This is a genomic window from Campylobacter concisus (assembly GCF_002092845.1).
In the GTDB taxonomy this organism is placed as follows: domain Bacteria; phylum Campylobacterota; class Campylobacteria; order Campylobacterales; family Campylobacteraceae; genus Campylobacter_A; species Campylobacter_A concisus_AQ.
Genome location: NZ_LVXF01000005.1, coordinates 1 through 45,503, shown reverse-complemented (window position 1 = coordinate 45,503; position 45,503 = coordinate 1). Strand labels below are relative to the sequence as shown.

The following is a 45,503-nucleotide window of genomic DNA, read 5'->3' as shown; positions in this document are numbered from 1 at the left end:
CTATTAGGCTCACTTACTAAAACGCACTCATGTCCAAGAAATTTAAAAGCATTTATCACGCTTTTGATATTGCCCGCACCATAATCAATAATAGCGATCATCTGTTCTCTTGTCTTTTTACGCTGAAAAGATAAAAGCTAAGTGCCGCCATCAGCATCGCCACACCGCCTATTAGATAGATAGCATTTATGATATTTTCAGGTGCAGTGATAGCAAATTTAAAGACTAGCATGAGCGCCTCGATTGCAAGTGCGATGATAATTGAGCCGATAAATCTCACCATCGTCTTATAAATAACGCTATTTTCCTCGTGATTTTTACCTAACACCTCTTCTTCAAATATCGTCTTAACAAGGTCAAAAATGGCGAGGGCTAGCGTTAAAATGATAGTTGATTCAAAAATTTCTTCGACATTTATATGCTCGATGCTCTTTGAGATAAAGCTCTTTACACCGTGCCAAAACAAAAATGCGCAGATCATAAAAAGTGAGGCACAAAATAGTGTGTAAACAGTCTTTAAAAATCTACCAAAATGCTCCTCAACAAAGCCGCTATCGACCATATTTAGGATATTTTCTAGGCTTATGTCGATGCAGGCGATAAATTTAAGCTCATTTTTTTCATTATAGATAGGCACGCTTGCTGTGACGCATAAACCTCCATTTAGGCTTGATGGATATGGATCGCTTAAAACGCATCTTTTCTCACGCACTGCAGTGTAGTAGTAGGCTTTATTTGCGCGGTTTTCGCCCTTTGGAATTTTATACTTCTCATTTAGGCTGATCGAGTCTTCAATCTGCACGCCATTTTCGTCTAAGATATACAATGCGTCAAAATTTTCTATCTCGTGGCTGATCTTATCAAAGCCAGCTTTTATGTTCTCTAAACAAACTCCGGGCAGTCTATTTGGCAAATTTCTACTAAATAAATAACAAATATACGCCCTTGCCTTATATCTCGTGTCACTAAATCTCTTAATATCTTTAATAACCAAATTTAACCTTTTAAATTTAATGCGTGATTGAACTCAGGAACGATCTTTTTAAGTGCAGGTGCTACCTCATCATCTTCAAGCTGCAAAAGCTCACTTATCTGCGAGTTTAAAAGCGCTAAATCGTAAGGCTCTGAATGCGTTACAAAGATCGATTCATACTTGGTTTGCACATCATCTTTGTTGATAAGTAGCTCTTCATAAAGCTTCTCGCCAGGTCTAAGCCCTACAAATTCGATACCCAGATGCTCTTTGTTTGAAAGCAGAAGCATCTTTTTAGCAAGATCGACGATCTTAACAGGCTCGCCCATATCAAGTACGAAAAGCTCTCCACCTTTTGCGATAGAGGCTGCTTGAAGGACTAGCTGACATGCTTCAGATGTAAGCATAAAGTATCTTGTGATCTCTGGGTGAGTGACGCTTAGTGGCTTATTTGCAGCGATCTGCGCTTTAAATTTAGGTATGACGGAGCCGCTTGAGCCAAGGACATTACCAAAGCGAACGCAAACTATCTCGCAAACACCTGCCTCGTTTGAATTTAGTGCATAAAGCTCGCAAACGCGCTTAGTTGTACCCATTATGTTTGTTGGGCGCACAGCCTTGTCTGATGAGATCATGACAAATTTCTTAACGCCATATTTTTTAGAAAGATCGACTGCATTTTTTGTGCCAAGGATGTTGTTTTCAACTGCTGAGCGAGGATTTAGCTCACAAAGTGGCACATGTTTATATGCTGCCGCATGGATGACGATCTCAGGTTTAAATTCTTCAAAAACTTCTTCAAAGTCCTTTAAATTTGTGATATTTACAAGCTTGCTAATAGTTCTTTTATCTTTTGTATCTTCGCCTATTTTATAAAGGTTAAACTCGCTATGCTCGACCATTATAAGCTCACTTACACCAAATTTTAAGCATTGCTTACAAATTTCACTTCCTATACTGCCACCAGCTCCAGTGACAAGTACTCTTTTATCTTTTAAGAAATTTGAAATAGCCTCTGGGTTTAAATCTTTTGGCTTTCTAGCGAGCAAGTCTTCGATCGAGATATCCTTGATCGGCTCATTTTCGATAAGAGAGAAGAGTTTCATATCTCTTATGCCATATCCACTTAGCTCATCAACTAGAGCTTGAAGCTCATCTTGATCTAATGCAAGCGCGATGATAGCGGTCTTTGCGTCATAATCTTTTATAAGGCTTGGTATCTCTTTTTTATCTTGCACTAAAAATCCATCACAATAAGTGCCAACAAGATCACTCCTGCCATCTACCACACCAACTGCGTAATAATCAAGATACCCTTGTTTTAAGCCACGCAAGACGTGAAGCGCTTTTGAGGTAGCGCCTATAACGATACAAGGCTCACCTTTGTGAGGTTTGTTTGAAAAGTCAAGCACCATGCGTTTTGAAATTCTTAAAAGCCCAACAAGTAAGCATGAAATAAGAAGATCAATGAAAATAACGCTTCTTGGATATGGATTTAAAAAATCTTGAATGATAAAAAAAATGATCGTAAATAAAACAGCTGAGCAAACGTGAGCTAAGAAAATTTTTCTTGCTTCGTTTAATCCAAAAAACCTCCACGGCACCTTGTAAATTTTAAACATCCACATAAAAAAGAGTTTAAATACTATCAAAAATCCAGCCGTTACAAAAAGCCCCTGCACATAGATATCTGGGATGTCAGCGTTAAATCTTAAAAGATAAGCCGCATATATCGAAAAGATAAATATAAAAACATCGCCAAGAAGGAAAAATATGAGCCTTTTTAACTTTGTTGCATGAAACATTTACGCATTTTCCTTGACTATTTTTATCACTCTTGCTTGCGTCTCCTCGCTCATATCGCTGCCACTTGGCAAGCAAATTCCTCTTGAAAACAGATCTTCGCTATATCCATCGATAAAGCTTAACGCACCTTTAAATACAGGCTGCAAGTGCATAGGCTTCCAAAGTGGGCGACTCTCAATATTTTCATCAGCTAGTGCTTTGATAACTTTTAAATGTGCATCTTTTTTAGCAAAAACGCCAGTTGTCAGCCATCTGTTACCACGAGAATTTGGCAGTTCTGGCATAAATTCTAAAATATCGACAAGCTCTTTTTCATAAATTTCAAAGACTTTTCTCTTTTGCTCGACTCTTTTTTCCAAAATTTCCATCTGAGCCACGCCAATAGCACCTAATACGTTGCTTAAGCGATAGTTGTAGCCATAGTCTTTGTGCTCGTAGTGAAGCAGTGGCTCTCTAGCTTGAGTGCTATAAAATCTTGCTTTTTCTACAAATTCCTTGTCACCAACTAGCATACCGCCACCTGAAGTGGTGATTATCTTGTTGCCATTAAAACTATATGCACCCATCACGCCAAATGTGCCAAGTGCCTTACCGCCGTAAAATCCACCAAGTGCTTCAGCTGCATCTTCAACCAAAGCGATGCCCTCGTTTTGGCAAATTTCACAAATTTCTTTCATCTTTGAAGCTTGTCCGTAAAGATGAGTAACGACTAATACCTTTGGCTTTTTAGGTAAATTTGATATTGCTTTTTTAAGTAGTTCTGGACTTAAATTCCAGCTCTCATCGCAGTCTATGAATACTGGAGTTGCTTTTTCATAAAGTATAGGCGAGACTGAAGCCATGAAAGTAAAGCTAGAAGCCAGCACAAAGTCGCCCTCTTTCACGCCAAGGACGCGAAGTGCTAGGTGAAGCGCAGCCGTTCCAGCGCTTAGTGCAAGAGCATCTTTTGCTCCAGTGTAGTTTTTTATACTTTCTTCAAATTTATTTACATATTCACCAAGTGGCGCTATATAGTTGCTTTCAAAAACTTTTTTTATATATTCCTGCTCTTTTCCGCTCATATTTGGTGGAGATAAAAAAACCCTATCCATTTCATCCCTTTCGTGATTTTTTGGCGATTTTAGCACTTATTTTTAAATTTATATCTTAGCACGCTCGCATGCAGGTACGCCGTAAGCCTTTATGCCGTCCTTTATATCTCTAACGACCACACTTCCAGCACCTATGATGCAGTTTTTGCCAATACTTATACCTTGAATGATGCTTGAGCCGATACCTATGTGCGTAAATTCGCCCACGCTAACATTTCCAGCAAGGGCTGCATTTGGGCTGATGTGAGCAAATTTACCTATGTCGCACTCATGCTCTATCACCGCACCAGAGTTTATGATAGCGCCCTCTTTTATACGAGCTTTTGCGTTTATAACGGCATTTGGCATGACAACTACGCCTTTTTCTATCACAGCGCTTTCGCTCACAACCGCACTTTTATGGATCAAATTTACTATATCAAAGCCAGCAGCTTCTACTTTTTGGCTGATTTTTTGCCTTGTTTTATTATCACCTATGGCTATTATAATGTCAGCTTTTTCAAGCTCTGGGCTAAATTTACGCTCGCTAGCGTCATCTAAAAAAACTATCTCATCATAGCCATTATTTCTAGCGATGTCAGCTACGACTAGCCCGTGACCGCTTGCTCCGTAGATGTAAATTTTCTTAGTTTTTGCCATTAAATTTCTCCGTCGTAGCCTGCCCCTCTTTGCTGACGCCACTTCGTTTTAGCACCTTTTCGATGGTCTGTAATGCGATCTTTACATCAAGCATAAAGCTTAAATTTTTAGCGTAATAGACGTCGTACTCAAATTTTTTCTCCCAGCTTATGGCGTTTCTGCCATTTACCTGCGCTAGACCCGTGATACCTGGGCGCACGTCGTGGCGGTGCTTTTGCGTTTCGTTATAGATGGGTAGATACTCGACCAAAAGCGGCCTTGGTCCGATAAAACTCATGTCGCCTTTTAGCACGTTAAATAGCTGTGGCAGCTCATCAAGACTAAGCGAGCGGATCAGTTTGCCAAATTTACCAAGACGCTGTTCATCTGGCAAGAGCTCGCCATTTGCGTCACGCTCGTCACTCATCGTCTTAAATTTATAAATTTTAAAAATTTTCTCATTAAGCCCTGGTCTTGCCTGCGTAAAAATGACGTCGCGGCTAACCTTAAAATAGATAAAAATCGCCGTTGCTATGATGATGGGCGATGTTAAAATGAGCAAAAATAGTGCTCCCAAAATATCAATCACCCTCTTTAAAAAATTTCTATACATCTATAAATTTCCTATAAATTTCTATATATCTTTTTGCGATTTGCTTCTCGTCAAACTCACTAACTGCCCAGTCCCTGCCATTTTGTCCAAGCTTAGTGCAAAGCGCTTCGTCATCAAGTAAAATTTTTATCTTATTAGCAAGGTCATTTGCGTCTTTTACCTTGCATAAAAGCCCGTTGTAGCCATCTTTTACAGCTTCATTACAGCCTGTCACGTCACTTGCAACGACTGCTTTAGCCATGCTCATCGCCTCTAAAACCGTTCTTGGAAAGCCCTCTTTGTAGCTAGGAAGTGCCAGCAGATAAGAAGCTTTTAAAAGCTCTGGTATGTCGTTTCTAGCGCCAAGATATCGCACTTTGCCACCTTTTAAAAAGCTCTCGTCTGCGGTTGATTTATTACCAGCAAATCCCTCGCCCACAAAGACAAATTCGCAGTTTTTATAGCCATTTAAAATTTCTGCTGCCTCGTAAAATTCACGAACGCCCTTGTGCCACATGGCTCTGGCGATCATTAAAATAACCTTTTTTTCACCCAAGTCCGCTGCCTGCGTGATAGCTGGGTCAAATTTGGCAGTATCGACGCCGACACTTTTTATGCGGTACACCTTGCTTTTATCTATCAAATTTTTAGAGATCAGATAGTCTGGATCCGCGTCATTTACGAAGATGCAAGCATCAGCCTTTGCAAAAGAGAGCTTATAAAGGCTCTCCATGACAAAACGCACGGCCTTTGTCTTAATATCATCATCTATATAAAAGCTACCAAGGCCTTCAACCAAATTTATCACGTGCTTTATGCCAGCGTTTTTAGCAGCAAATGTGCCAAAGACATTTGACTTGTGAGCGCCAGTTTGAAGCAGGTCTAAATTTAGCTCACCTAAAATTTTAGATAGTTTTTTTGAGTTATTTATCACAGTTAGTGGATTTAGGCTCGCCTTGTCAAGCTCGTAGGTGACAGCATGAAAGCTTTTAGCAAGCTCATTAGTAAAATTTCCTTTTGGAGCGATAGCAAAAACCTCATGTCCCATATCTTTTAAAGCCTGCATAATAGGGCGTCTAAAAAAGTGTATGCTCATATCAGCATGGCTTAAAAATCCTATCCTTGCCATTTTTACCTCTTTAGCCTATAAACTTTTGCCGCCCCGTCAAGTATGACTGGCTCAAAGACCTTAGGATCGTATCTTTCAAGCACGAAAAGCTGGATGTAGGCGCTATTTAAAATGCTCTCATCAAGGATGATAAATCTGCCATAATCCCTCATAAAAATGACAGAAATGTTTGAGCTTTCATTATTTTTATACTCTTTTACATTTAGCTTGCCAGCCTCGTTGTAGTCAGTCTCTATAAAAGATTTAAGAGGCAAGATGTTGCCATCATAGATTAAATTTGTGACATCACTTGTGAGCGTAAATCCACCATTTAGTCTAATGCCATTTTCATTTTGAGAGATCGCTCTTGTAACGATAAAAAGGCCGTTGTTTAAATTTTTACCGCTTTTTAGATCGATCTTGCTAAATTGCAAAATGGTCGGAAAAATACCAAGCATCCTATCTGGCAAGTAGTAGTAAATATCCCTAGTCTTTGCTGGCAGGCTAAAATTTGCCTCTTTTATATCGTTAAAGAATTGATCAATGCTTGCATTTCTCTCTTTTAAAATTTGAGCCAAGTTGCCATTAAATCTCTCTTTAAAATTTCTCTCTGTGTACTCAACATCAAGCCTTGCCATATTTGCCGAGCTCATCTCATCGCTTCCAAGCGCAAAGCTCACGGCAAAATTTTCACGTCCAAGGTGCTTTCCACCATCAATGAGCGTCTTAACATCGCTGTAATATCTGATCGGATATCCATAGTCCCACCACGCAACCACGTAGTCCTCGCGTCCTGCGATGCCTTTTAGCTTATTTAAAATTTCAACCTCTTTGTGCACAAAAACTGGCTCAGCTTTGTAACCATAGATATGAATGAGCGCTGGAGTAAGAGCAAGCACGGTTATAAAAGCTCTCGCAAGATTTAGCACCGCTCCTTTTAGCTTTAAATTTGAAAGTATAAATTCCACTAAATAGCCAAAACCAAGCGCCATGATAGGCACAGCGTAAATGGTAAATCTAAGGCCACTTTTAAATGCCAAAAAGCCAAGTGCTAGCATGCCAAGCGAGACGGCAAATGAGCGGTATTTAAAGCAAAAAAGAGCAACGCCAGCAAGCGAGATCAAAAATGTGATGACATTTGCGCTGATCCTCTCGCAAAATAGCACAAAGTCAACCACGCTTGACTCTTGGATAGTTTGATTGACATTAAAAAAGTGAAAGCTCATACCACTTAGTTCTGGACTTCCTCTAAAGACGTAAAATTTAAGCTGAAAAATAATCGGATTTAGCCCGCCACGAATTACAAAAACAATAAAAACAACTACCAAAATACCAAGAGCAATTTTTAAATTTATCACCTCTTTTTTAAAAAGACAAAACGTATAAATAGCGATGATAGCGATAAATTTAAGCGTTATATCAAGATTTGAAATGGCAAGTAAAAGTAGCGAAATTTCAAGGTAAAAAAGTGGATTTTTCCTATCAAAAATGAGCGTGTAAAGTAAAAATAGCCCAGTTAAAATGCTAATAAGCGAAAACGCACTCGCATACCACCACATATAGATAAGCACGCTTAAAGGTGCTATTATCAGGCTCTTTGCGTCCTTTTTCTCAAGCACTCTAACAAGCCCCCAAACAACAAAGACGCTAAGTGGGATGATGAGCATGTCAGTATCGTAGTATCCTGCCATGGTGCGGTTGTAGTAGCTATTTGCAACCACTGCAAGAAGTGCGCCTATAAAGCCAGCAAATTTTAGCTTGTACTCATTTGCGATCAAGATGACTGGCACAGCCACAAGCGATGAGAAAAACACGCTCATATAAATCATCGCCGTCTCAAGCTTGACGCCTAGAAATTTCACGATCCAGTAAGTAAACGTCGAGAGCGGATAGCCGTAGTAGCTAAGGTCATTTTCTTGGTGAAAGCCAGCCAGCATATCCCTTGCGCCCTCAGCAAATGCGTAGCCGTCGTTTGTACTGATCATTAGCTCGTTGTTCCAGAAAAATACCGGATACTCGCTCGCCCAAAAGACCCAGTAAAGCCTACAAACCACGCTAAAAAGGACTGCAACAAATATCATCAAGTATAAAGAGTAATTTTTAAAAAATAAATTTCTATTCATTAGGATTTTCCAAAAAATTTATAAGCTCGCTCGCTATGTTTTCACTATCAAAAAATTTAGCCCGATTATACGCAACCTTTTCAAAATTTTGCCTTATTTCAGGCGCATTAAGCACCTTTACCATCGCCTCTTTCATCGCATTTTCGTCATCAACTGGTACCAAAATACCAAACTCACTCTCGCCCAAAAGCTCCTTTGCACCACTCTTGTGCTCAGTTGAGATGATAGTTTTTTCGCACGCTAGCGTCTCTAAAAGGACATTTGAAAAGCCCTCAAAACGCGAAGCACAAAGCAAGCAAGAGGCATTTTTTATGTGTCTAAATGGGTTTTTATCAGTGCCAAGAAGCTTTACTCGATCACCCACGCCAAATTTGTCTATCAAATTTTGTAGCTCATCTTTTAAAGGCCCTTTACCAAGGATGCCAAGCGTGGCACGAGGGTCGTTAATGGAGGCGATTATTTTTATTAACATGGCTTGATTTTTACCGCTATCAAGGCGGCCGATGTTTATGAAAAATGGCTTAAAACCATTCTCAAGTGGCTCATTTTTTAGTAAATTTATAGTTTTTAGATCAAGGGCGTTATAAAGCACCTTTGTTTTGGCTTCACTCATGCCAAAATTTCTTACTAGATCCTCTTTATTGCCAGCTGCATTTGCTAGGATTAGATCAGCTTTTTTATAAAGATGAGTGAGTAAAAATTTATTAACCCTACCGCTTAGATCGTCTTTGTATAGGATCGATGGACAGCTTCTCTCGCTAATAACTAGCCTCTTTTTAAGGCCCAAAATTCTAGCTATTGCAGCGATATAACAGGGGCGGTTCATCAGCACAAACTGCGTATCGATGTTTAAATTTTGACAAAGTTTTTTATACTTAAAGGCAAGCATTGGCATTGCTAAAAAGAGCCTTGCAAGCTTCTTTAGCCCGCTCTCGTAAGGATCGCTATTTTCTATAAAGTGGATTTTTACTTCACTTGGGATCTCGTAAGCGATGACCTTGCTCATTAAGACGAGATGAACTTCATAACGTTTTACCAAAAATGGCAGTAAATTTGCCACATTTCGCTCAGCCCCACCAGGCCCCATCGAGTATAAAAAAACGGCTAATTTTTTCACTTGCTAACAACCTTTTTTATAAATTCTCGCCACTGCTTGATGATATTTTCTTTGCTAAATAAATTTGCACTTTCGCTGGCGTTTTTTGCTAGTTTTTGCCTTAAATTTTCATCTTTTAAAAGCATCTCAAGCTTATCTTTTAGATCATTTGCGTCGCCATTTTTAAAGATAAGCCCGTTCGTGCCGTCATCTATAAGCTCTCTTGCGCCCACGGTGTCGCTACTTATCCTAGCGCAACCAAAGGCGCCTGATTCTATTAGCACATTTGAAAGCCCCTCGCTTCGTGAGCTAAGAGTAAAAATTTTTGCCTCGCTATAAAGCTTTGTGACGTCGCTTATGTGACCTAGAAATTTTATGTTAAGCCCCAAATTTGAAGCCATTTGCTTTAGCTCGGCTTCCTGTCTGCCACTACCTGCGATCTTTATCTCCCAGCCATCAAGCAAGCTCTTACTCACCTTGCTAAGTGCCTCAAAATAGATATCATAGCCCTTTACCGCCTCCAGCCTTGCCACGCTTAAGATGATGTTTTGCTTCTCGCAAATTTCAGGCACGTCGATAAAAAGTGGGTTGTGGATGACCTCGCGGTTTTTGGCAAATTTATAGTAGTCGTAGTCGCTTTTGCTTAGCACGCTTAGGCCATCTACAAATTTATACGAAAAGTCGCGCATAGCGCTTGCGATTTTGCTTTTTAGATAGCTATGCTCGTGATGCTCGGTTGCTATTAGTTTGCTCTTTAGCCCAGCATTTGCCAGCACGCAAGCGACGTTTGTCCAGTCGATAAAGCTAATTATCAGATCAGCCCTTTGCTCTTTAATTGCGTTTTTGACAAATTCGCCCATTTTTGCCTCATCTTGCAGCAAATTTGCAAGCTTTTCGCTCATCTGATCAGCGTCATTTATCTCGCAAAGCAAGCCATCAAAGCCATCTTTTATAAGCTCTTTTGCCCCGCTAGTTCTTGTTGCAACCCGCACACAGTCATAGTTTATCGCCTCTATCAAGGTGTTTCCAAGACCCTCGAAATTTGAGCAAGAGAGCAGCACTTTTGCTCTTTTATAAAGCGAGGCGATGTCGCTTACATTGCCTAAAAACTGGACATCAGCGCTCAAATTTTTGGCTAAATTTTCTAAATTTGCTCTCTCGCCGCCATCTCCAGCGACAGCAAATTTATAGCCGCTTTGCTTTAAGTTTGCAGCCACTCTTACAAACATTTCGCAGTTTTTTATCTTATTTAGTCTGCCAACAAAGATGACTAAATTTTCTTTATCAAAGCTCTCACTGCGCACCTCTTCAAAGAGTGGGTTGTAAATTTTCATCACATTTTTGCAAAATTTTGAGTAATGTCCTAGATCCTCGTCGCTTAAGACGCTAAGCGCGTTTGCAAATGGATAGCTTATGCGTCTTAGCACCTTAAAAATGGCTCTTTTTGGTGCAAGATAGTTTGTGTGCTCGCTTATGATTATAGGCGTTTTTAGCCCAGCCGAGCTAAATAGCACCAAGGTATTTACGGCGTCTAAAAAGGATATCACAGCGTCAAATTTGCCCTCTCTTATGAGCGCTCTTAGGGCAAGCACCTTTGAAACTCTCTTTTTTAAATTTCCAACCAAGCCAAGCTCATCAGCCCCAACGCCTAAATTTATGAGTTTCACGCCACTTGCTAGCTCGTAAAATGGCTCATCTTTGTCAAATTTAACAAGGCTTACATCATGATCCAAGCTAAATCTTGACGCGATCACCGCGCAAACTCGCTCTGCACCGCCACTTCTAAGCGTTGATGTGACAAATAATATCCTCATACGCCAAACCTTTGTTTTATCTTCACTCTAAGCCTTGAGAGTGCTGGTAAAATGCCACTTGGAAGCGGACTAAGCAGCAAAAATATAAACGCTTCTTTGCTAAATTTAATACTAAGGCTTTTAAAGATACACCTTAGCATAAGGCCATATTCGCCCGCTATTTTGGCGTAGTAAGCGGCGTTTTTATACTGCATAGCTAGAAATTTTGGCTCATTTTTAATAGCGATGTCGTAGTGCAAGTTTGCTGTTTTGATGTAAGCGTTTGCCACATTTAGCGCGTGTTTGCCGGCATTTAGCGTAGCACTATCGCTTCTTGCGATGCGGTAGATGTAAAGTGGCTTTTTAAGATAGAAGACACTTTTTTCAAAAAAACGGATGTAAAGCTCATTTTCGCCACCAAAACTGCTCTCATCAAGCCTAAAATCATCTATAAATTCACGTGAAAAAAGCTTAAAATACTCGCCATTTATCCGCCCGCAGTGATAATCCACCTTGCTCATCACCCCGCTCTTATTATAAGGGCTTCTACCAGCCATAACCTCAGTCATCACACCATCTTTTTCGCAGATCGCGTCTGCAAAAACGCACGAGTACTCACCACTTTTTAAAATTTTATAACACTCAGCGATCGCCTCGCTAATTAGCTCATCGTCATCGTCAAGCAAGCAGATAAACTCGCCTGTTGCGTTATCAAAGCCGTTATTCTTGTTGCCATTTGGGCTCTTTTTGTGAGCGGTGTTTTTTACAAACTTAATCCTTGCGTCGTTAAAACTCTTGCAAATTTCACTCGCACTCTCGTCATCGCCGTCGTCAGTTACAATTATTTCTAAATTTTTATAGCTTTGAGCTAGAGCGCTTTTTATGGCCTTTTTTAAAAGCTCTGGACGCTTGTAAGTCGCGGTTACGATGCTGATTAATGGCTCGCTCATTTAGCCCCTTTTAAAAATTCTCTCATAGCCTTGAAGCTTTTCAAGCCGTGAGAAAAGTATAAATTTAATTGTCTTGATATAGGCCTTTAAATTTGCCCTGTATCCCCTCTCAAGGCGCTCGCCCTCGATGTTTGAGCCACTTAGATCAGTTGGGTGCGAAAAGAGATCGCAAAAGTACATCTGCATATCATTAACACCAAGCAAATAGTCCCAAACATCGGTCGTGCAAAGCGCACACTTATGAATTTCAAGCAAATTTTTAGCACTTTTTTTAGTTAACACATAAGCCCCTGCTCTATAAATGCTTGAAAATGAGTGCTTTGAGACCTGCCAAAGTGGCCTACTTAGGCTAGTATCCACCTTTTTGCCAAAGGCGCTAAACCTGCCTTCTAGCCCATCTTGCATGCCACATATGAGCACGCTATTTTCAGACATCTTGCTAGCTGCTAAAAAGGCCTCTTTTATAGCTAAGTCATCTCCAATCACGTCGTCTTCAAAGATGAGAGCAAATTTTGCCTCACTTGCTAAAAATGTCTCGTAAGCTTTTACGTGCGAGAGCGAACAGCCAACCTCTGCTGGGCTTAAAACCTTGCCGTAAGCTTTAAATGATGGCGAAATGATCTTGTAATACTCCCTCGCGTTTAGCTCCCTGCCATCAACTGCGTCTATTAGCTTAAAGCTATCATAAGAGGCAAATTTTTGCTGCAAAAGCTCGCGCCTTTTAGTGTCTTTAGCCAAAGAGATCAGGTAAATTTCATCCATTTAAGACCTTTTAAATTTTTTTAAAATTTTACGCCAGACTATGCCTCGCTCAAAAGCATTAAAAAACAAAAAATATCCCAAAACATAAGCTGCGCCGGCGTAGATCGCAGCAAAGATAGCAAATTTTAACCAGTTATCTAAGCTCACAAAGTCCTTGCAGGCAAACATCGCAAGCACGCAAAGCGCAAAAACGGCTAAATTTTTAAAATAAACTCCGTAAAATGTGGTGAGCTTCACCTCTAAATTTAAAGCAGCATTTATGAGGTCAAAGCCAAGAATTCTTATGCTATAAAAAATGGCTGCGACGACGACGATGCCATAAACGCCGTAGTCACTACATTTGAGTAGTGCGATCTGCGCTATGATCGTGCTAACGCCAAGGATAGTGTTGGCAATGGCTGGTCGGCGAAGCTTGTTTGTAGCGCTATCAAGGTTAAAAAGCGAAAAAACAAAGCTTATAAAGACGATAGGCACTAGCGTGATCATCGAGACACTATAGATAAATTTGACCTCGTCTTGGCTTTTAAAAGGTAGCCAAAGCGTGTAAAAATCAAGCCCAAAAACGACAAAAAATGCGGCCGGAGCGCTCATCACAAAGGCGATCACTTTCATTGAAAATTTAGCCTCTTTTATGAGGTCTGTGATCAAATTTTTAGAGTAAAGCTCGACAAATTTTGGTGCAAAGATACCACTAAGCTGTGCTACAAAGCTCTCAAGTATGATAGGGGCGGCCTTGGCGACTGAAAGAAGGCCAGTAGCATTTGCATTTACGAAAATGTTGCAGATAAACAGGTCCATACCCGTTAAAAGTATGCGGTTTAGCGCGTTAAAGCTGTTCCAAATCCCAGAACTTAAAAGCTCTTTGATCTTGGAAAAGTCAAATTTACTAAGGCTAAATTTTAGCTCCGGCGTGATGCGAGCTGACATAAAAATGGTGCTAAAAAAGACAAAAAGGCTTGCAACTAGCGCTGAAATGGCGATGTATGAAATGAACGGCTTAAAAAAGAAAAAGAGCGCCACGATAAGGATCGCTAGGATCGCGCTTGAGATGGCGTTTCTGATGGAGAGTAGATAGAGCTTGTTTGTCACAAAGGCGCAAACCGTCAAAACGCCGTTAAATAGCCCAACGCAGAAATTTATAAAGTAAAAAACAAGAGTCATTCTCACGTCAAAGAGTAGATTTTCAGGGACATTTAAAAGGCTTTGCAAATTTAGTATAAAAATGGAGCTAAGCACCACAACAACGGCGCAAAAGAAGATATTTACGACAAGCACTGATGAGTAGTAGGTGTTTGCAAGGCTTAGATCTTTTTTGTGCCACGCATGAGCGACAAAGCGCCCGCTGACCGAGTTTATGGCTACACTTACGACTACTGCGTAGCTAACTATGGCGTTGCTAAGTCCCACAAAGCCAAATGCCTCGTTGCCAAGACTTTTTAAGATAAATGGCGTAAGAAAGAAATTTATGCCCATTGATACGACAAAAACGACGATCGAGCTTATTAGATTGATTAACATTAGATTTTTAACCTGTAAATTTTTACGCCATTTGAAATGATAAATGGCTCAAAGTATCGCTCATCAGCTCGCTCAAATATAAAAAGCTGCACAAAAGATGAGTTAAAAGCATTTTCATCAAGCAACAATATCCGCGCATAGTCTTCCAAAAAAACCACATAAATTTTGGCGTTTTCATCTATGATTTTTTCATCTATTCGCAAATCTCTTCCAGCACCTTTTACCTTATAAAATGATTTTACGGCTATTTTTTCACCGTTATGCATGATAAATTTTTGCTCATTTGTAGGCAAATTATAGCCATCTCCAAGGTCGATACCAGCTTCGCTAACGCCATTTAATGCACTAACATGATAAAAATCCTCTTTTTGCCTTTTACCAGTTGTGACGTCGATATAGCTATATCTAAAGATATTTGGTGCGATGTCAATCATATTAGGTACAAGATAGTAATAAACCGCCTTCTTTGCCACCGGCTGAGAAAAATTTTCACTCTCAAGCTGGCTCAAAAAAGTATTTATATCGCTTGTGTTGTAGTCTTTTAAAATTTTATCTATTGGTCTTACATTTTGCTCAAGTGAGATGTCATTATACGTAACTGCCACTCTTGCAAGTCTAGCCGAAAATGCCTCATCTTTTCTCAAAGCAAGGCTAACAAAATAATTATTTTCGCCACCTTGTCTACCAGGATCGTTTAAAGTCATAACATCAGCGAAATACCTTATAGCATACCCGTAATCCCACCATGAAAATACATAATCATCGCGCTTAGTGAGCTTTTTGAGCCCATCAAGCGCTACTGCTTCATCATGGCTAATTACAGTGTTTGGCCTATATGAATAAGCAAAATCTAAATTTATAGCAATGGCAACTACAGCAAAAACTAAAAATGATAAATTTTTAATGGAATTTCTAAGATCAAATAAATTTAAAAAAAAATGCAAGAAATACCCAAAACCAAGCGCAACAAGTGGTGTTACATACATAACAAATCTAACTCCGCTAAAGAAAGAGAGGAGTCCAAGTCCAAGCATTGGCAAAGTAAGTAAGAATGGACGAAATTTAAAGCAAAGTAGCAAGTATCCAATAATAGCTGCCAGTAATATAAGAATATTTCCTGACATGAAATATATAAAATACAAAGGACTGGCACTTTTTACTTCGCTGATGAAGTTATGCTCATTTATAAAGTAAAATTTATCGCTAAGAATTTCATTGCTTTTAAAAACATAAATACCAATTTTTGAAGTAATGAAATCAAAACCACCAAAATAGATAAAAATAGCTATCATTAAAGTAAGAAAAATGGATAAATTTCTAGCTGAGAGTAAATTTTTATATTTACAAAAAATGACGTGAAATGAAGATATAGTGGCTGTATTAAAAATTAAAATTTTATTTGATATTAGTGGATCTTTGGTAAAAATATTTAAGCTTACAATACTTATAAACATAAAAAATATCGCTTGATAATTTTCCAATCTATTTCGCATAAAAATAAGCGTATAAAATAAAAAAATAAATACAATACTTAAAATAAGTGGATATGAACTTTGATACCACCAAAGATAGATCGCTACAAAAAGAGCTGGAAGAATGATAAATTTACGCCCTCTTGTGTCTATTAGCTTAATTAAACAATAGATGATAAAAAGCGCAAATGTGACATTTAACATGTCACTATCAAAATATCCAGGCGATGTCCTTGAAAGATAGCTTGGCAAGATAACACTCATAAATGTAGCCACAGCTCCTACCCTAAGAGCCTTAAACTCATTTGATATCAAAACAACTGGAAGGGCGATAAGAGGAGCTAAAAGCGCACTCATATAAAACATCACGCTTTCGATCTTAAAAGGAAAAATTTTGCAAATATAAAAAACTATAGTTGAGATTGGGTGATTAAAGGGGCTAAAGTCATTTTGCTGATGAAAGCCAGCCAGCATGTCTCTAGCACCCTCTGCGTAATAGTATGCGTCATTTGTCGTAAGCATAAATTCGCCATTAAAGTAAAACTCTGGCATATCCTTTGCCCACAATACCCAAAGCATTCTAGCCGCAAATCCAAACAAATAAGCAGCCAGAAATATAAGTAAAATTTTACAATTTACGCTTACTTTGTGCACTAAATTCCTTACAGCCTAGCGTCAGCCTCTGGGTAGATATTTTTTATATCGTAAACTAAATGGCCTTTTAAATTTAGCTTTTTAAACTCATTGTGAGCTACGGCGATCACGATGCAGTCGTAGTCATCTAGGTTATACTCTTTCGCTAGATCAAAGCCGTACTCATGTTTTACCTCAGCACTATCAGCCCAAGGATCGGTCACATCGACCTTGCAGCCAAAATCTTTTAGCTCATCAACCACGTCTATAACGCGAGAATTTCTTATATCTGGGCAGTTTTCTTTAAATGTCATACCAAGGACAAGCACGCGAGCTTTGTTGATAAGCACGCCTTTTCTTATCATTAGTTTTATAACCTGATCAGCTGCGTATCTGCCCATGTCATCGTTGATACGGCGACCCGCTAGGATCATCTCTGGATGATAGCCTACCTCTTGAGCTTTGTGAGTGAGGTAGTATGGATCTACTCCGATGCAGTGTCCGCCAACTAGACCTGGACGGAAATTTAAGAAATTCCATTTCGTGCCAGCAGCTTCAAGCACGTCAATGGTGTTGATATGAAGCTTTTCAAACAGCATCGCAAGCTCGTTTATAAAGGCGATGTTTATGTCACGCTGTGTATTTTCGATGACCTTTGCAGCCTCGGCTACTTTGATGCTTGAAGCTTTGTGAGTGCCAGCTGTGATGATAGAGCGGTAAATTTCATCGACCTTGTCGGCTATCTCAGGAGTTGAGCCACTTGTGATCTTTTTGATCTTTGTCACTGTGTGCTCTTTATCGCCTGGGTTTATGCGCTCTGGAGAGTAGCCGCAGAAGAAGTCTTTATTAAATTTTAAACCACTCTTTTCAAGAAGTGGCACGCAAATCTCCTCTGTAACGCCTGGATAAACGGTGCTTTCATAGACCACGATATCGCCTTTTTTAAGCACCTTTGCTACGCTCTCAGTCGCTTTTACCACTGGGGTTAGATCAGGGCGTTTGTTTTTATCTATCGGAGTTGGGACGGTTACGATGAAGAAGTTGCAACTTCTGATGTCATCTAAATTTAGGCTAAATTTCATGCCATTATCGATCGCTTTTTTCATCTGCTCATTGCTAAGCTCAAGCGTTCTATCATAGCCACTTTTAAGCTCTTCTATACGTTTTGCATTTACGTCAAAGCCGACTACTTCGTACTTTTCACTAAAAGCTGCTGCTAGTGGAAGTCCCACATATCCAAGTCCTACTACTGCTATTTTCATTTACTTTTTCCTTTCTTTTTTGCTTCTATCTTTTTTACGCGTTCATACATTCTTATTTCCGCACTTACACCTTTTGGAGTTATGATTCTAATAGGGCTAATGCCTGGTAAAATTTTAGTAAATTCGTAATAAACCTGCCTCTTTTTCTTTCCGTCCTTGCAGAGCATCATCGTTTGCGCTAGCTCGTCACCGCCGCTAAATTCGTAATAAATCCCGCGCGCGTCCTCTTTTTCCTCGAGCTTTCCACCAAGCAAAAAGGCGAAGTTGCAGTCGATTTCTATCTCTTTAAAAAATGCGACTTCGTATTTAAAATAATCAGGCGGCATCTTTGAGATAGGTAACTCAAAAATATTTTCCTCGGTTTTTGGCACGTTTTCGCCTGCTAAAAGTGCAAAGGGAAGCGCGAAAGCCGCGATAAAAAGTAAAAATTTTCTCATGCCTTTACTCCGATTTGGAAATACTTAAATCCATGCTCAGCCAAAATTTTAGCGTTGTATTGATTTCGCCCGTCAAATATGACAGCATTTTTTAGCCTCTCTTTGATCTCCATAAAATCAGGCGATCTAAACTCGCTCCACTCGGTTACAAGCACCATTGCATCGGCGCCATTAAGAGCGTCGTATTTATTTTTAGCGTATTTTACATCTAAATTTGGCATATATTTTTTAGCTTCTTCGCTTGCTTTTGGATCGTACGCCACCACTTTTGCGCCAGCCTCATCCAAAAGTTTTATCAAAGTTAGCGAGCTAGCCTCGCGCATATCGTCCGTGTTTGGTTTAAACGCAAGCCCCCAAAGCGCAATCGTCTTGCCCTTTAGATCGCCACCAAAGAAGTTATAAATTTTATCAAACAGCACTCTTTTTTGAGCCTTATTTCTTGACTCGACCGCGTTTAAAAGCTCTGGCTCAAAGCCATTTTGCCTAGCTGTATAGATGAGCGCCTCGACATCTTTTGGAAAGCAACTACCGCCGTATCCGCAGCCTGGATAGATGAAGCTATATCCGATCCTCGAGTCGCTGCCGATACCTTTTCTTACTAAATTTACATCAGCACCCACGCGTTCACAGATATTTGCTATCTCGTTTATGAAGCTTATCTTTGTTGCCAGCATCGAATTTGCAGCGTATTTTGTCATCTCGGCTGACTTTACGTCCATGCAAATGAGCCTGTCGTGATTTTTCATAAATGGCTCATAAAGCTCTCTCATCACGCTAAAGCCCCACTCACTACTAGCTCCGATAACCACGCGATCTGGCTTTAAAAAATCCTCAACCGCAGCGCCCTCTTTTAAAAACTCTGGGTTTGAAACGACTTCAAATTTAACCTCTACATTTCTCTTTTTAAGCTCAGCCTCGATCACCTCATGCACCTTAGCTCCAGTGCCCACTGGAACGGTTGATTTATCGACTACGATTAGCGGTTTGCTTAAATTTTCTCCGATAGATTTTGCCACCGAGAGGACATATTTTAAATCCGCCTGTCCATCAGCGCCCATAGGAGTACCAACTGCGATAAATAGCACATCTGCATGCTCTAGCGCCTCAGTTATCTGCGTACTAAATTTAAGCGAACCATTTTTGTAGCACTCGCTCACGATATCAGCAAGCCCTGGCTCATATATCGGTACGACGCCGTTTTTTAGTGCCTCGATCTTTTTTTCATCGACATCGACGCAGATCACGCTGTTACCCATTTTGGCAAAGCATGCACCACTTACTAGCCCAACATATCCAGTTCCGATTACTGCTACTTTCATGCTTATCCTTAAATTTTCTTTTCCCATTCAAGGGCGGTTTTTATGATGAGTGTTAGATCGTCTCTTTTTGGCTTCCAGCTTGTTAGCGAGCGCAGCTTGCTCGCATTTGAGATAAGGATAGCTGGGTCGCCGTCCCTTCTTGGCGCATTTAGCACCTTAAAATTTACCCCACTCACCTCTTTTGCGGTCTCGATGACCTCTTTTACGCTAAATCCTCTACCGTATCCCACGTTAAAAGTTTCACTGCCATTTTGGCCGATATACTCCAGCGCACTTATATGGGCGTCTGCTAGGTCACTAACGTGAATGTAGTCTCTTACGCATGTACCATCTTTTGTCGCATAGTCATCGCCAAAGATGCCCATACTCTCGCGCTTACCAAGTATAGTTTGCACAGCTACCTTGATAAGGTGCGTGGCATTTGGATAATTTTGACCGATCAGCCCCTCTTCGTCTGCACCTGCCACGTTGAAGTAGCGAAGTATTGCAAATTTAAAATTTTCATTTGAAGCGGCGTAGTCTTTAATGATCTGCTCACTCATAAGTTTACTTCTGCCGTATGGATTTATCGGATTTGTAGGCGTTGTTTCGCTCACTTCCGCCACGTCTGGCTCGCCATAAACTGCGGCAGTTGAGCTAAATATAAATTTATTTACATTGTAAGTTTTTGCGTATCTTAGCACCCTCGCAACGTTTGCGGTGTTGTTTAGATAGTATTTTAGTGGCTCGCTCATACTCTCAAAAACCTCGATAAACGCCGCAAAATGGATGATTGCATCAAATTTACCATTTTCAAAAATTTCACTTAGATCATCCTCTAAATTTGCGTTTATAAATTTAAAATTTCCTATTTTTTGGAGTGCTTCAAGTGCTTTTTGTGAGCCTTTGCAGAGATTATCGATGATGGTTATCTCATCATTGCCTTGCTTTAAAAGTGCTTTTACTACGTGGCTGCCGATGTATCCAGCACCACCTGTTACTAAAATTTTCAAGTTTAAGCCTTTCGTAAAAAGTGGTTAATTTTATCAAAAATAGGGTAAAGCAAAAGTAAAGCAAGGCTTTTGAATAAATTTTAATCTTCTCTAACCCTTAAAAATATTGGAAATCTTGGCTTGCCTTTGGCTGTTAAATTTTGAAATTTATATGTGATGATAGAGCCTATTTTTGGGGGATTTTGGCGCTTTTCATCGCTTAGTCCCGATCCTATTTTAAAGATAGTGCCAGATTTTGGCTCACCAGCTTTTTCTTCATCCTGCTTGCCACCAAGCGCTTTGCATGTAAGCGAGCCAGTAAATTTTGCGTATTTGCCGCTACCTTTATTTATAGCGATTACTTCACACTCGGCATCTTTAAATTTTTTAAATTTCAGTGCATTTTTGCTTCTTTTTCGCTCGTACGGCGTATTTGGCTCACGCACGACTGCTCCCTCGCCGCCTTTTACGATGATACTTTCAGTAAATTTCAAAAACTGGGCGTTATCTAGCATTTTTATCTATTTTATGATGATTAAATTGTGATTTGGCTCATTTTTTAGAAATTTAGCCAAATCTTCAAGTCTGGCAAGCAAGCCACCACTTGCCTCAGGCACATCAAAAATATGAAATTTTAGCCTGCTCCACGCCTTTTCGTCTGGCAGCTTATCCATCACGGTAGCTTGAATTTCTTCAAATTTAAGCTCTTTTGCGTAAAGCTCGCCATCAAGTGCAAATTTTGGAAAATTTTTAGTAAAACTTAGCGGTGCATTTAGCTTTTTGCCCTGCCTTGAGAGTAAATTCTCTCCGTCCCAGTAGGCACGCACGCCATCAAGCTTTTCGCTAGCTAGCCAGCCACTGACATTTTGATCTTTATACTCGCTAAGTCGCAGCAGTTCAAGAGAAAATGCAAAATTTAAAAGGAGTAAAACCGCAAAAATTATTCTAATCAGGCTTTTGCCTTACAAAAACAATAGTCCATATGATCGTCCACCACGCCCACACTTTGCAAAAAGGCATAGGTGCTAACAGAGCCTAGAAATTTAAACCCTCGCTTTTTTAGCTCCTTTGCCACAAAGTCAGACATCGGCGTAGTGGCTGGCACTTGCTTGATGTCTTGATAGTGATTTATGATCTGTTTGCCGTCAAATTTCGGGTCAAATTTTTTAAGTAAATGCCCCCACAGATACTCGTAAAAGCTGCCAAATTCTTTGGTTACGGACAAAAACGCAAGGGCGTTTACAGAAAGCGATTTTAGTTTTAATCTGTTGCGGATCAACCTCTCATTTTGCATAAATTTCGCTATTTCGTCCTCACCGTAAAGCTTGATCTTCTCTGGATCAAAGCCATCAAACGCCTCTCTCATCGCCTCTCTTTTTTGAAGGACTCCATGCCACGAAAGTCCCGCCTGAAAGCCTTCCAGAACTATCATTTCGAAAAATTTTCTATCATCTTTTACGACTTTGCCCCACTCGTTATCGTGGTAAGCTATGTCAAGCTCGCCTTTTGCCCATTCACATCGCCTCATCTGCTTTCCTTAAATCTTAACTCCGTAAAACTCACAGTACCACTCAACAAATTTAGCCACGCCGTCATTTACTTTTGTATTTGGCTTGTAGTCAAAGTCGGCCACCAAGTCGCTCACATCAGCAAATGTCGCTGGTACGTCGCCTGCTTGAAGTGGGAGGAAATTTTTCTTGATCTCACGGCCGATCTTTATCTCAACCGCCTTAATGTAGTCCATGAGCTCGACTGGGCTGTTGTTACCGATATTATAGACCTTAAACGGCGCTTTTGAGGTGGCAGGGTCTGGGTGCTTTGCATCCCAATTTGGATTAGGTTTTGCAGGATTATCGATGCACTTAATGATGCCCTTTACAATATCGTCCACGTAGGTAAAGTCACGCTTCATCTTGCCGTAGTTGAAGACGTCAATGGTTTTATCTTTAAGCGCTGCATCAACAAACAAAAATAGCGCCATATCAGGGCGTCCCCATGGTCCATACACCGTAAAAAAGCGAAGTCCAGTCGTTGGTACGTTGAATAGATGGCTATAAGTGTGTGCCATCATCTCGTTGCTCTTTTTGGTCGCTGCGTAGAGGCTTATAGGGTGATTTACCGCCTCATGCGTAGAAAACGGCATGTTCTCATTTAGTCCATAAACCGAGCTAGAGCTTGCATAGACTAAATTTTTAATCTCATTGTGACGGCAGCATTCTAGGATGTTCATAAAACCCATGATATTGCTGTCTATGTAAGCTTTTGGGTTTATAAGCGAGTAGCGAACGCCTGCTTGTGCGGCTAAATTTACCACTACGTCAAATTTTTCTTTAGCAAAAAGCTCTTTCATAGTCTTTTCATCAGCGAGGTCTGCTTTTATAAATTTTAAATTTGGATGCGTTTTTGAGACGATAAGCTTGCCATAGTCTATCTCGCTCACGTCAAAGCCTGCCGTTTTTAGGCGTGCAAGTTTTAAATTTACGTCGTAATAGTCATTTATCACGTCATACCCAACAACCTCATCTCCGCGCGCCACAAGGGCATTTGCAAGGTGAAATCCTATAAATCCAGCTGTTCCAGTTACTAAAATTTTCATATTTTTCCTTTCATTTTTGGCTTATTTTAGTGCAAAAATATAAATTTACGTATTTAGATCAGGGTAGTCCCAAGCGTTAAATTCAGCTCTTAAGTCGTCATTTTCTTGCCCTTTGCAGCATAGCCACTCAAGCCCTGCACGTCTTTCCATAACGACCTCTTCGTCAAGTCCAGCAACCTTTTTACCATTTATCCTTGCGTCCACACACGCCCAGTGATAGCGATAAACTAGGTCAAGCTTGCTTAAAATTTTATCCAAACTGCGTGGTTTTGAGCGCTTTTTTAGTCCGCCCTCTCTAAAGACATCCATCACAAAATCACAGTCACAAATTTTATCCATCTTACCGATATCTTCAGCTATGCCAAGTGCCCAAAGCAAGATCCAAAGCGACTCATACTTCCAGCCCATATTTACGGCCAAATTTATATCAGCCCTGCCCTCTACGACCTCTTTTTCTTTTACACTTAGATCGCCATAAAAATCGCCCAAAAAGTCTTTAGCCCAGGCTATCTCATCTTCGCTTAAGTGGCCATTGTCGCGGATAGTGCAAGCACACATGATCGCTGTAAATGAGCAAACCGCACGAGCAATGATCTCATCAACGCTTCTTGGCGTAACTTCACTATTGTCATACCTTAGTGGCAGGCTCTCAAGCACAGCCACGCCCTCTTTTTTTAAAATTTTTATACTCTCATCTTTTCTTTGTTGCGCTGTTTTTAGCATATCCGCACCTTTTTTAAAAATATCAAACACTCCTATTTTTATCCAAAAAACTCGGCATTAAATTTCTCTTCGTTAAAATTTTTACCTAAAAATTTACAGGCTTCGATCATATCAGTTCTTGCTATTTCAAAGCAACTCGTAGCCCCAGGACTTGGAGTCATATTAAAGCTTATTCCCTCGCCTGTGCTTATCTTGCCCTCGCCAAGCTCAAGGCACTTTTTATTACGGTCGATAACTTGTGGTCTTACGCCACCAAAATTTACAGCATAGCTCAGATCGTTTTCACTTAGGCTTGGCACGATCTTTCTAGCGTCTTTTACAAATTCTTTTTTATTGATAAATGGCACTTCAAATAAGAAATTTCTTAAAATATAAGATCTGATGTCGCTATCTTTTAAGAGATTTGTAAAGACTTCAAAGACATTTTTATCAAATTTTAGGCATTTACAAAAGTCAAAAAAGCTTGAACAGCCGTGGTATCTCTCTAGTTTTGGTATGACTAGAGCTGTTGGTCCAAAGCGAGTGTTTCCGTTAGCTAGGATATCTGGATCGCCGTGAAGAGCGGCAAATGGCAGCTTATCGTTTTGTACCATATAGACTTTGCCATTTAGCAGGCGTTTTTTTGCGAAATAAAAGCTTCCAGCAACGGGCAATGTGCTAAGATGAAGCCCATAACCCATTTTGTGAGCCAAAAATAGCGAATGTCCTCCAGCATCTACTACAACGTAGTTTGCAGTGATCACCTCGCCATCATTTATCTTTATGTGAAATGTATCACCCGCCTTTTTTATATCAGTTACTTCTGAGTTTAGGCTGATCTCGTAGCCATCTGCGCCTAAATTTAGCGCATTTTGCACAAGTGAGTTTGCTAAGCCACCAAAGTCCATCGTCGTAAACTGCCCATTTTGCGTGCCTATGGCGATGATATTTTCTGGCCTCTCATTGCCATTTGCATCAAAAACGACGTTTGGCTCGATCTGTTTTAACTTCTCTTTGTCATAAATTTCAAGATAAGGAAAAAGCTCTCTAAAACTCTCATATCTCTCTTTCATGCGCTCTACTTCGGCATCTCCGATAGCTAGTGCCATCTTTTGATGAGCGAACATATACTTGCCATCAAGATTGTATTTTAGAGCATATTTTACTGGCATATTTGCCACACGAGAGACTTTTTTTGCCTTTTCTAGTGTGTAGTTTGTCTCGATATCGCCACAATGAATGGTTTGTGAGTTGCCTTTGCCGTTTGAATTTAGAGTAGCTACACCGTCATATTTTTCTAAAAGTGCGACCTTTTTTATGTCGCTAAATGCAGCCAACTCATAAAAGAGCGCCGTCCCACTAATGCCTGCTCCGACAATTACCACCTCAAAGTGCTTCTGCCTCATTTTTTCTCCCAAAAAAGTTTAGTCGCCAAAATGATACTATATTAATTTTAAAACAAACAGCATGATGAAAAAAGCTAGAATTTTTATATAAAAGAAAAATTTGGCAAGGTTCTCACCTTGCCTTGAAGTTAAAATTTATAAGATACGTTTACTTTGAAATTTCTACCTGGCTCCCAGTCTACATATTTTGGATCGCCTGTATAATCAGCCGTTCTTTGAGACTGCGAAGCATAAGTTTTATTAAAGAGGTTGTAAATTCCAGCATTTATCTCTAGCCCTTTAAATTTACCACTGCTTGGCGCATAGCTAGCGTAGATGTCGCTAACTGCGTAGCTTGGTATCTTGACATTTGTATCGTCGCCAGCTGAGACGGTATTTTTTGAAGCGAAGTAGATTAAGTTATAGCCTATTAGCGTATCGATGCTAGAAAATGCATACTCGGCGTTAAACGTATATTTATCGCCCTGATCGCGGTAGCCGATGATGTTTGAGGTGTAGTAGGTGCCATTTGGTTTAGCGACCCTATCTTTATATTTTACCTTTTGGTGAGTATAGCTAGCAGCTAGGCTTAGTGCGTCTAAATTTAGCCTTGCAAGTAGCTCGACGCCGCTTATATCAGCCCCACCAGCGTTTATCCTGACTAGAGTTTGATTTACACCACCACCTGCTGCATTGTTATCGACTATTAAATTTTTATATTTTGTCATGAAGTATTTTGCAGATAAGCTATATGAGCTGGCTTCGCTTATGTCGCCATGGTATTTAAGACCAGTCTCATAGCTGTTGCCAGTTGTCGCTTTTAGGTCTTTATTTGCCGCCCAGTTTAAAGCTCCGCTTCTGCCTCTTCCACTCGCCATCATCGACTCCATTACATCAGGTCCTCTAAAGACCCTCGCATAGCTTGCAAATGCGTTAAGTCCTTTAAGGATCTCATAGTCGAGCGCAAGCGCCGGGGTAAATTCGTTAAATTTATAGGTATAACTCTTTACGTTTCCGGCTCTACCATCATAGCTTTTTAGCTCATGACGAGTGTATCTAATGCCTGGAGTAACAGTTAGCGAGTTAAAATTTAGCGCATCTTCTGCATAGATTGAGTAGTTATTTACCTTTTCAGGGTAGTGGTTGTCTGGTTTGTTAAAATTTTTACTTTGGTAAAACTCAGCGCCATATCTAAGCGTCTGCGTCAAAGCGCCGGTCTCAACTACGCTTTTAGCCTTTGCATTTATACCATTTGTCTCTACACCCCATTTTGAATCATCAATCCTTTGGTGTCTTGTGTTGTAAGCTGTCACGTCTAAATTTAGAAGATCACTTGGCATATACTCGTATTTTAGCGTTGTTGTATCTCTCTCGTATTTGCGATAGTCATTACTTGTATGCCAGCTACCAAATTCTGCTCTTAAAGGGTAAATGCCCTTAAACTCATTATGCTCTCTTGAGATAGAAATTCTATGTGCATCGAGGAAGCTATAACCAAGCTTTAAAAGATAGCTAAGGTCATTTCCGTCGCCACCTATCCTTCTGTTATTACCACTTTTGCCGTAGTCGTAGCCCTTGTGATTAATAGCTGCTATAAAATCAAGCCCCTCAACTGGAGCAGTAAAGAGCATAAGGCCTTGCGAAAATTCATCGTTGTTTGAAGCGTAGCCCGTTTTGATTTTTGCGCCGATGATTTCGCCACTTTCTAGCAAGTCTTTTGCATCCACCGTTTTAAAGGCGACCGAGCCGCCAAGCGCGCCTGAGCCGTTTACCACTGATCTTGAGCCAACCTCGACATCGACTGCTTTTATAAGATCCGGATCTATAAGCAAGTCGGCGTTATGGTGAAAAGTATTTCCATTTTGTTTCGCACCATCTATCGTGATATTTAGACCGCGATCACTTACGCCTCTCATGTAAATTTTTTGATTCATGCCGTTTGTGCCACCCACATAAACACCAGGAATATCTCTCATCACGTCTTTTACTAGGCCAGCATTTCTGGTTGAAATTTTGATGTCATCAACGCCGTATCCGCCACTGCTACTTGTTACCTCAACTCCGCTTAATACGCTCTCGTCTGCCCCATTTGCATAAACTGCTATGCTTGCTACAAGAGAGAGTTTAAATAAGCTTTTAAATCTCATATTTTCTCCTAATTTGGTTATTAAAATTACTATTTTAATTTTATAGCATAATTTTGAGATTGAATATTATAATTTTAAGTATAAATTTTGGATAAATTTTTGAGTTTTTTTGGTAAAAATATAAACTATTTTTAAATTTTAATTATCTAATAAATTAATTAAATATCGAAATAAAGGACGAAATTATATAATTTTATCAAGGTAGTAAATAAGGTTAATTTTTAATAGAAAATTATTACAAGTATAAAAATTCTTAAATTTTGTAGATAATTTTTATCAAGAAAAGCTTAAGAAATCTAAAATAAATTTTACTTTTTTAGCGCTCAGAATTTTTTTTATAAACACTCTTAAGTAGATTATGAAAAAATTTTATAAATTTTAAATAAGATAGAGCAAAACTCTTGGATCTGCTGGAAGTATCATATAAATTTACTAGACGCCATTGAAGGCAAAAATGAAAAATTCATTCATGCAAATATCATCCTTTTTCATATTTTTTAGTCTTAGACTTACGTTGGTGTCTTGCCAAAGTATCGGTAGCAATGCAAACATCACCTTATCAAGGCTAAAATTTCTTACATCCTCAGGCCAGCCATCCTAGTGACAAAGCTTGTAAAATTTAGATATATCGTCGCAAAGCACCCAGTAAAAACTACGAGTAGCTAAGCTGTGTATCTTCCAACTTACTGCTATCTGACGCGCAGTAAAAGACATTGCCGGCTTTGCCACGAAAAGCGCCGCCGTTTATCGCGAAAAATTTACACAAAACATCGTTTGCCATGAGAGCAAATAGCTAGACGTTTGTCTACCTCGCTAAAGTTTTTGCCAAGGTTAAAGCTGTAAATTTTGCACTTCATCTGCTCGCATCCTGAGCCAAGCATACACAGCCAATCTTCATCCATCACGATGCCACCGCACCCATAAACAAGCGCTCCCATCGGTGAGCAAGTAGCTACCTGAAGCCCTAAAAGCTCGCTTTGCGCCCTGCTCTCATCACGCAGTAAAATTTCACCCATTTTTAGCTTATTTAGCCGTTCTTCGACCAAGCTCCCAAGCCTGGCTCATTTGCATCTATAAGCTCATCTAAAGCTCTCATTGCGAATTCTTGCGATAAATTTGATTAAATTTAAAAGAAGATTTTGGCGAGTCACCCCGCCAAATTTGTATTAGAGGATTATTTTGCATCCCAAGCTAGGATCGTGTTGCCTTCGGCGTCGGTAGCCACGTCGCCCATACCCATGATGTTGTAGCCGCAGTCTACGTAGTGAACCTCGCCTGTTACGCCGCTAGCTAGGTCGCTAAGCAGATACATCGCGCTGTTGCCGACGTCTTCGGTAGTAACGTTGCGTTTTAGCGGGCTATTTACTTCGTTGTAGCGTAAAATCATCCTAAAGTCGCCTATTCCGCTTGCGGCAAGTGTTTTGATAGGACCTGCACTGATCGCATTTACGCGGATGTTTTTAGCGCCAAGGTCATGTGCTAGGTAGCGAACTGAGCTCTCAAGTGCTGCTTTGGCAACGCCCATTACGTTGTAGTGTGGCACAAATTTTGGTCCGCCAAGGTATGTAAGAGTTAGCACCGAACCACCCTCTTTTAGCACTGGCAAAACCGCGCGAGTAAGGCTTAGTAGCGAATAAACACTAGTGCCCATCGCTATATCAAATGCCTCTTTTGTCGTATTTACAAACTCGCCCTCAAGCGCTTCTTTTGGTGCGTAAGCCACTGCATGCACAACAAAATCGATCTCGCCAAGGTCTTTTTTGATTTGACCTGCAAGTCCATCTAAATGTGCTTGATTATTCACATCAAGTTCGTAGACAAATTTGCTACCAAACTCCTCTGCGATCGGCTCTACGCGCTTTTTAAGAGCATCGTTTAGGTAGGTAAATGCCATCTGCGCACCTTGATCGCAGCAAGCTTTTGCAATGCCATAAGCGATAGATTTGGCGTTCGCAACGCCTACTATTAGACCTTTTTTACCTTTTAGTATCATTTGTTCTCCTTTTTATTAAAGCTACTTAACTTTTTCTACTTCACAAGCTTACAGCTGCAAGCAGAGTTATCTTTCGTTAAAATTTTAAAAGCAATACTCAAAAAATATATGCCTACTCTGCTTATTTTTAAATTTTGCCTTGACTAATCGACTTAAAATTTTGCAATCCAAATTTAACAAAACGTCAAATTCTAAACGCGAATCGACAAGTGGAAATATCGCTAGGCGGATTTAAATGTTTTCTACTTCACTACGCTTGTAGCTATAAATAGAAGAAGTAATTTTCGTCCAAAGACTAGGCATGTAGTCTGTCGCAGGGCGAAATTTACAAAATCATTTAAAGACGTCAGCGAGATGACGCGCTAATAAGTTCCAAGAAACCAGAAGCATCCCAGCTTGCCGTACCTACTAAAACCCCGTCGCAGTTTTTAATACCCGCTATCCCGCCGATATTTGCGACATTTACGCTACCGCCGTAAAGTAGCGGCGCTCTCGTCTGCTCGCGGATAAAATTTAAAATCTCCTCTATCTGCTCCGTACTCGCACTCTTGCCCGTGCCTATCGCCCACACGGGCTCGTAGGCGATCAGTAGCCGCTCGTAGCCAAGGTCGATATTTTTTAGCTGTTCAGCCAAAAACTCCTTCGTGCCGCCAGCTTCGTTCACGCTCAAATTTTCGCCGATACAGTAGACGATCTGCCAGCCCACCTTTACAGCAAAGTCGAATTTAGCGCGCAAAAGCTCCTCGCCCTCGCCTAGCTTGCGCCGTTCGGAATGCCCGATCAGCACGCTTTTTACGCCAAACTCGTCCAGCATCGCCTTGCCGATCTCGCCGGTGTGAGCGCCGCTTTCGCACGGGTAGAAATTTTGCGCACCGAGTTTAAATTTATGAGCCGCAAGATCAAGCGCGCTAAACGGAGGAAATACCGTAACATCGTCGTTTGCGCTTAAATTTGCATCTAAAATTTGAGCGTATTTAGCAAAGCTCGCTCTCGTGTGATTGCACTTTAAATTTGCTAAAAACCTCACTCTATAGCCTTTCTAAGCGGTTTTATGCCGGGTAGCTCTTTGCCCTCTATTAGCTCCAAACTAGCACCGCCGCCCGTAGAGATAAAGGTCATCTCGTCGGCGTCTCCCGCGCGCTCTACTACGTCGGCCGTATCGCCGCCGCCAACAACCGTAGTCGCGTGAGTGTCGATGATAGCGTGGCTCATTTTGATGCTACCTTTGCTAAATTTATCCATCTCAAAAACGCCCATCGGCCCATTCCACCAGATGGTTTGCGCGTCGGCGATGACCTCTTTAAATAGCCTAATGGACGCCGGCCCGATATCTAGCCCCATCCAGCCGCTCGGTATCTCTTGAGCGGGGACGAATTTTACGGCGCTTTCTGCCGAAAAGGTCTGGGCTGCGACGACGTCTACCGGCAGGTAAATTTTAACGCCAAGCTCCCTGCCCTTGCGTAAAATTTCGCGCGCGTCCTCGATGAGGTCTTCTTCAAGCAGCGAGTTTCCGATATTTTCGCCGAGCGATTTTAAAAACGTAAACGCCATGCCGCCGCCGATGATCAGCTTATCTACGCGCGGAAGCAGGTTATGCAGGGCTTGCAGTTTACCGCTTACCTTGCTACCGCCGACGACCGCAACGAACGGACGCGCAGGGTGTTTGATTAGATTTTGGGCGAAATTTATCTCTTTTTGTAGCAAAAATCCCGCCGCCTTGTGCTTCTCGTCGTAAAATTTAGTGATCGCCTCGACCGAGCTGTGCGCCCTGTGGCAGACGCCAAACGCGTCGTTTATGTAAAATTCACCAAATTCTGAAAGCTCTTTTGCCAAAGCTTCATCGTTTTTGGTTTCGCCCTTTTCAAAGCGTAAATTTTCAAGAAGTAAAATTTCGCCCGGTTTTAGCGTGGCGACTTTAGCCTTGGCGTCCGCACCGACGACGTCCTCGGCAAATATCACGTCTCTATCAAGTAGCCTTGAAAGCCTCTTTGCCACGCCTCGCAGCGAAAATTTCTCCTCAAAGCCGTTTTTCGGACGTCCTAGATGGCTGGCCAAAACCACGCTGCAGCCGTTATCTAGACAGTAGCGGATTGTTGGTATCGCCGAGCGGATACGGCGGTCGTCGGTGATGTTTAAAAACTCGTCCATCGGCACGTTAAAATCGCACCTTATAAAGACTTTTGCACCATTAAGCTCAAGGTCGTTGATCGATAAAATATCACTCATTTTTAGCCCTTTAAATTTACTTCGTAGCCACGATCTTAGCTAGATCCACAAGCCTTGTTGAGTAGCCCCACTCGTTGTCGTACCACGCAAAGACCTTCACCATATCATCGGCGATCACCTGCGTAGTGTCGCTAGCCACGATGCTGCTGTATGCGCTCGTGCAAAAGTCGCTACTAACCCTATAATCGTCATCGACGAATAAAATTCCCTTCAAATTCGACTCAGCAGCCGCTCTAAACGCCTCGTTTATCTCCTCTTTACTAGCAGGTCTTTTTAACACCGCCGTTAGATCGACCATAGAAACGTTAGCTACCGGTACGCGCACGCTTTGGCCGTGCATCTTGCCGTTTAACTCTGGAAGTACTTTTGCGATCGCCTTTGCGGCTCCGGTGGTCGTAGGTCCGATATTTAGCGCTGCTGCACGTGAGCGGCGAAAATCTTTAGCTTTTACATCAACTAAGCTCTGACCATTTGTATATGCGTGGATCGTAGTCATTAGCCCCTTTACGATGCCAAATTTATCATTTAGCACCTTTGCCACTGGAGCTAGGCCGTTTGTGGTGCAGCTTGCGTTTGAGACGATCGCTTCGCCTGCGTATTTATCGTCGTTTACGCCGACTACAAATGTCGCCGTATCGTCTTTTGCCGGAGCGCTCATGACGACTTTTTTGATGCCACGAGCTAGATAGGGCTCGCACTTTTCAGTGGTCAAAAACTTACCCGTACACTCCAAAACCACGTCCGCACCGTAGTCTGCGTAGCTAAGCTCGTTTAGATCCCTTGTTGAAAAAACTCTTATCTTTTTGCCGTTTACTTCTATAAAATCGTCGCTTATCACCTTAACGTCTTGCTTAAATTCGCCGTGCACGCTGTCGTATTTGAGCAGATAGCGCGTCATGTCGCGCGTCGCCGTGTCGTTGATAGCGACAAGCTCAACGTCGTCTCGCTCTAAAATAATACGAGCAGCGCACCTGCCGATACGCCCGAAGCCGTTTATTGCTACTTTAACTGACATCTTAGCTCCTTTTGATATAATTACGCCTAATTCTACAAAAAAGAATTTTAAAACAAATATAAACAAGGCACTTTAATAGATGAAGTTAGCACTTTTTGGCGGGAGCTTTGATCCGGTTCATTTAGGACACGATAGCATTGTGAAAATGGCACTAAGCGGCCTTGACATCGACAAGCTCATCATCATGCCAACTTTTATAAGTCCCTTTAAGAGCGAATTTTCAGCTCCGCCAGAGCTTCGCCTAAAGTGGATAAGAGAAATTTGGGGCGGCCTAGAGAAGGTCGAGATCTCAGACTATGAGATAAATTTAGCTCGCCCTGTGCCTACCATAGAGACGGTTAAGTATTTGTATGAGAAATTTAAGATAGAGAAATTTTATCTCATAATAGGCGCAGACCACCTAGCCACGCTTGATAAGTGGCATGGATATGAGGAGCTAAAAAGCTTAGTGCAGTTTGTGATCGCCAAGCGCAATCACATAGAAATTCCGCAAAATTTACAAAAAATGGACGTGCACGTGGATGTTAGCTCGTCGCAGATCAGGCACCAAAAGGGGCTTGATGAGCTGCCTAGCGAGATAAAAGATGAGATTATAAATTTTTACCAAGGATTAAAGATGCAAGAGAGATCGATGCAAGAGCGCACCGAAAGTATAGTTAAGGTTTTAGATGCAAAAAAGGCTGAAGAGATACAAGTGTTTGATATGAGTGGAGATGATTATTTTGTAAAAGCCGTAGTTATCGCTACAACGCTTGGCGAGAGGCACGCTTACTCACTGAGTGAGGATCTAAAAGAGGAGCTTAAGCCTCTTGGAGAGAAATTTATAGGCACGGAGAGTTCACCTGATTGGATCGTGATGGACCTTGGCGACATTTTGATACATCTTTTAAGCCCAGCCTACAGGGCAAAATACAACATCGAAGAGTTTTTGCAAAAGCTAAAAACTAGCAAAGAGTCTTAACAAATATAAGCGAAGAGCAAATAAGCCATAAAAATATAAAAAATGCTAACAAAAATGGCTTTTTGCCCGTCGCTTTAAATATACTCCTATCTATCCCAAACCCCAAAGCACACATCGCAACGCAAAGGCAGATGCTAGCTGCTAGCTTTAAAATTTGCACCAAATTTTCAGGGAAAAATGGCAAAGATCTAACGCAGATCGCCACTAAGAAAAATAGCGCAAACCAAGGTATGCTCTTTAGCTTCGAGCCACCGCTATTTTGGCTTAAATTTAAGAAATTTAGCAAGAACAAAAATGGCACGAGCATGATCACGCGAAGCATTTTTATGATGACGGCAGTGCTACTTGCTGTGCTGTCAAATACTGCTGAAGCTGCAACTACATGGGCTACTTCGTGAAGTGAGCCACCTATAAAAAAGCCGGTTTGGTGCGGTGTGAGAGCTAAAAATTTAGCGATAAATGGATAGATAAACATCCCGATCGTCCCAAAGAGCACTACCGTGCAAATGGCGATAGCAAGCTTGTTTGCGTCTGCTTTTATCTCATTTTGCGTAGCCACAACAGCAGCTGCGCCGCAAATGCTAGCCCCTGAGCCAATGAGCACAGCACTATCTTTGCTAAGCCCCAAGGCTTTAGCAGTAAAAAGCGCAAAGCAAAAGGTCGCAAATACCATAAAAGCTGCATATATCACGCCAAGAGTGCCGACACTTGCGATCTCGCTAAGGCTTATATTAAAGCCAAAAAGTATGATACCAAGCCTTAAAATTTGCTTCCCAGCGATCGCTACGACGCCACTACTTTTTAAAATTTGAGTTTGTTTGATAAAAAGATTTGCAAAAATGGCACCTAAAACGATAGAGATGATGAGCGGGCTGGTGTGAAATTTAGCTAAAATCGTGTTTGAGAGCGCAAAAGAAATGGCAGAGATCAGCGCTAAAACAAGCACAGCGAAAAATTTATGAGACATATTTTAACCTTAATCTATTTTTTAAAAATGCAATTAGCACGTTTGGGTATAATTAGACGAATTTTATAATGCAAATTTAAAATAAAGATAAAGGGATAGGACTATGATCATCCTTGGCGAAAAATATGCTTTTACCAGCCTAGAACTAGAAAGGCTTAGAAAGAAATTTGGTCAAGTAAATTTTTTATCCCATGAAAATAGCGACGCAAAGGCCTTACGAAGCGCACTAGAAAATCTCATAAAATCAGGTGATCAAAGGCTGATCGTACTAAATACCGCAAAGCCAGTTGATAGTAAATTGGTTAGATTTCTCACGCTTTTGCAGTTTAAAACGAAGTATAAAAAGATAAAATTTTTAAATGTAGAGAATTTTTTAGAAATTTATCTGCACAAATGTTATATCCCAGAAAATGGGGAAAATCTTAATTTTTTAGATGAGATAAGGCCTTATGGTGCCTTTGATTACGCACTGAAGCGAATGATCGATTATGCAAGCTGCTTAATACTTTTTATCTTGCTTTTTGGCCTAAAATTTTATGTAAAAAGAAAGATAGACGAGCAATCGCCTGGAAGTCTTTACTTTTTACAAAGTAGAGTTGGGCTAGATAACAAGGAATTTGAGTGTATAAAATTTCGCTCGATGATGGAAAATGCCGAGAAAGATGGGGCAAAATTTGCTAGTGAAAATGATGAGAGAGTGTTTGAATTTGGCGAATTTATGCGAAAAACTCGTATAGACGAGGTGCCGCAGTGTATAAATGTCTTTCGAGGACAAATGCATCTGATAGGTCCAAGGCCTGAGCGAAGACACTGGATAAATTTCTTTGAAAAAGAGATCCCTTACTACAATGAACGCCACATCGTTCGCCCAGGGATTACTGGCTGGGCGCAGGTAAACTACCCTTATGGCTCAAATACACACGACGCCAAACAAAAACTAATGTATGATCTTTACTACATCAAACACTGGTCGCTTTGGCTGGAGATAAAGATCATAGTAAAAACTATTGCAATTGTATTTGAGAAAAAAGGTGTTTAAATTCTCAAGAGCATCATGAGTTTGAGATATTTTTAAATAAACATTTTTTCAAATTTAATTTTGTTGCTTTTAGCCAAAATAAATGTAAATTCTACATCCTATCTTTAGCTGTAATTCCCATTATATTAAATGCTGTTTTTATCGAGATAGCGACAACTGCAAAAACTTTTAGCAAGCTATCTTCGTTTTCGTTTCCAACCACACGGTTTTCATTATAAAATTTATGAAAGCTAGCAGCCAGCGACTTCAGATAGTCTGGGATCTTTTGAAGCTGCCTTGAGATAAAAGCATCCTCTAAAATTTCAGGTAAGATTAGCGCCTCAAAAAGTAAATTTTTAGCATTTTCATCTAGGCATTCAAAGTTTGCATTGATTACATCTTGAACATTTTTCCCAGCCTTTGCAAAGACTTGATTTATCCTAGCATGAGCATAGTTTATATAAAAGATAGGATTTGAGCTATCTTCTTTTTTAAGCTCATCCACGTCAAATTCCAAATTACTTGTGTTTGCCTTGCTTATAAAGATAAATCTAAGCGCCTCAGCACCGATCTCACTTACGATATCGCTCATCAGTACAGCATTACCAGCGCGCTTGCTCATCTTGTATGGCTTACCATCTTTTAGCAGACTAACCATCTGCATAAGTATTACTTCAAGCTTATTTTCATCGTATCCAAGAAAATTTATCGCAGCCTTTAACCTTGCGATATATCCGTGATGGTCAGCACCCCAAATGTTTATGTAGTGGTCAAAATTTTTCTCAAATTTAGCATTATGATAAATGATGTCACCAGCTAGATATGTCGGTCTGCCGTCATTTCTAACCACAACCCTATCATTATCATCGCCAAGTGTGGTCGAAGCGATATAAGTAGCGCCCTCTTTTTCGTACATTTGATTTGAACGTTTTAGCTTGTTTATAGTTGGCTCTAGGCCATCATAAAGAGCCTTCTCACTAGCCCAGCTCTCTATAAATATCCCAACGTCCGCTAAATCTTTTTTAATGATCTCAAGCACGATATCCTTGCCAAACTCGGCAAGCTCGAGATTTCTGCTCTCGTCATAAAAAATTTCCTTGCCAAATTTCTCATTTGCAAGCCTAGCAATATCTAAAATATAATCTCCGCGGTAGTATTTCTCTGGATAGACGATGCTTTCATTAAAAAGCTGCTCTTTTGCCGCAAGCGATATAGAAGTGCCAAGCAGGTCGATTTGATTACCAGCATCGTTTATATAGTATTCTGTTGAGATAGCGTAGCCAAGTCTTTTACCAAGTCTTGCCAAAGTATCACCATAAACTGCACCTCTAACGTGTCCGATGTGAAGTGGTCCAGTTGGATTTGCACTGATGTATTCTATTAAATAGCTATTTTTTTTCGCATCTTCTTTTGCAAAATTTTCGCTATCTAGCAAAATTTGCTTTGAAATTTCATCTAAAAACTCGCTTTTTAGCTTGAAATTTAAGTAGCCACTTACTGCACTAGCTTCAACTATTTTGTTATCACCAAATTTATCGGCAAACTCGCTAGCTATCATAGCTGGAGACTTTCTTAGCTCCTTTGCGAGGCTAAAAAGTGGCGTAGCATAGTGGGCTAAATTTTTATCCTTTGGCTTTTCAAGCACAAATTCACGCTCTAAAACCTTTGAAATTTCAGTTTTTATTTTATTTTTCAACTCTAAAACCTATGCGTTTTTAGTTGTTTCTTCTATTTTTTGACTATTGGTATTCTCTTCTTTATGCTCGACTTTCTCACTTTTTTCAGGTGTTGTATCTTCCATCTCAGCCTTAAAAGTCTTTATGCCTTTGCCTAGTCCTTTTGCAAGTTCTGGGATCTTCTTTGCTCCAAAAAGTAAAACAATAATCGCTAAAACAACTAGCCAGTGACCAATACTAAAAGAACCCATTTTTTCTCCTCAATAAATTTTTCAAAATGTTATCATAAATTCCTGAATTTCTAGCAATCTATCCACTCATCAATAACGCGTCTTAAGTCTATTTTCGTACTTTTTAACCTCATCGCTCTAAGAATTGATTTTAGGCCTTTATAACTCTTTTCAATGTCGTCATTTACTAAAAAATAATCATATTCTAAGATGTGCTCCATCTCACCAACTGCGTTCATTAGGCGATTTTCTATCGTTTCATCGCTATCAGTTCCGCGGTTTTTCAAGCGTTTTTTAAGCTCTTTTTTATTTGCAGTCGTGATAAAAACTGAAGTTATGTAGCTTTTAAATTTTTCAAGTGCGATATGAAAGCCTTGCACATCAATATCAAATATAACTATCTTCCCAGCCTCAAGTGCTGCCAAAACAGGCTTTAGGCTCGTTCCATAATAGTTTTTATGCACCTGCGCCCACTCTAAAAATTCGCCCTTTTCTATGCCGCTTTTAAACTCATCTTCTTTTATAAAATAGTAATCAACTCCATCGACTTCGCCTTCTCTTTTTGCCCTTGTCGTGCTTGAAATAGAAAAATAAAGATCCTTCTCTTCCTTTAAAAGACGGCCCAAAAGCGTACTTTTCCCACTTCCACTAGGCCCAGAAACTACTAAAATTTGTCCTTGCAACTACTTTTCCTCAAAACTTATATTTATCTTTATGTTCATATCTTTTAGCACATCTCTTAGCGAGCTTTCATTTAACGACTCATGGACGTGTTTTGTGATCTTTTTGGTTAGCTCTTCTTTATAGTCAGCATCGATTTTTGTTTCATCGCATGAGCTAGTTTGTAGCGCATTATTTAATCCAAATGCTGCTTGCATCGTATTTTCATCTATTTCTTCAATAGACGCTACATCAAAATTTGGGCTACCCAACGTCTCTTCTTTAAAATTTTCTTCCTCAAATACCTCATCTACCATACATAGATCTTCTTGAGCAAGGACTTCTTCAGAAATTTCTTCATGATCTTCTTTAGCTGGCTCTTTTTCAAGGTCTATATCTTCGCCCAAAGAAATTTCCTCTGCTTCTTTGGTAGATTCTTCATCTCTATCTTCCTCTAAATTTTGGCTAGCTTCATCTATCAAATTTGCCTCGCTGCTTTCAGGCTCAAAATTTTCATCATTGCCAAAATCTGTCTCTAGCTCATCAAAATTTTCGCTATCTTCGCTAGATTCTTCGTTTAGCTCTTTATCCAAAGACTCGATCTCGCTGAGCTCTTTTTTACTTTGACTTATATCATCTACAAAATCTTCATTAAGCTCGGCAGTTTCTAAATTTTGAGAATTTTGCTCGACCATTTTATCAAGCTCGTTTTTAGCCTCTTCATCAGCCAAGTCGCTCTCACCCATATCATCTATCTCATCCACAAGTGAACTAAGCTCATCAAAGTCATTGCTATGCTCTTCTTTTATCACAGGCAGCTCATTGTTTTGCTCTAAGGATTTATCCATATCTTCTGAATCAGCCATATATTTGCTAGCTATGTCATTTATAATATCATCATCTATGAGTTCAGTGTCTGTTTCATCAAAACTGATATCTTTATCCTTTAAATCCTCGGTCTCTAGTTCACTTAGCTCCTCTTTTAAAAACTCATCGTCTAAAGCCTCATTATCAAAATTCTCTGCTTCATCATCTTCTTTTGTTAAATTTTCAAGACCCATATCAATTTCTGGAAGCTCAAAATTTTCTAAATCATCAAAGTTTTTATTGCTTTCGTCAAAGTCATTAAAATTTGCAGGCTCATCTAGTCCAAGCTCAAGTTCTTTATCATTGTCAGTATTTTTGTTTTGTTCAAATAAACTAATAAATTCTGTTGGTAAAAAGGGCTTTTCAAGCATAACATCAGCAAAATCTGGCTTTTCACCGCCTCTAGGTGCTAGATACATTATCTTTTGATTTAAATTAACATCGCTGCTATCCATATCACTATCGATGATAATATAATCAAATTGATCTCCAACACTATTAATATCGTCAAATTCGCTATATTCTATGCCTAGCTTATTTAAACTTAACGTTATAAGGCGAGAAACTGCTGGGTTTTTATTTACAAGTGCAACTTTCATAATCCCTCCTTGAAGAGCTTGAGGCTGTATTTTATGATAAATTTCATTGCTATTTACTTAAAAAAATAGTGCTGGCATATCGTTTAAAATCTGCACCATCATATCAGTTATGATTTTTATAATGCCAGCTAAAATAGCTATCAAAACCGAAAAGCCAATACTTACCTTAATAGGATAACCAACGACCAATAGGTTAAATTGTGGCATAGTTTTCATAAGCATGCCAAAAATAGCATCCGAAAGTATAGAAAGCGCAATAATAGGAAAAGCTAGAACAAATCCAAACATAAAAAGATTGCCAAAAAGCTTTAGAGTGTAGCTCATCACACCACTCCTTGGATAAAAATCTCCAAGCGGTATAGCTGAAAGTGAAGTGGAATAAAACTGTAATATTAAATGGTGTCCATCAAGCATCAAAAATGCAAGAAGCGCGATAAAATTTAGAATATTTGCGATCACTGGCGAATTTGTACCAGTTTGCGGATCAAGCACTGAAGCCATCGAAAAACCCATAATCATCGAGATCTGCTCGCCAGCCATTTGAAGTATGGCAAAAACGATATTTAGCAAAAGTCCAGCACAAAGTCCGAGCATGGCCTCACTTAAAATTTCCATAATCAAAAAATTTATAGCGTGCTCATGGGCGTGTGAGAGCGGAAAAAGCACAACACAAAGAGCAAAAACTAGCAAAGTTTTTACGCTAAGCGGGATTTGATTGTGAGAAAAGAATGGAAAAAATACGATAAGCCCACTAAGACGTGCAAAAAGGAGCATAAAGGTTATGACTTTATCCGCTCCAAAAAACTCGACTAGCTCCATTATTTTATATTAACGCCTCGTCCATCTCAGCTGGAATTTCAAGCCCCATGATCTTTAAAACACTAGGAGCGATATTGTTTAGACCGCCGTTTTTTACTTTTTTTACACCATCAGCCATCACAAAACAAAAGACATCATAAGTCGTGTGGTTTGTCAGTAGCTCACCGCTGCTATCACGCATCTCTTCGCAGTTTCCGTGATCGCTCGTGATGATCATAGCGTAGTTTTTCTCTTTTGCTTTGGCGTAAATCTCTCCAAGAGCTGCATCCACTGCTTCGACTGCTTTTATAGCGGCCTCGTAGTTGCCAGTGTGCCCCACCATATCGCCATTTGCGAAATTTACCACGATAAAGTCTTGCTCGTCATCCATACCTTTTAGCACGGCTTTGCAAACCTCAGCAGCGCTCATCTCTGGCTTTTCGTCGTAGGTTTTTACTTTTGGACTAGGGATGAGCACCCTCGTTTCGTTGCTGGCTAATTCTTCGACGCCACCATTAAAGAAAAATGTTACGTGGGCGTATTTTTCAGTCTCAGCCGTGTGAAGCTGCCTTAGCCCAGCCGCTGCTATCACCTCGCTTAGGGTATTTTTTATCTTTTCATTTTTAAATAGCACTTCAAATTTAAAATTTGCGTCGTATTCGGTCATGGTGATTAGATTTTTGATAGCAAAAGGTCGCTCAAACTCGCTAAATTTCTCCTCGCCTAGAGCCTGGCATATCTCTCTTGCTCTATCATTTCTAAAATTTATTACAATCACGCCGTCATCTTCGCCTATGCCTTTAAAGCCATTAAAGCTCGCTGGCTTTACAAACTCATCTGTTACGCCCTCATCGTAGCTTTTTTGTAGATACTCACTTGGCATTAAGCTACTTAAATTTGCTCCATTTACCAAGCTATCATAGGCCTCTTTTACGCGCTCCCAGCGTTTATCTCTATCCATCGCGTAAAATCTTCCACAAACGGTAGCTACCTTAAATTTAGCCTCCAAGCTTTTTATAAAATTTATACCGCTATTTGGGTTAACATCGCGTCCGTCGGTGATAGCATGGGCAAAAACTTCGCAGCCATTTTTGCTAGCAAGCTCACACATACCGTCAAAATGCTCCATATGTGAGTGCACGCCGCCATCACTATAAAGCCCTATGACGTGGATCTTTTTGCACTTTTTAAAAAGAGCTTTTAGCGCTTCGTTTTCTGCTATCGAGCCATCGGCAAAACTACGTGAAATTTTAACCAAATTTTGATACAAAACTCGTCCGCTTCCTATGCACATATGCCCTACTTCGCTGTTTCCCATCTGCCCTTCAGGTAGTCCCACAGCGTTTCCAGAAGTTTTTATGAGCGAGTTTGGAATTTCTTTAAAAAATTTCTCGTAATTTGGCTTTTTAGCCGCCTCAAATGCGTTAAATTTAACGCTTTTATTAAATCCAATACCATCAGTTATTATTAAAATAGTTTTTTGACTCATTTTGAAAATTTATCCTTAATTTTAGATAATTTTTAAGGCCATTATACTAAAATTGCTTTTTTTAAAAATAAAGGCTCTCATGTTTTACTATATCTATGAAATTTTAAATTTTAATATCTTTCAATACATCACCGTCCGTGCTGGTATCGCTTTTTTCATCGCTTTTACACTCACAGCTTATTTGATGCCCAAATTTATCACTTGGGCAAAGGCAAAAAACGCCGCCCAGCCTATCTACGAGCTTGCCCCACAAACTCACCAAAAAAAGGCCAAAACGCCAACCATGGGCGGACTTGTCTTTGTCTTCACAGCCGTACTTTCCACGGTAATTTGCGCAAGGCTTGATAACGCATTTGTCTTAACATCGCTCTTTTGCCTAGTTTGCTTTACGCTGCTTGGCTACAAGGACGATTACAGTAAAATTTTAGGAGCAAAAAATCACGCCGGCCTAAGCCCAAAAGCAAAGCTCTTTTTTCAGTTTTTAATAGCCTTTGTAATTTCTGTTTTTTTATATGCAAGTCACGAGCTTAGCACCGAGTTTTATCTACCTTTTTTTAAGCAACCTATTTTAGATTTAAAAATTTTTGCCATTTTCTTTTGGACACTGGTCATAGTCGCTGCTTCAAATTCAGTAAATTTAACAGACGGGCTTGACGGGCTAGCTACTGTGCCATCTATATTTTCGCTTCTAACTCTTGGCGTTTTTGCTTATATCTGCGGACACGCTGTCTTTAGCTCATATTTACTCTTGCCAAAGATCATAGGTGTTGGTGAAAGCGTTGTTGTCTCTTCAGCCCTAATTGGCTCATTGATGGGCTTTTTATGGTTTAACTGCCATCCAGCTGAAGTCTTTATGGGCGATAGCGGTAGCTTAAGCGTTGGAGCATATATCGGTTTTATGGGTGTTGCGACCAAAAATGAAATCTTACTCATTATCATCGGACTCATATTTGTCGTTGAGACCCTAAGCGTCATCTTGCAAGTGGGAAGCTTTAAAATTTTCAAACGCAGAATTTTTCTCATGGCGCCTATACATCACCATTTTGAGATAAAAGGCTGGGCGGAAAATAAGATCATCGTTCGCTTTTGGATCATCGCACTTTTAGCAAATCTAATCGCATTAACTGCGCTAAAGATCAGATAAGGAAAGCCATGAGAAAATCGCTATTTGGCTACGGTGGCACGATAAAAGCGATCGCAAAAAATTTCACAAAAGATGGCCTTTGGGATATCTATGATGATAAATTTAGTGAAATTTCAAAAGATGAGTTTGGCAACACCCTTTTGCCAGTTAGCGAATTTGATCCAGCAAAAAGCGGCCTAGAGATACCAAGCCCAGGTATCCCGCCTCATCACGAGCTTATTAAAAAAGCTAGAAATTTGGTAAGCGAGTATGACTATTTTTATGAAATTTATAAAGAAAATCTGCCATTTAATATCTGGATAAGTGGCACAAACGGCAAGACTACGACAACCAAGATGACACAGCACCTACTAGAGAGCAAGGGCTCAGTCATGGGCGGTAATGTTGGTATTGCACTAGCAAATTTAGATCCGTACGCTAAAATTTGGATACTTGAGACTAGCTCATTTACCCTGCACTACACAAACCGCGCTACACCTGGCATCTACGTGCTTTTGCCCATCACTCCAGATCATTTAAGCTGGCATGGAGACATGAGCGAATACGAAAAGGCTAAGCTAAAGCCACTTGCTAGCATGAGCGAAAGTAGCGTGGCGATCGTGCCTGAAATTTACGCCAGCACACCAACAAAGGCAAAAGTGATCGCTTACAAAGATGAGAGCGATCTGGCTAAATTTTGCGGTGTAAGCATAGATGATATAAATTTCAAAACGCCATTTTTGCTTGACGCGTTGCTAGCACTTGCGGTAGAGAAAATTTTATTTGACCGCTGCGATGTCGCGCTTTTAAATACCTTCGTCATCGAGGCAAACAAGCTCGAGGAATTTAACGATAAAAATGGCAGAATCTGGGTCAATGACACAAAAGCGACTAACATAGACGCGAGCATACAGGCCGTTAAACGCTACAAAGATCATTTCATACATCTAATACTTGGTGGCGATGATAAGGGTGTTGATATGACGCCACTTTTTGAAGGCTTAAAGAGTTTAAGAGTAAAAATTTACGCCATTGGCTCAAATAGTGACAAACTCATGAAATTAGCGACTAAATTTGGCATACCAGCCTTAAAATGCGACTTTTTGCAAAATGCTGTCAATGAGATAAATAAAGAGCTAAAGACCAGCGAGATAGCGCTTCTAAGCCCGGCAGCTGCGAGCCTTGATCAGTTTAAGAGTTATGCTGAGCGAGGCGATAAATTTAAAGAGTTTATAAAGGCACTTTAAATTTACAAGCCCTTTTAAATAGTCTTGTCAAAAATAAAAACATACAAATTTATATTTTTGACATAAATTTTTACTATAAAGTTTTATTGTTGAATACTTTTTAAGTTTGTGCTAATATTTAGCAAAAATTTCTAAGGAAGTTTAATGCCTCTAACGCCCAGAAATGATGTAAATTTTAAAAGAAATTTAATAGATATCATAAAATTTTCATATGGCAATGACATAAGCAGACCATTTATATCTAACAACAAACTACTCATTGGATATGGCTTTAGTCTAAAAGATGATATAGAACTTATTTGTGCTCAAATTTATAAAAATAACAAAGACAAAGTCATAAAAGATATCAAGCAAACTATTGCTAACACCACGAGTAAGACTACCATAGAAAAGATAGACACAGATGAACTTTTTAAAAAGATAAATGATGCCGCAAAAGGGGCTTATGCAAAGTCTGGAGGTTCCGATACTTTACCTGAGTTTGAATTTAGCTCGGAAGATCAGCTAAATACCATCTTGGAGCAAAAGCTTACGCCGCTAATCCAAGAGATAAATCAAAAATTAAACAACTCTCCACTTAAAAATTTACAAGCCGTTTCACTTACTTCAGATACACAAAACAGTCAAATCTCAAGAGAGCATGTCGCGCTTTTAGCACTTCTTTATATCAGCAAAAAAAGTAATATTGATCCATCCCTAGCAAGCTACATCAAAAGCAAAAATCGTTTTAAGGCTTGGTTTTGGCTAGCATATGAGAGCTTTAGTGATGAAGCAAGCAATAAAATATCTCTTTTGCGAGAAAAAATTTCAAATCAGTTTGGGCTTTATGAAAGTGATGAACAAAATGTTAATTTTGCCGAGTGCATAGATGTTTTTAGTCATTTAAATATATCCAAAGCAAAATATAAATCAAAAAATCAAAACAATAAAGAGATCATCCAAAACGTCACTCATTTAGAATTTATGAAGCTTCAAGAAAATGAGTCAAATTTAAACGCATCAGATGTATCAAAGTGCGAGGCTTTATTTCAGCCATTTGTTACAAAGATAAATTCTTTACTAAGCACTCAAAGCACAAAGATCTTTAACCTTGAAAACGTATACTGCGTAAATTTAGTCAGCTCAAATGCCTCAAATACTTCAAGAATAAATAAGCTCTTAAGGCAAAGAGAGGAGGAATTTTACAAACAAGAAAATATACTCTTGCTATGTCCAAGGAAGATGACGACTCCTATTAGAGTCTTTCAACCTAAAAAGAGCGAATTTACCGTTGTGCTAGC

The 45,503-nt window shown here is 39.9% G+C and carries 40 protein-coding genes and 1 pseudogene; 5 read left to right on the top strand and 36 right to left on the bottom strand.

Translation table 11 applies throughout. The features are described 5' to 3' along the window. Positions 1–97: 97 nt before the first annotated feature. The 29 genes and pseudogenes from A3854_RS02435 to gap form a co-directional block, all read right to left on the bottom strand. On the bottom strand, positions 98–994 hold the full coding sequence (locus A3854_RS02435) for a PDC sensor domain-containing protein (protein WP_084041177.1): 897 nt from the start codon (positions 992–994) through the stop codon (positions 98–100). A gap of 2 nt (positions 995–996) precedes the next feature. Further along, the gene (pglF, locus tag A3854_RS02430; RefSeq protein ID WP_084041176.1) at positions 997–2,778 is read right to left on the bottom strand and encodes a UDP-N-acetylglucosamine 4,6-dehydratase (configuration-retaining); all 1,782 of its coding nucleotides are present in this window, start codon (positions 2,776–2,778) and stop codon (positions 997–999) included. Continuing rightward, positions 2,779–3,870, bottom strand: a complete 1,092-nt coding sequence (pglE, locus tag A3854_RS02425) for a UDP-N-acetylbacillosamine transaminase (RefSeq protein ID WP_084041175.1) — start codon at positions 3,868–3,870, stop codon at positions 2,779–2,781. 48 nt (positions 3,871–3,918) lie between these two features. Further along, positions 3,919–4,509 carry a UDP-N-acetylbacillosamine N-acetyltransferase gene (gene pglD, locus A3854_RS02420; protein ID WP_084041174.1) on the bottom strand — a complete coding sequence of 197 codons (591 nt, stop codon included), beginning with the start codon at positions 4,507–4,509 and terminating at the stop codon, positions 3,919–3,921. After that, a complete protein-coding gene (pglC, locus tag A3854_RS02415; RefSeq protein WP_021088589.1) occupies positions 4,496–5,101 on the bottom strand; it encodes an undecaprenyl phosphate N,N'-diacetylbacillosamine 1-phosphate transferase in 606 nt (201 codons plus the stop codon). Before pglC ends, pglD begins: the two co-directional genes overlap by 14 nt. Beyond that, a complete protein-coding gene (gene pglA, locus A3854_RS02410; protein WP_084041173.1) occupies positions 5,094–6,209 on the bottom strand; it encodes a N,N'-diacetylbacillosaminyl-diphospho-undecaprenol alpha-1,3-N-acetylgalactosaminyltransferase in 1,116 nt (371 codons plus the stop codon). Before pglA ends, pglC begins: the two co-directional genes overlap by 8 nt. A gap of 2 nt (positions 6,210–6,211) precedes the next feature. After that, complete coding sequence (locus A3854_RS02405) at positions 6,212–8,311, bottom strand: STT3 domain-containing protein (RefSeq protein ID WP_084041172.1); 2,100 nt, start codon at positions 8,309–8,311, stop codon at positions 6,212–6,214. Continuing rightward, positions 8,304–9,428 carry an N-acetylgalactosamine-N,N'-diacetylbacillosaminyl-diphospho-undecaprenol 4-alpha-N-acetylgalactosaminyltransferase gene (gene pglJ, locus A3854_RS02400; RefSeq protein ID WP_084041171.1) on the bottom strand — a complete coding sequence of 375 codons (1,125 nt, stop codon included), beginning with the start codon at positions 9,426–9,428 and terminating at the stop codon, positions 8,304–8,306. The genes A3854_RS02405 and pglJ overlap by 8 nt, the downstream gene beginning before the upstream one ends. Next, positions 9,425–11,221: a glycosyltransferase gene (locus A3854_RS09765; protein WP_257639864.1), complete on the bottom strand. Its 1,797-nt coding sequence runs from the start codon at positions 11,219–11,221 to the stop codon at positions 9,425–9,427. The genes pglJ and A3854_RS09765 overlap by 4 nt, the downstream gene beginning before the upstream one ends. Continuing rightward, the gene (locus tag A3854_RS02390) at positions 11,218–12,150 is read right to left on the bottom strand and encodes a glycosyltransferase family 2 protein (RefSeq protein ID WP_084041170.1); all 933 of its coding nucleotides are present in this window, start codon (positions 12,148–12,150) and stop codon (positions 11,218–11,220) included. Before A3854_RS02390 ends, A3854_RS09765 begins: the two co-directional genes overlap by 4 nt. Continuing rightward, positions 12,151–12,912, bottom strand: a complete 762-nt coding sequence (locus tag A3854_RS02385) for a glycosyltransferase family 25 protein (protein WP_084041169.1) — start codon at positions 12,910–12,912, stop codon at positions 12,151–12,153. Then, positions 12,913–14,430, bottom strand: coding sequence for an MATE family efflux transporter (locus A3854_RS02380; protein WP_084041168.1), 1,518 nt, complete (start codon positions 14,428–14,430; stop codon positions 12,913–12,915). Next, positions 14,430–16,556 (bottom strand): STT3 domain-containing protein, encoded by a 2,127-nt coding sequence (locus A3854_RS02375; protein ID WP_084041167.1) that lies wholly within the window; start codon positions 16,554–16,556, stop codon positions 14,430–14,432. The genes A3854_RS02380 and A3854_RS02375 overlap by 1 nt, the downstream gene beginning before the upstream one ends. Positions 16,557–16,564: 8 nt before the next feature. Next, complete coding sequence (locus A3854_RS02370; RefSeq protein WP_084041166.1) at positions 16,565–17,797, bottom strand: nucleotide sugar dehydrogenase; 1,233 nt, start codon at positions 17,795–17,797, stop codon at positions 16,565–16,567. Continuing rightward, complete coding sequence (locus A3854_RS02365) at positions 17,794–18,234, bottom strand: ecotin family protein (RefSeq protein WP_084041165.1); 441 nt, start codon at positions 18,232–18,234, stop codon at positions 17,794–17,796. The genes A3854_RS02370 and A3854_RS02365 overlap by 4 nt, the downstream gene beginning before the upstream one ends. Next, positions 18,231–19,553: a UDP-glucose dehydrogenase family protein gene (locus A3854_RS02360; protein WP_084041164.1), complete on the bottom strand. Its 1,323-nt coding sequence runs from the start codon at positions 19,551–19,553 to the stop codon at positions 18,231–18,233. The genes A3854_RS02365 and A3854_RS02360 overlap by 4 nt, the downstream gene beginning before the upstream one ends. An 8-nt stretch (positions 19,554–19,561) precedes the next feature. Then, positions 19,562–20,545 carry a UDP-glucose 4-epimerase GalE gene (galE, locus tag A3854_RS02355; RefSeq protein ID WP_084041163.1) on the bottom strand — a complete coding sequence of 328 codons (984 nt, stop codon included), beginning with the start codon at positions 20,543–20,545 and terminating at the stop codon, positions 19,562–19,564. An 80-nt stretch (positions 20,546–20,625) separates the two neighbouring features. Continuing rightward, positions 20,626–21,474, bottom strand: a pseudogene (locus tag A3854_RS02350) (DNA ligase). Further along, the gene (locus A3854_RS02345) at positions 21,474–22,052 is read right to left on the bottom strand and encodes a DNA-3-methyladenine glycosylase I (protein WP_084041162.1); all 579 of its coding nucleotides are present in this window, start codon (positions 22,050–22,052) and stop codon (positions 21,474–21,476) included. The pseudogene A3854_RS02350 and the gene A3854_RS02345 overlap by 1 nt, the downstream one beginning before the upstream one ends. 9 nt (positions 22,053–22,061) lie before the next feature. Then, positions 22,062–23,120 carry an NAD-dependent epimerase gene (locus tag A3854_RS02340; protein ID WP_084041161.1) on the bottom strand — a complete coding sequence of 353 codons (1,059 nt, stop codon included), beginning with the start codon at positions 23,118–23,120 and terminating at the stop codon, positions 22,062–22,064. 45 nt (positions 23,121–23,165) lie between these two features. Further along, on the bottom strand, positions 23,166–23,843 hold the full coding sequence (locus A3854_RS02335; RefSeq protein WP_084041160.1) for a DUF4272 domain-containing protein: 678 nt from the start codon (positions 23,841–23,843) through the stop codon (positions 23,166–23,168). A gap of 38 nt (positions 23,844–23,881) precedes the next feature. Beyond that, positions 23,882–25,228, bottom strand: a complete 1,347-nt coding sequence (locus tag A3854_RS02330; RefSeq protein ID WP_084041159.1) for an FAD-dependent oxidoreductase — start codon at positions 25,226–25,228, stop codon at positions 23,882–23,884. A 128-nt stretch (positions 25,229–25,356) separates the two neighbouring features. Beyond that, positions 25,357–27,354 (bottom strand): TonB-dependent receptor domain-containing protein, encoded by a 1,998-nt coding sequence (locus tag A3854_RS02325; RefSeq protein ID WP_084041158.1) that lies wholly within the window; start codon positions 27,352–27,354, stop codon positions 25,357–25,359. A 652-nt stretch (positions 27,355–28,006) separates the two neighbouring features. Beyond that, on the bottom strand, positions 28,007–28,120 hold the full coding sequence (locus A3854_RS09760; RefSeq protein ID WP_257639863.1) for a DUF2625 family protein: 114 nt from the start codon (positions 28,118–28,120) through the stop codon (positions 28,007–28,009). After that, complete coding sequence (locus A3854_RS09755) at positions 28,113–28,400, bottom strand: DUF2625 domain-containing protein (RefSeq protein WP_257639862.1); 288 nt, start codon at positions 28,398–28,400, stop codon at positions 28,113–28,115. Before A3854_RS09755 ends, A3854_RS09760 begins: the two co-directional genes overlap by 8 nt. A 128-nt stretch (positions 28,401–28,528) precedes the next feature. After that, positions 28,529–29,347 (bottom strand): enoyl-ACP reductase FabI, encoded by an 819-nt coding sequence (gene fabI / locus A3854_RS02315; protein ID WP_072594460.1) that lies wholly within the window; start codon positions 29,345–29,347, stop codon positions 28,529–28,531. A 346-nt stretch (positions 29,348–29,693) separates the two neighbouring features. After that, positions 29,694–30,374, bottom strand: coding sequence for a triose-phosphate isomerase (locus A3854_RS02310; RefSeq protein ID WP_084041157.1), 681 nt, complete (start codon positions 30,372–30,374; stop codon positions 29,694–29,696). Further along, positions 30,371–31,573 (bottom strand): phosphoglycerate kinase, encoded by a 1,203-nt coding sequence (locus A3854_RS02305; protein ID WP_084041156.1) that lies wholly within the window; start codon positions 31,571–31,573, stop codon positions 30,371–30,373. The genes A3854_RS02310 and A3854_RS02305 overlap by 4 nt, the downstream gene beginning before the upstream one ends. A 16-nt stretch (positions 31,574–31,589) precedes the next feature. Then, positions 31,590–32,588, bottom strand: coding sequence for a type I glyceraldehyde-3-phosphate dehydrogenase (gene gap / locus A3854_RS02300; protein WP_084041155.1), 999 nt, complete (start codon positions 32,586–32,588; stop codon positions 31,590–31,592). A 79-nt stretch (positions 32,589–32,667) separates the two neighbouring features. Between gap and nadD the strand changes: the two genes are divergently transcribed. Next, complete coding sequence (nadD, locus tag A3854_RS02295; protein WP_084041154.1) at positions 32,668–33,549, top strand: nicotinate (nicotinamide) nucleotide adenylyltransferase; 882 nt, start codon at positions 32,668–32,670, stop codon at positions 33,547–33,549. Here nadD and A3854_RS02290 read toward each other — a convergent pair. After that, complete coding sequence (locus tag A3854_RS02290) at positions 33,533–34,516, bottom strand: YeiH family protein (protein WP_084041153.1); 984 nt, start codon at positions 34,514–34,516, stop codon at positions 33,533–33,535. The two genes, nadD and A3854_RS02290, sit on opposite strands and share 17 nt — an antisense overlap. Before the next feature lie 103 nt (positions 34,517–34,619). Between A3854_RS02290 and A3854_RS02285 the strand changes: the two genes are divergently transcribed. Beyond that, a complete protein-coding gene (locus A3854_RS02285; protein ID WP_084041152.1) occupies positions 34,620–35,555 on the top strand; it encodes a sugar transferase in 936 nt (311 codons plus the stop codon). A gap of 91 nt (positions 35,556–35,646) precedes the next feature. Here the strand turns inward: A3854_RS02285 and argS are convergent, their stop codons facing one another. The 6 genes from argS to gpmI are packed head-to-tail and all read right to left on the bottom strand — an operon-like array spanning position 35,647 to position 41,853. Continuing rightward, a complete protein-coding gene (gene argS / locus A3854_RS02280) occupies positions 35,647–37,230 on the bottom strand; it encodes an arginine--tRNA ligase (protein ID WP_084041151.1) in 1,584 nt (527 codons plus the stop codon). A gap of 9 nt (positions 37,231–37,239) precedes the next feature. Next, positions 37,240–37,461 carry a Sec-independent protein translocase subunit TatA/TatB gene (locus A3854_RS02275; RefSeq protein ID WP_084041150.1) on the bottom strand — a complete coding sequence of 74 codons (222 nt, stop codon included), beginning with the start codon at positions 37,459–37,461 and terminating at the stop codon, positions 37,240–37,242. 50 nt (positions 37,462–37,511) lie between these two features. Continuing rightward, the gene (gene gmk, locus A3854_RS02270) at positions 37,512–38,123 is read right to left on the bottom strand and encodes a guanylate kinase (RefSeq protein ID WP_084041149.1); all 612 of its coding nucleotides are present in this window, start codon (positions 38,121–38,123) and stop codon (positions 37,512–37,514) included. After that, positions 38,124–39,566, bottom strand: a complete 1,443-nt coding sequence (locus A3854_RS02265; protein WP_084041148.1) for a hypothetical protein — start codon at positions 39,564–39,566, stop codon at positions 38,124–38,126. Between the two features lie 57 nt (positions 39,567–39,623). Then, positions 39,624–40,385: a flagellar biosynthetic protein FliR gene (gene fliR / locus A3854_RS02260; protein ID WP_084041147.1), complete on the bottom strand. Its 762-nt coding sequence runs from the start codon at positions 40,383–40,385 to the stop codon at positions 39,624–39,626. A 4-nt stretch (positions 40,386–40,389) separates the two neighbouring features. After that, positions 40,390–41,853 (bottom strand): 2,3-bisphosphoglycerate-independent phosphoglycerate mutase, encoded by a 1,464-nt coding sequence (gpmI, locus tag A3854_RS02255; protein ID WP_084041146.1) that lies wholly within the window; start codon positions 41,851–41,853, stop codon positions 40,390–40,392. A 79-nt stretch (positions 41,854–41,932) separates the two neighbouring features. Here gpmI and mraY point away from each other — a divergent pair, with 79 nt between their 5' ends. From mraY to A3854_RS02240, 3 genes are all read left to right on the top strand, one after another. Beyond that, entirely contained in the window at positions 41,933–42,997 is a 1,065-nt protein-coding gene (gene mraY / locus A3854_RS02250; RefSeq protein ID WP_084041145.1) for a phospho-N-acetylmuramoyl-pentapeptide-transferase, read from the top strand. A gap of 8 nt (positions 42,998–43,005) precedes the next feature. Beyond that, positions 43,006–44,223 carry a UDP-N-acetylmuramoyl-L-alanine--D-glutamate ligase gene (gene murD, locus A3854_RS02245; RefSeq protein WP_084041144.1) on the top strand — a complete coding sequence of 406 codons (1,218 nt, stop codon included), beginning with the start codon at positions 43,006–43,008 and terminating at the stop codon, positions 44,221–44,223. Between the two features lie 144 nt (positions 44,224–44,367). After that, positions 44,368–45,503, top strand: a 1,136-nt coding sequence (locus A3854_RS02240; RefSeq protein WP_141081821.1) for a hypothetical protein, incomplete at its 3' end; no start/stop codon positions are given.

Excerpts from the sequence above, each read along its gene's own strand:
- pglF (WP_084041176.1), bottom strand. The coding sequence starts at position 2,778 with ATGTTTCATGCAACAAAGTTAAAAAGGCTCATATTTTTCCTTCTTGGC.
- pglE (WP_084041175.1), bottom strand. The coding sequence starts at position 3,870 with ATGGATAGGGTTTTTTTATCTCCACCAAATATGAGCGGAAAAGAGCAG.
- pglD (WP_084041174.1), bottom strand. The coding sequence starts at position 4,509 with ATGGCAAAAACTAAGAAAATTTACATCTACGGAGCAAGCGGTCACGGG.
- pglC (WP_021088589.1), bottom strand. The coding sequence starts at position 5,101 with ATGTATAGAAATTTTTTAAAGAGGGTGATTGATATTTTGGGAGCACTA.
- pglA (WP_084041173.1), bottom strand. The coding sequence starts at position 6,209 with ATGGCAAGGATAGGATTTTTAAGCCATGCTGATATGAGCATACACTTT.
- A3854_RS02405 (WP_084041172.1), bottom strand. The coding sequence starts at position 8,311 with ATGAATAGAAATTTATTTTTTAAAAATTACTCTTTATACTTGATGATA.
- A3854_RS09765 (WP_257639864.1), bottom strand. The coding sequence starts at position 11,221 with ATGAGGATATTATTTGTCACATCAACGCTTAGAAGTGGCGGTGCAGAG.
- A3854_RS02390 (WP_084041170.1), bottom strand. The coding sequence starts at position 12,150 with ATGAGCGAGCCATTAATCAGCATCGTAACCGCGACTTACAAGCGTCCA.
- A3854_RS02385 (WP_084041169.1), bottom strand. The coding sequence starts at position 12,912 with ATGGATGAAATTTACCTGATCTCTTTGGCTAAAGACACTAAAAGGCGC.
- A3854_RS02380 (WP_084041168.1), bottom strand. The coding sequence starts at position 14,430 with ATGTTAATCAATCTAATAAGCTCGATCGTCGTTTTTGTCGTATCAATG.
- A3854_RS02370 (WP_084041166.1), bottom strand. The coding sequence starts at position 17,797 with ATGAAAATAGCAGTAGTAGGACTTGGATATGTGGGACTTCCACTAGCA.
- A3854_RS02365 (WP_084041165.1), bottom strand. The coding sequence starts at position 18,234 with ATGAGAAAATTTTTACTTTTTATCGCGGCTTTCGCGCTTCCCTTTGCA.
- A3854_RS02360 (WP_084041164.1), bottom strand. The coding sequence starts at position 19,553 with ATGAAAGTAGCAGTAATCGGAACTGGATATGTTGGGCTAGTAAGTGGT.
- A3854_RS02345 (WP_084041162.1), bottom strand. The coding sequence starts at position 22,052 with ATGAGGCGATGTGAATGGGCAAAAGGCGAGCTTGACATAGCTTACCAC.
- A3854_RS02340 (WP_084041161.1), bottom strand. The coding sequence starts at position 23,120 with ATGAAAATTTTAGTAACTGGAACAGCTGGATTTATAGGATTTCACCTT.
- A3854_RS02335 (WP_084041160.1), bottom strand. The coding sequence starts at position 23,843 with ATGCTAAAAACAGCGCAACAAAGAAAAGATGAGAGTATAAAAATTTTA.
- A3854_RS02330 (WP_084041159.1), bottom strand. The coding sequence starts at position 25,228 with ATGAGGCAGAAGCACTTTGAGGTGGTAATTGTCGGAGCAGGCATTAGT.
- A3854_RS02325 (WP_084041158.1), bottom strand. The coding sequence starts at position 27,354 with ATGAGATTTAAAAGCTTATTTAAACTCTCTCTTGTAGCAAGCATAGCA.
- fabI (WP_072594460.1), bottom strand. The coding sequence starts at position 29,347 with ATGATACTAAAAGGTAAAAAAGGTCTAATAGTAGGCGTTGCGAACGCC.
- A3854_RS02305 (WP_084041156.1), bottom strand. The coding sequence starts at position 31,573 with ATGAGTGATATTTTATCGATCAACGACCTTGAGCTTAATGGTGCAAAA.
- gap (WP_084041155.1), bottom strand. The coding sequence starts at position 32,588 with ATGTCAGTTAAAGTAGCAATAAACGGCTTCGGGCGTATCGGCAGGTGC.
- nadD (WP_084041154.1), top strand. The coding sequence starts at position 32,668 with ATGAAGTTAGCACTTTTTGGCGGGAGCTTTGATCCGGTTCATTTAGGA.
- A3854_RS02290 (WP_084041153.1), bottom strand. The coding sequence starts at position 34,516 with ATGTCTCATAAATTTTTCGCTGTGCTTGTTTTAGCGCTGATCTCTGCC.
- A3854_RS02285 (WP_084041152.1), top strand. The coding sequence starts at position 34,620 with ATGATCATCCTTGGCGAAAAATATGCTTTTACCAGCCTAGAACTAGAA.
- A3854_RS02275 (WP_084041150.1), bottom strand. The coding sequence starts at position 37,461 with ATGGGTTCTTTTAGTATTGGTCACTGGCTAGTTGTTTTAGCGATTATT.
- A3854_RS02265 (WP_084041148.1), bottom strand. The coding sequence starts at position 39,566 with ATGAAAGTTGCACTTGTAAATAAAAACCCAGCAGTTTCTCGCCTTATA.
- fliR (WP_084041147.1), bottom strand. The coding sequence starts at position 40,385 with ATGGAGCTAGTCGAGTTTTTTGGAGCGGATAAAGTCATAACCTTTATG.
- gpmI (WP_084041146.1), bottom strand. The coding sequence starts at position 41,853 with ATGAGTCAAAAAACTATTTTAATAATAACTGATGGTATTGGATTTAAT.
- mraY (WP_084041145.1), top strand. The coding sequence starts at position 41,933 with ATGTTTTACTATATCTATGAAATTTTAAATTTTAATATCTTTCAATAC.
- murD (WP_084041144.1), top strand. The coding sequence starts at position 43,006 with ATGAGAAAATCGCTATTTGGCTACGGTGGCACGATAAAAGCGATCGCA.